At 72.9% G+C, this 57,671-nt stretch carries 42 protein-coding genes (1 of these 42 running past the window's edge); 23 read left to right on the forward strand and 19 right to left on the reverse strand.

The features are described 5' to 3' along the window. The first annotated feature begins 327 nt into the window (after positions 1-327). The 5 genes from AC0B61_RS08215 to AC0B61_RS08235 all read left to right on the forward strand — a co-directional run bounded on the left by AC0B61_RS08215 (position 328) and on the right by AC0B61_RS08235 (position 3,702). Positions 328-813 (forward strand): cysteine/serine endopeptidase inhibitor, encoded by a 486-nt coding sequence (locus AC0B61_RS08215; RefSeq protein WP_189921308.1) that lies wholly within the window; start codon positions 328-330, stop codon positions 811-813. A gap of 157 nt (positions 814-970) precedes the next feature. Further along, the gene (locus AC0B61_RS08220) at positions 971-1,462 is read left to right on the forward strand and encodes a flavoprotein (protein WP_471739805.1); all 492 of its coding nucleotides are present in this window, start codon (positions 971-973) and stop codon (positions 1,460-1,462) included. Between the two features lie 138 nt (positions 1,463-1,600). After that, positions 1,601-2,566 (forward strand): DUF6528 family protein, encoded by a 966-nt coding sequence (locus tag AC0B61_RS08225; protein ID WP_471739806.1) that lies wholly within the window; start codon positions 1,601-1,603, stop codon positions 2,564-2,566. 264 nt (positions 2,567-2,830) lie between these two features. Then, positions 2,831-3,142 (forward strand): hypothetical protein, encoded by a 312-nt coding sequence (locus tag AC0B61_RS08230; protein WP_471739807.1) that lies wholly within the window; start codon positions 2,831-2,833, stop codon positions 3,140-3,142. After that, the gene (locus AC0B61_RS08235; RefSeq protein WP_471739808.1) at positions 3,139-3,702 is read left to right on the forward strand and encodes an acyl-CoA thioesterase; all 564 of its coding nucleotides are present in this window, start codon (positions 3,139-3,141) and stop codon (positions 3,700-3,702) included. Before AC0B61_RS08230 ends, AC0B61_RS08235 begins: the two co-directional genes overlap by 4 nt. A gap of 418 nt (positions 3,703-4,120) precedes the next feature. On the opposite strand, the gene AC0B61_RS08240 is transcribed toward AC0B61_RS08235, so the two are convergent. From AC0B61_RS08240 to AC0B61_RS08265, 6 genes are all read right to left on the reverse strand, one after another. Continuing rightward, the gene (locus AC0B61_RS08240) at positions 4,121-5,053 is read right to left on the reverse strand and encodes an ROK family protein (RefSeq protein ID WP_471739809.1); all 933 of its coding nucleotides are present in this window, start codon (positions 5,051-5,053) and stop codon (positions 4,121-4,123) included. Between the two features lie 80 nt (positions 5,054-5,133). Then, positions 5,134-8,175, reverse strand: a complete 3,042-nt coding sequence (locus AC0B61_RS08245; RefSeq protein ID WP_471739810.1) for an alpha-mannosidase — start codon at positions 8,173-8,175, stop codon at positions 5,134-5,136. Positions 8,176-8,240: 65 nt separating this feature from the next. Continuing rightward, positions 8,241-9,506 carry a glycoside hydrolase 5 family protein gene (locus tag AC0B61_RS08250; RefSeq protein ID WP_471739811.1) on the reverse strand — a complete coding sequence of 422 codons (1,266 nt, stop codon included), beginning with the start codon at positions 9,504-9,506 and terminating at the stop codon, positions 8,241-8,243. Between the two features lie 44 nt (positions 9,507-9,550). Further along, positions 9,551-10,513, reverse strand: a complete 963-nt coding sequence (locus AC0B61_RS08255; protein WP_471739812.1) for a carbohydrate ABC transporter permease — start codon at positions 10,511-10,513, stop codon at positions 9,551-9,553. Positions 10,514-10,518: 5 nt separating this feature from the next. Continuing rightward, complete coding sequence (locus tag AC0B61_RS08260; RefSeq protein WP_471739813.1) at positions 10,519-11,391, reverse strand: carbohydrate ABC transporter permease; 873 nt, start codon at positions 11,389-11,391, stop codon at positions 10,519-10,521. Positions 11,392-11,486: 95 nt separating this feature from the next. After that, the gene (locus tag AC0B61_RS08265) at positions 11,487-12,776 is read right to left on the reverse strand and encodes an ABC transporter substrate-binding protein (RefSeq protein ID WP_471739814.1); all 1,290 of its coding nucleotides are present in this window, start codon (positions 12,774-12,776) and stop codon (positions 11,487-11,489) included. A 248-nt stretch (positions 12,777-13,024) separates the two neighbouring features. Here AC0B61_RS08265 and AC0B61_RS08270 point away from each other — a divergent pair, with 248 nt between their 5' ends. The 3 genes from AC0B61_RS08270 (at position 13,025) to AC0B61_RS08280 (ending at position 17,600) form a co-directional block, all read left to right on the forward strand. After that, positions 13,025-14,089 carry a LacI family DNA-binding transcriptional regulator gene (locus tag AC0B61_RS08270; RefSeq protein WP_471739815.1) on the forward strand — a complete coding sequence of 355 codons (1,065 nt, stop codon included), beginning with the start codon at positions 13,025-13,027 and terminating at the stop codon, positions 14,087-14,089. A gap of 310 nt (positions 14,090-14,399) precedes the next feature. Beyond that, entirely contained in the window at positions 14,400-16,871 is a 2,472-nt protein-coding gene (locus tag AC0B61_RS08275; protein WP_471739816.1) for an endo-beta-N-acetylglucosaminidase, read from the forward strand. A gap of 69 nt (positions 16,872-16,940) precedes the next feature. Continuing rightward, positions 16,941-17,600 (forward strand): HAD family hydrolase, encoded by a 660-nt coding sequence (locus AC0B61_RS08280; RefSeq protein ID WP_471739817.1) that lies wholly within the window; start codon positions 16,941-16,943, stop codon positions 17,598-17,600. Here AC0B61_RS08280 and AC0B61_RS08285 read toward each other — a convergent pair. Next, the gene (locus tag AC0B61_RS08285; RefSeq protein ID WP_471739818.1) at positions 17,581-18,849 is read right to left on the reverse strand and encodes a transcriptional regulator; all 1,269 of its coding nucleotides are present in this window, start codon (positions 18,847-18,849) and stop codon (positions 17,581-17,583) included. The genes AC0B61_RS08280 and AC0B61_RS08285 overlap by 20 nt on opposite strands. Positions 18,850-19,050: 201 nt before the next feature. Between AC0B61_RS08285 and AC0B61_RS08290 the strand changes: the two genes are divergently transcribed. Beyond that, complete coding sequence (locus AC0B61_RS08290) at positions 19,051-19,557, forward strand: ATP-binding protein (RefSeq protein WP_471739819.1); 507 nt, start codon at positions 19,051-19,053, stop codon at positions 19,555-19,557. 8 nt (positions 19,558-19,565) lie between these two features. On the opposite strand, the gene AC0B61_RS08295 is transcribed toward AC0B61_RS08290, so the two are convergent. From AC0B61_RS08295 to AC0B61_RS08310, 4 genes are all read right to left on the reverse strand, one after another. Then, positions 19,566-19,970: a hypothetical protein gene (locus tag AC0B61_RS08295; RefSeq protein WP_471739820.1), complete on the reverse strand. Its 405-nt coding sequence runs from the start codon at positions 19,968-19,970 to the stop codon at positions 19,566-19,568. Positions 19,971-20,175: 205 nt separating this feature from the next. Continuing rightward, entirely contained in the window at positions 20,176-21,030 is an 855-nt protein-coding gene (locus AC0B61_RS08300) for a DUF4253 domain-containing protein (protein ID WP_471739821.1), read from the reverse strand. A gap of 32 nt (positions 21,031-21,062) precedes the next feature. Further along, the gene (locus tag AC0B61_RS08305) at positions 21,063-22,490 is read right to left on the reverse strand and encodes an MFS transporter (RefSeq protein WP_471739822.1); all 1,428 of its coding nucleotides are present in this window, start codon (positions 22,488-22,490) and stop codon (positions 21,063-21,065) included. Next, positions 22,487-23,290, reverse strand: a complete 804-nt coding sequence (locus AC0B61_RS08310; protein ID WP_471739823.1) for a glycerophosphodiester phosphodiesterase — start codon at positions 23,288-23,290, stop codon at positions 22,487-22,489. Before AC0B61_RS08310 ends, AC0B61_RS08305 begins: the two co-directional genes overlap by 4 nt. A 209-nt stretch (positions 23,291-23,499) precedes the next feature. Between AC0B61_RS08310 and AC0B61_RS08315 the strand changes: the two genes are divergently transcribed. The 5 genes from AC0B61_RS08315 to AC0B61_RS08335 all read left to right on the forward strand — a co-directional run bounded on the left by AC0B61_RS08315 (position 23,500) and on the right by AC0B61_RS08335 (position 29,811). After that, positions 23,500-24,225 (forward strand): SPASM domain-containing protein, encoded by a 726-nt coding sequence (locus AC0B61_RS08315; RefSeq protein WP_471739824.1) that lies wholly within the window; start codon positions 23,500-23,502, stop codon positions 24,223-24,225. A 275-nt stretch (positions 24,226-24,500) separates the two neighbouring features. Further along, on the forward strand, positions 24,501-26,612 hold the full coding sequence (locus AC0B61_RS08320) for a PEP/pyruvate-binding domain-containing protein (RefSeq protein WP_471739825.1): 2,112 nt from the start codon (positions 24,501-24,503) through the stop codon (positions 26,610-26,612). Positions 26,613-26,758: 146 nt separating this feature from the next. Next, positions 26,759-28,114 carry an ATP-grasp domain-containing protein gene (locus AC0B61_RS08325; protein ID WP_471739826.1) on the forward strand — a complete coding sequence of 452 codons (1,356 nt, stop codon included), beginning with the start codon at positions 26,759-26,761 and terminating at the stop codon, positions 28,112-28,114. Between the two features lie 29 nt (positions 28,115-28,143). Continuing rightward, positions 28,144-29,283: a nucleotide disphospho-sugar-binding domain-containing protein gene (locus AC0B61_RS08330; RefSeq protein WP_471739827.1), complete on the forward strand. Its 1,140-nt coding sequence runs from the start codon at positions 28,144-28,146 to the stop codon at positions 29,281-29,283. Positions 29,284-29,400: 117 nt separating this feature from the next. Beyond that, positions 29,401-29,811 (forward strand): hypothetical protein, encoded by a 411-nt coding sequence (locus AC0B61_RS08335; protein ID WP_471739828.1) that lies wholly within the window; start codon positions 29,401-29,403, stop codon positions 29,809-29,811. 52 nt (positions 29,812-29,863) lie between these two features. Here AC0B61_RS08335 and AC0B61_RS08340 read toward each other — a convergent pair whose 3' ends face one another. Continuing rightward, positions 29,864-30,415: an MFS transporter gene (locus AC0B61_RS08340; RefSeq protein WP_471740113.1), complete on the reverse strand. Its 552-nt coding sequence runs from the start codon at positions 30,413-30,415 to the stop codon at positions 29,864-29,866. A gap of 67 nt (positions 30,416-30,482) precedes the next feature. On the opposite strand from AC0B61_RS08340, the gene AC0B61_RS08345 reads away from it, so the two are divergent. Then, complete coding sequence (locus AC0B61_RS08345) at positions 30,483-30,917, forward strand: hypothetical protein (protein WP_471740114.1); 435 nt, start codon at positions 30,483-30,485, stop codon at positions 30,915-30,917. 75 nt (positions 30,918-30,992) lie between these two features. Here AC0B61_RS08345 and AC0B61_RS08350 read toward each other — a convergent pair whose 3' ends face one another. Further along, the gene (locus AC0B61_RS08350) at positions 30,993-31,676 is read right to left on the reverse strand and encodes a TetR/AcrR family transcriptional regulator (protein ID WP_471739829.1); all 684 of its coding nucleotides are present in this window, start codon (positions 31,674-31,676) and stop codon (positions 30,993-30,995) included. 200 nt (positions 31,677-31,876) lie between these two features. Between AC0B61_RS08350 and AC0B61_RS08355 the strand changes: the two genes are divergently transcribed. After that, complete coding sequence (locus tag AC0B61_RS08355; RefSeq protein ID WP_471740099.1) at positions 31,877-32,317, forward strand: nitroreductase family deazaflavin-dependent oxidoreductase; 441 nt, start codon at positions 31,877-31,879, stop codon at positions 32,315-32,317. A gap of 73 nt (positions 32,318-32,390) precedes the next feature. On the opposite strand, the gene AC0B61_RS08360 is transcribed toward AC0B61_RS08355, so the two are convergent. The 3 genes from AC0B61_RS08360 to AC0B61_RS08370 all read right to left on the reverse strand — a co-directional run bounded on the left by AC0B61_RS08360 (position 32,391) and on the right by AC0B61_RS08370 (position 36,877). Continuing rightward, complete coding sequence (locus AC0B61_RS08360) at positions 32,391-32,897, reverse strand: carboxymuconolactone decarboxylase family protein (protein WP_471739830.1); 507 nt, start codon at positions 32,895-32,897, stop codon at positions 32,391-32,393. Positions 32,898-33,063: 166 nt separating this feature from the next. Further along, positions 33,064-33,525, reverse strand: coding sequence for a cytochrome P450 (locus AC0B61_RS08365; RefSeq protein ID WP_471739831.1), 462 nt, complete (start codon positions 33,523-33,525; stop codon positions 33,064-33,066). Positions 33,526-33,667: 142 nt separating this feature from the next. Continuing rightward, positions 33,668-36,877 (reverse strand): M28 family peptidase, encoded by a 3,210-nt coding sequence (locus AC0B61_RS08370; protein ID WP_471739832.1) that lies wholly within the window; start codon positions 36,875-36,877, stop codon positions 33,668-33,670. A 411-nt stretch (positions 36,878-37,288) separates the two neighbouring features. Between AC0B61_RS08370 and AC0B61_RS08375 the strand changes: the two genes are divergently transcribed. The 6 genes from AC0B61_RS08375 to AC0B61_RS08400 all read left to right on the forward strand — a co-directional run bounded on the left by AC0B61_RS08375 (position 37,289) and on the right by AC0B61_RS08400 (position 53,555). Further along, the gene (locus tag AC0B61_RS08375) at positions 37,289-38,713 is read left to right on the forward strand and encodes a helix-turn-helix domain-containing protein (protein WP_471739833.1); all 1,425 of its coding nucleotides are present in this window, start codon (positions 37,289-37,291) and stop codon (positions 38,711-38,713) included. A 244-nt stretch (positions 38,714-38,957) separates the two neighbouring features. After that, on the forward strand, positions 38,958-39,815 hold the full coding sequence (locus AC0B61_RS08380; RefSeq protein WP_471739834.1) for a sterol desaturase family protein: 858 nt from the start codon (positions 38,958-38,960) through the stop codon (positions 39,813-39,815). A gap of 73 nt (positions 39,816-39,888) precedes the next feature. Beyond that, a complete protein-coding gene (locus AC0B61_RS08385) occupies positions 39,889-49,131 on the forward strand; it encodes a non-ribosomal peptide synthetase/type I polyketide synthase (RefSeq protein WP_471739835.1) in 9,243 nt (3,080 codons plus the stop codon). After that, a complete protein-coding gene (locus tag AC0B61_RS08390; protein WP_471739836.1) occupies positions 49,118-50,797 on the forward strand; it encodes a phytoene desaturase family protein in 1,680 nt (559 codons plus the stop codon). Before AC0B61_RS08385 ends, AC0B61_RS08390 begins: the two co-directional genes overlap by 14 nt. A 41-nt stretch (positions 50,798-50,838) precedes the next feature. After that, positions 50,839-52,503, forward strand: a complete 1,665-nt coding sequence (locus AC0B61_RS08395; protein ID WP_471740100.1) for a phytoene desaturase family protein — start codon at positions 50,839-50,841, stop codon at positions 52,501-52,503. Continuing rightward, on the forward strand, positions 52,500-53,555 hold the full coding sequence (locus tag AC0B61_RS08400) for a zinc-binding dehydrogenase (protein WP_471739837.1): 1,056 nt from the start codon (positions 52,500-52,502) through the stop codon (positions 53,553-53,555). The genes AC0B61_RS08395 and AC0B61_RS08400 overlap by 4 nt, the downstream gene beginning before the upstream one ends. Positions 53,556-53,665: 110 nt before the next feature. Here AC0B61_RS08400 and AC0B61_RS08405 read toward each other — a convergent pair whose 3' ends face one another. Both AC0B61_RS08405 and AC0B61_RS08410 read right to left on the reverse strand, forming a co-directional pair. Continuing rightward, the gene (locus tag AC0B61_RS08405) at positions 53,666-55,009 is read right to left on the reverse strand and encodes a hypothetical protein (protein ID WP_471740101.1); all 1,344 of its coding nucleotides are present in this window, start codon (positions 55,007-55,009) and stop codon (positions 53,666-53,668) included. Between the two features lie 220 nt (positions 55,010-55,229). Further along, positions 55,230-55,736 (reverse strand): winged helix-turn-helix transcriptional regulator, encoded by a 507-nt coding sequence (locus AC0B61_RS08410; RefSeq protein WP_471739838.1) that lies wholly within the window; start codon positions 55,734-55,736, stop codon positions 55,230-55,232. A 96-nt stretch (positions 55,737-55,832) separates the two neighbouring features. On the opposite strand from AC0B61_RS08410, the gene AC0B61_RS08415 reads away from it, so the two are divergent. Continuing rightward, positions 55,833-56,594 carry a class I SAM-dependent methyltransferase gene (locus AC0B61_RS08415; RefSeq protein WP_471739839.1) on the forward strand — a complete coding sequence of 254 codons (762 nt, stop codon included), beginning with the start codon at positions 55,833-55,835 and terminating at the stop codon, positions 56,592-56,594. 88 nt (positions 56,595-56,682) lie between these two features. Here the strand turns inward: AC0B61_RS08415 and AC0B61_RS08420 are convergent, their stop codons facing one another. Then, positions 56,683-57,671, reverse strand: partial view of a threonine synthase gene (locus AC0B61_RS08420; protein ID WP_471739840.1) — the 3' portion only. 241 nt of this gene lie beyond the right edge of the window; 989 of the gene's 1,230 nt are visible here — the last part of the coding sequence; its start codon lies beyond the right edge, outside the window; the stop codon is at positions 56,683-56,685.

Genomic DNA, 57,671 nt, shown 5'->3' on the forward strand with positions numbered 1-57,671 from the left:
CCGCAACCCGGCATCCCGTCACGACGTCGGCAAGACCATCAAACGCGAACCCACGCTCCAGGCCCACCTCGCCGCGCGAGGTTAAACGTCAAGCTGTGTCGGCGCGGTCACGTATCTTCGCCCCTTCGGCCGCATTCGTAAAGATCCTTGCCTTGTGTTCATGCCAACATCATGGAGGTCTGGACCATAGCGAGGACGGGCGCATACGTTCCCTTCACAAGGGCGGGCACCGAGTCGCCGAACTTCCCTGCAAGCGAGGCGACTTCTCCTTGCCATGCCCGTGACCAGGACGTTTGTGATCAGTACCGCAACCGGAGGGAACACACCATGCGCGCCATCGGCAAGAACCTCAGGATCCTCGCGGGCGCCCCGCTCGCCGCAGCCGCTCTCATCGCCTTCACCGCCGGCACCGCCAGCGCCGCGATACCGATCAACAAGCCCATGACCGGCAAGGCGACCTACTACACCGACTCGGGCTACGGCGCCTGCGGCACCCAGATCAACGCCTCCTCGCAGATGCTGGTCGCCGTCTCGCACACCTGGTGGACCACCGCCAACCCGAACAACGACCCGGTCTGCAAGGGCATTTCGGTCAAGGTCACCTACCAGGGCAAGACCATCACCGTCCCGGTGAAGGACCAGTGTCCCTCCTGTGACTCCACCCACATCGACCTCAGCCAGCCGGCCTTCGCCAAGCTCGCCCCCCTCGACAAGGGCGTCATCAGCGGCCTGACCTGGCAGTTCGTCAAGGCCGGCCTCAAGGGCGAGACCGTCGAGCTCTCCGCCCCGATCACCGGCTCCACCATCGGCTGACACTCCGGCGAACCCGGTGCCCGCCCCACGGCCGTCCCGGGGCGGGCACCGGCGCGTCCCGCCAGCGCAGCACGGCGCGGCGCGGTGGCGCCTTTTGGGAAGGTGGTGCATGCCGATCTCGTGAGGGGGCGGCGGTGTTGAGAGGGGAGTGCTGGGGATGGCTGGGAAGCCGGTGCTGTACGTCGTGGTGTGCGCGGCGGGGGTCGCGGGTGGGGTGGGGGAGCTGGTCTCCGCTGCCCAGGCGCAGGGCTGGGAGGTGGGGGTGGTCGCAACTCCCCAGGCGCTGGGGTTCATTGACGTCGACGCGATCACCGCGCAGACCGGCTATCCGATCCGTTCCGCTTGGCGGAAGCCGGGGGATCCTCGGCCGTTGCCGGACCCGGATGCGATCGTCGTCTCTCCGGCGACCTTCAACACGGTCAACAAGTGGGCCTTGGGAATCTCGGACACGCTGGCGCTCGGCATCCTCTGCGAGTCGTACGGCTGGGGGATCCCGGTGGCCGTGCAGCCGTGTCTGAGTGCTGCGCAGGCGGCGCATCCGGCCTATGGCGAGAGCCTGGCGAAGCTGCGGCGGATGGGGGTGCGGATCGCGGAGTTCGTGCCCGGCTCGTACCACTGGACCCGGGCGCTGGAACTGTTGCGGGACTGACCGGGCGGCTGGTCGGGCGCTGCGGGAGGTTTCCGGTGGCGGCGGTCGACTGGTGGCCGCCGCGCCGGGCCCGGACGGCCCCCGGCCGTTCGGACGCGCCGTCGAGCGGATTCGGTCCGCAGCACGGACGGTGAAGGCGTGCTGAGGAGAATGCTGTCGGCCCTCGGGGCCGCCCTGGTGCTCTGCGCGCCCGTGACCGGTGCGCAGGCGCGGTCGCCGGGTTGGCAGGTCGCCGTCGTGGACCAGGCCTCCCGCCGGGTGCTGGTGCTGCAGAGCGCCGAGGAGTTGATGGCCTACCGCGGCCCGGACGCGCTGCCCGTGGTCTGGAGCTGGAGCGCGGACCGGGCGCCCGAGCTGGCCGATCTGGCGCCCGCCCGCAGTTGGACCGACCCGGACGAGGTGAAGAGCCGGGTCCGGCAGGGCCGCCGCTACCTGCTCACGACCGCTGGCGGTGGGCTGGCCGCCGTCGTGGAGACCGCCACCGGCCGGACGAGCTGGGCGGCGGACCTGGGGTCGGCCGTCAACCCGCACAGCATCGAGCTGCTGCCGGACGGCGATGTCGCCGTGGCGGCGAGCGCCGGCGGCTGGGTCCGGCTGTACGCGGCGTCGCAGGGCCCGCGGGCCGCCGGGTACGCGGAGTTCGCGCTGCCGGGTGCGCACGGCGTGCACTGGGACGGGCGGACCGGGCTGCTCTGGGCGCTCGGTGACTCGGCGCTCACCGGGCTGCGGGTCGGCGGCACTCCGGCCGCGCCGACCCTGACCGCCGTCCGGAGCGCCCCGCTGCCCGGCCGCGGCGGCCACGACCTGGCGCCCGTGCTGGCGGCCCCCGGCCGGTTCTGGGTGAGCACGCTGGCCGGCCTCTGGCAGTACGACCCGTCGGCCGACCGCTTCACGCCCGTCCACCTGGCGGATCCGGCCGCCGAGCGGGACGTGAAGAGCGTCGGCGACGAGCCCGGCCGCACCGGCCGGCTGCTCACCGCGGCCCCCGAGCACACCGGTCCGTGCGACTGGTGCACCTCGGTGATCGCCCTGCACCGGCCGGAGGGAACGCGGTCGTTGCGCGGGACGCACCTCTACAAGGCGAGGTGGTGGAGTGCCTATTAGCAGATCTGCGACGCCGAGTAGTCGATCTTGGGGGTCGAGTCGGCGGTACCACTCGAACTGCGGACGGCATTCGGCTGATGGGGCATATTGTGTACCCCGTCAAACTACTCCAATAGTAGTCAGTTTCCTGTCGTGGTCCGAAAACCATCCGTCGACCCCCGTCGACTGGGATAGCGTCGAAGGCGTCGGGGGGCCGACACCGATCCGGTGTATTCGAACACCAGCTACCGGGCCGTAATGGCCGAATGAGTCATGGAGAAAAACATGCGGAATTCCCCTTCGGAAAACCTGCCGGACACACTCGACGGTCTGCAGCTCGCGGTCGACTCGCTCTCCGCATTCCCGGCCCGCAACGCACCGGGCGGATCGGATGTGACCGAGCGGCTCGCGGCCGTCGCCGAACTGTGCCGCTCGGTCGACGCGGTGCTCGACAGCCTGGTCGTCCAGGCGGCCGCCGAGGCCGCCGAGGAGGGGTGGACCGCGGCCCGGATGGCGGCCGAACACTCCGGCTACTACGCCAGGTTGCAGCGCGCACTGCTCCCCGCCGGGGCCGGCGCCGGGCTGACCCAGCCGTGAGCGCGGTGCACCTGGGCGCGCACGTGCTGTCCTGCCCCACCCGGTGGAGCGACGTCGACGAGAACGGGCACATCAACAACGCCCGGCTGGTCGGCTACATCCAGGAGGGGATTTACGACCTGTTCTGCCACCACGCGACCGCCGTGCGGGAATCGCTGTTCCCATCCGGATTCATTATCGCGCGGCACGAGATCGATTACCTGGAGCAGCTGCACCACCGGCCCGAGCCATTGTCGGTGCGGCTCACCGTGGAACGGCTCGGACGGAGTTCCGCGCACGTCGAGGTGAATGTCTGCCGGGATCCGCTCACCTTTATGCGGGCGCGGACCGTGGTGGTCGCGCGGGACCGCGAATCCGGCCGCTCGCGCGCGCTCAGCCCGAACGAACGGCACTTTCTCTCGGCGTTCATGCCGGACACGGCGCGCGCCGAGGCCGCCCTGGCCACCGCGACGGTGACGGCGACCGCGACGGCGCCGACGCAGCGCATGGCGGCCGCAGCCACCGGCAGCCTGCCCTCCGCGCGCCGGCCGCGCAGGCGGTGTCACGCCTCGGCGGGCTGAGCACGGCCCCCGACGGCGGCCCGACCCCCGGGGCCGACGCCCCGGGCCGGCGGCGCGATCGACAACGGCGTCGATCCGCCGGTCCGGCTTCCCGGCGGCCAGGAGGCCGTCCCCGGCAGCGAGCCGGTTCCGATAGCGCCGAGCGGCGCGCGCGACCGGTGCTCCCCCTCCCCGCCCCGGCCAGGGCCGCCTGGGTACTGGTCGGCGACGCGGACGTAGCCGGCGCAGGGCTCGGCGTACGGGCCTCCGGTGGCCGCAAGCCGCTTCAACGCGTCGGCAACGGAGGCGAGTTCGCGGCCGGACGGCCGGACGGCCGGGCGGACGCCAGTGCGCCGCGCAGCAGCTCCGGCAGCACCTGGGACGGCGGCCGGGCGGAGGGCGGCATGCGGGTGGCGGCATGCGTGTGCTCCGGGGAGGTTCAGCGGCAGAGCGCGGCGGCGCCGATCAGTCCGGCGTCAGTGCCGAGTTCGGCGCGGCGCACGTCGAGGCCGCGGATGTAGGAGAGCGCGGCGTAGCGGTCCAGGTGGCGGGCGAGCGGGGCGAACAGGACGTCCCCGGCGGTGGCCACGCCGCCGCCGACGACGACCCGGTCGAGGTCCACCAGTGCGGCCGTGGCGGCGATCCCGGCGGCGAGGGCCTGGGCGGCGCGGTCGAAGGAGGCGAGCGCGAGCGGGTCGCCCGCCGTGGCGGCGGTGGCGACGGCGCGGGCCGTCCGGTCGTCCCCGTCCGGCCGCCAGCCGTCGGCGATGGCGCGGCGGGCGATGGCGGTGCCACTGGCGACGCCCTCCAGGCAGCCCCGCGAGCCGCACGGGCAGTCCTCGCCGTCCAGTTCGACGGTGATGTGGCCGAGGTGGCCGGCGTTGCCGCTGGGGCCGGGGCGCACTGCGCCGTCGAGCACCAGCCCGGCGCCGACGCCGGTCGACACCACCAGGCAGAGCGCGTTGGCGGCGCCCCGGGCCGCGCCCTGCCAGTGTTCGGCGGCGGCCATCGCGACGCCGTCCCCGGCGAGGCGGACGGGCAGTGTGCGCGCCGCCACCGCCGGGTGCGCGGCGACCTCGGCGACCAGTGGGAAGCCGCGCCAGCCGGGGATGTTGACCGGGCTGACAGTGCCGCCGGCGAGGTCGACGGGGCCGGCGCTGCCGATCCCGACGGCCGTCACGGCGGCCCAGTCGGGGGTGGCGGCGAGCCGGTCCAGCACCCGGTGGACGACGGCGAGGACGGCCGCGCCGGGCTCCGTCGACGGGGTGGGCAGCTGGAGCCGGTGCCGCAGCCGTCCGTCGCCGTCGACCAGGGCCCCGGCGATCTTGGTGCCGCCGATGTCGACGGCGGCGAACAGCGGGGAGAGCGGCACGGTGGGCTCCAGGAGGGTCGGCGGGGGCGGCGCCCCGGCCGGTGAGAGCCGGGGCGCCGCACAGCGTAGAGCAGGGTGCGTCAGCGGGCGGCGCTGAGCCGCAGGGTGACCAGCTCGAACGGCCGCAGCGCGAGGTGCACCGCGCCGTCCTCCACCGTCACCTCGCCGCGGGTGCCGTCCCAGGGCCGCTCCAGCAGGTCGCAGGGGACGGCGCCGGCCAGCGGGAAGGAGGTGGCGAGCCGGCCCCGGGCGCGGCCGCCGCGCGCCTCGTAGACGCGGACGACCAGGTCCCCGCTGCGGTCGTCGGCGAGCTTGACCGCGCTCACCACGAGCGCGTCGTTGTCCAGCTCCACCAGCGGAGCGACCCGCTCGGCGCTGCCGGTGACCCGCCGCTCGGGCAGCCCGATCCGGTAGCCCTCGCGGACGGCGTCGCCGATCGCCGCGCCCGGCACGAGGGCGTGCCGGAAGCGGTGCAGGCCCTGGTCGGTCTTCGGGTCGGGGAAGCGCGGGGCGCGCAGCAGCGAGAAGCGGACCGTGGTGGTGGTGCCGCCGTCGGTGTCGCGGACGGTGCGGGTGACGTCGTGGCCGTAGGTCGAGGCGGTGACCAGGGCGACGCCCCAACCGGGCTCGTCGAGGTGGACGAAGCGGTGGTTGCAGGCCTCGAACTTGGCGGCGTCCCAACTGGTGTTGGTGTGGGTGGGCCGGTAGAGGTGGCCGAACTGGGTCTCGGCGGCGTAGCGCTCGGTGTGGATGTCCAGCGGGAACGCGGCCTTGAGGAACTTCTCGGTCTCGTGCCAGTCGACCTCGGTGTCGATGTCGACGCGCTGCTCGCCGGCCCGCAGGCTGAGCGTCTGCACCACGGTGGAGGAGCCGAAGGAGCGGGCGATCCGCACCGAGGCCCGGTCGGCGGTGCACTCCGCGGTGAGCGAGTCCACGCCGGTCAGGTCGGTGACGGTGTTGCGGTAGAACTGGTCGACGTCCCAGGCGTCCCACATGTTGGGGAAGTCGGGGTGCAGCTGCAGCAGGTTGGCGCGGCTGCCGGGGGCGACGGCCTCCCGGCCGCTCGCGACCTCGACCACCGAGCCGATCAGGCCATCGGCGTCGACGACGACCTCCAACAGGCCGTTGCGCAGCGTGAATCCGCCCTCGGGACGCTCGACCGCCGCGCACGGCGAACCGTGGACGACGGCCTCGGCGGCCCCGCCCGCCGGCACCTCCGCGCGGGCGTGCGGCGCCGCGTTGAACACCAGCTCGCGCCCGCCCGAGGCGTCCCCGGCGAGGGCCTGCTGCGCGCGCCCGATCAGCTCACCCAGTTCCGCCGCCAGCGCCGCGTACGTGGCCTCGGCCTCGCGGTGCACCCAGGCGATGGACGAGCCGGGCAGGATGTCGTGGAACTGGTGCAGCAGGACGGTCTTCCAGATCCGGTCCAGCTGCTCGTACGGGTACGGCTCGCCGGTGCGCAACGCGGCGGTGGCGCACCAGAGTTCGGCCTCGCGCAGCAGGTTCTCGCTGCGCCGGTTGCCCTGCTTGGTCTTCGCCTGGCTGGTCAGCGTGGCCCGGTGCAGCTCCAGGTAGAGCTCGCCGACCCACACCGGCGGGTTCCGGTACTCGGCCTCGGCCTTGGCGAAGAACTCGGCGGGCTTCTCCCAGCGGACGGTGGCCGAGCCCTCCAGGTCCCGCAGCCGGGCCGCCTTGGCGATCATCTCGCGGGTGGTGCCGCCGCCGCCGTCGCCCCAGCCGGTCGGGGCCAGCGAGTGCCGGGCGGCCCCCTTGTCCTTGAAGTTCCGTGCCGCGTGGGCGATCTCGCCGCCCTTCATGGAGCAGTTGTAGGTGTCCACGGGCGGGAAGTGGGTGAAGATCCGCGTCCCGTCGATGCCCTCCCACAGGAAGGTGTGGTGCGGGAACTTGTTGATCTGGCTCCACGAGATCTTCTGCGTCAGCAGCCACTTGGAGCCCGCGTTGCGGATGATCTGCGGCAGGCCGCCGGTGAAGCCGAAGGTGTCCGGCAGCCAGGCCTCCTGGTTCTCCATCCCGAACTCGTCCAGGAAGAACCGCTTGCCGTGCACGAACTGCCGGGCCATCGCCTCCGAGCTCGGCATGTTGGTGTCGGACTCGACCCACATGCCGCCGGCCGGGACGAACCGGCCGTCCGCGACGGCCTTGCGGACCTTCGCGTACACCTCGGGGCGGTGCTCCTTGATCCAGGCGAACTGCTGCGCCTGGGACATGGTGTAGAGGAAGTCCGGCTCGTCCTCCAGCAGCGCGGTCATGTTGGCGGTGGTGCGGGCCACCTTGCGGACGGTCTCGCGCAGCGGCCACAGCCACGCCGAGTCGATGTGCGCGTGGCCGATCGCGCTGATCCGGTGCGCCGACGGCACGGCGGGCGCGGACAGGACCCCCGCCAGCTCCGAACGGGCCGCCCCGGCCGTGGCGTTGACGTCCTGCAGGTCGACGGCGTCCAGCGCCCGCTCCACGGCGCGCAGCACCTCCCAGCGGCGGGCGCTCTCCACCGGCAGCTCGGCCATCAGCTCGCCGAGCACCTCCAGGTCCGCCACCAGCTGCCAGACCGTCTCGTCGAAGACGGCGAGGTCCATCCGGGCCAGCTTGTACTGCGGCTGGTCCCCGGCCGTGTCCTTGTCGCCCAACTCGGTGGGCACGAAGGGGTGGTAGTCCAGGACGACCGGGTTGGAGGCGGCCTCGACGTGCAGCAGCACCTGCTCTCCGCCGGCGGCCGGAGCGGCGATCCGCACCCACTGGTTCTGCGGGTTGAGGCCCTTCACGGGGCTGCCGTCCGGGCGGTACACCAGGCCCTCGCACTGGAAGCCGGGCATGTTGGCGTCGAAGCCGAGGTCGATCAGCGCCTCGACGGTGCGCCCGGCCCAGGCCTGCGGCACCGTACCGGTCACGGTGATCCAACTGGTGCCCCACGGCGCGCCCCAGGCGTCGCCGACCGTGATCGGGCTGCGCGGCGCGGCCAGGCCCTCGGCGACCGGGACGGGCTCGCCGGGGGCCGTCCAGATGCCGACCTCCAGCGGGACGGACTCGGGGTACACGGCCGGGCGGATGCGCTCGTCCAGGACGCGCTTGAGACGGGACTCGACCAGGGTGCGGTCATCATGCATGTCAGCGGGCTCCGTTGCGTAGCTGAGAGGTGCGTGGCTGAGAGGTGCGTGGCTGGGGGAACGGGCTAGAGGGAAGATACGTCGTCGGGCCGGACCACCTCGGTGATGCCGCGCGCGGCCAGGTGCGCCCGGTCCCCGGCGCGCTCGGCGAGGACGGTGGTCGGGCGGGCCCCCGCCTCGGCGAGGCGCATGAACGCCTCGTACACCGAGCCGCCGGGGCCGCAGACCGAGCGCTTCGGGGAGGTCACCTCGTCGCCGGTGGCGACCACCACGGCGGTGCTGCGCGGCTTGGGCGGCCGCCAGGAGCGGCGGGCCTCGGCGGCGGCCTCGGCGAGCCGGGCGCCGGCCGGTTTGACCGTCCGGTCGGTGGTCAACAGGCCGAGGCTGTACTCCAGTTCGGGGAAGTCGGCGAGCGAGCGGTCGACGTCGTGCGAGCACCACCAGGTGACGCCCCACAGGTCCGGGCAGTCCAGCGCGGCCTCGACGGTGGCGCCGGTGAAGCGCGCGGCGTCCTCGGGGGTGATGTGCGGGGCGGGTGCGCCGACCTCCTGCAGCCAGACCGGGCGGCCCGGGTCGTCCGCCCAGGCCTTGGACAGCTCGACCAGGTACGCGGCGTGCTGGGCGGTGGCGGTGGAGTGGGCGCCGTAGCGCTGGGCGGTGCCGTTGAACACCCAGGAGTGCACGGCGGTGGCGGCGCCGATCCGCGCCGAGTGCCAGGGGGTGAACGGGTGCTCGTCGAGGTACCAGGCGGCGTCGTACGAGGCGTGCAGGTGGAGCCGGCCGGGGGCGCCGGCCTCGCAGGCGTCGAGCATCCGGTGCAGCCAGGCCCCGGCCTCGGCGGGGGTGGCCCGGTCCGGGTCGGGGTGCGGGGCGCCGGAGAACTGGTTGATCTCGTTGCCGAGCGTCATCCCGAGGAAGTTGGGCCGCTCGCGCAGCGACTCGGCGAGGGTGCGCAGGTAGGCGGCCTGGCCGTCGATGACCTCGGGGTCGGTGAAGAGGTTGCGCCGGTGCCAGGTCCGGGTCCAGGACGGCAGGAAGTCGAAGCTCGACAGGTGGCCCTGCAGGCCGTCCACCGCGACGTCCAGCCCGCGTTCGCCGGCCGCGTCCACCAGGGCCGCCAGCTGCTCGACGGCCCGCGGGCGGATCAGGCTGCGGTTGGGCTGGAACAGCGGCCAGAGCGGGAACACCCGGACGTGGTCCAGCCCGAGGCCGGCGATGGAGTCGAAGTCGGCGCGCACGGCGTCGAGGTCGAAGTCGAGCCAGTGGTGGAACCAGCCGACGCTGGGGGTGTAGTTGACGCCGAAGCGCGGGGCCTGCGGGGTGCCGGTCATGGGCGGTGGCTTCCTCAACGGTGTCGGGGCGTACGGACGGTGGGCTATCCCTTGACGGCTCCCTCCTCGACGCCCCGGAAGAAGAAGCGCTGGCAGACGCCGAACACCACGACGATCGGCAGGAAGGCGATCATGGTGCCGGCCGCGATCAGCCGGGGGTTGGCGGAGAACGTGCCGTTGAGGTACTGCAGGCCGACGGTGAGGGTGTACTTCTGCGGGTCGTTGAGCACGATCAGCGGCCAGAGGAAGTCGTCCCAGGCGCCGATGAAGGTGAAGATCACGATCACGCTGACCATGCCGCGCACGTTCGGCAGGCCGATGTGCCACAGCCGCTGCCAGACGTTGGCGCCGTCCACCAGCGCGGCCTGGTCGAGCTCGACCGGTACGGCGGCGAAGGCCGTGCGCATCAGCAGGACGTTGAGCATCGCGATCGAGCCGGGCAGCGCGACGCCGGTCAGGGTGTCGGCCAGGCCGAGGCTGCGCACCAGCACGTACTGGGAGACGATGGTGACCTCGCCGGGCAGGACGAGCGTGGCGAGGAACAGGCCGAGGACGAGCCGGGCGCCGCGGAAGCGCAGCCGGGCGAGCGCGTAGCCGGCCAGGGTGCAGCCGACCACGTTGCCGGTGATGCAGACGGCGGCGACGATCACCGAGTTGAGCGCGTAGGTCCAGACCGGGATGGTGTCGGCGACCTTGCCGTAGTTGCCGAGGGTGGGCTGGTCGGGCAGGAAGCCGGGGGTGGTGGTGTAGACGTCCTCGGCGGGGCCCTTGAGGGAGGTGGACAGCTGCCACAGGAAGGGGCCGATGACCACGAGCAGGACGAGCAGCAGGAGCAGGTAGCGGGCGGCGGTCTGGGCGGGGGAGGGGGTGTTGAAGCCCCGGGAGCTGCGGGAGCTGCGGGAGTCCTGGGAGCCCTGGGCGCTGCGGGCGCCCTGGAAGCTCTGGGAGTCTTGGGCACGGTGGTCGGCCGGGGAGTCCTGCGTGCTCTTCGCACGGGGGGAGGTCACGGGGTTCAGGCCGCCTTCCGGTTCAGGCGCATCAGCAGCAGCATCGGGCCGACGGTGATGGCGAACAGCATCAGGCTGAGCGCGGACGCGTAGCCGAGGTGGCCGTTGAAGCCGCGGCTGTACATCTGGATCAGCATCACCACCGACATGTCCCGCCCGCCCGGGCCGCCCTGGCCGTGGGAGAGCACGTACAGCTCGGAGAACACGCGCAGCGCGCTGACCGAGATGAGCACGGAAACCAGCATCATGGTCGGCCGCACCCCGGGCAGGGTGACGTGCCGGAAGCGGCGCAGGGGGCCGGCGCCGTCGACGGCCGCCGCCTCGTGCAGTTCGCGCGGGACGTTGGCGAGGGCGGACAGGTAGATGACCATGTAGTAGCCGAAGCCCTTCCACACGGTCAGGGCGATCGCACTGAACAGGAGCAGCCAGCGGTCGGTGAGGAAGGAGACCGGGGAGTCGGTCAGCCCGGACTGCCGGAGCAGGCCGTTGACCAGGCCGCGGTCGTCCAGCACCCAGCCCCAGATCAGTGCCACCACGACGGCGGACGCGATGACCGGGGTGTAGAAGGCGGTGCGGAAGAAGGTGATGCCGGGGACCTTCCGCTGGACGAGCAGGGCGAGCAGCAGCGGCAGGAAGGTCAGCAGGGGCAGGCAGACCAGCATGAAGACGATGCTGTTGAGCAGGGCGTCGGCGAGCTGTTCGTCGTCGAGCAGGCGCCCGTAGTTCTCCAGGCCGGTGAACCGACCGCCGCCCAGGGGCTTGGCGTTGGTGAAGGACAGGATCACCGTGTTGACGGCCGGCCAGAGGTTGAAGACGGCCAGCCAGACGATCGCGGGCCCGGCGAGCAGCCAGGGGGTGAACCAACGCCGGTGGGTCATGCCGTTGCCTTCCTGGGGGCGGTGCGGGTCATTCCCGGGGCGGCGGGCGGGGGGGCCCGCCGCATCGCCGGTACGGTCGGTGGTGGCGGCGGCCGTCAGCCCTTGAGCAGCTTGTTGCACTGCTCGACGGCGGAGTCCAGTGCCTGCTTGGAGCTCGTGTCGCCGCTGATGGCCAGCGCGAACTGCTGCTTGATGATGGTGCCCATCGCGTCGTCGACCTCGACCGGCTGGATCAGCTTGGCCTTCGCGAGGGAGGTGAAGGCGATCACCTTGGCGTCGCCCGCGTTGGTGCCGTCACTCCGGCTGAAGAACGGGTCGCCGGACGAGGCCTTGGTGGACGGGAAGACGCTGGTCAGGTGCGCGAAGGCCGCCTGGTTCTCCGGGCTGGTGACCCAGCGGGCCAGGGCGACCGCGGCGGCCGGGTTCTTGGTGGTCTTCGGGATGGACAGGCCCTGGACGTAGAGCGGCGGGGTGGCCATCGCGGGGGAGGAGACGACCTTCGGGGCGAGGGTGGGGTTGTCGGTGGCGAGGCTGGTGATGTAGTTGCCGCCGCCGGTGGTCCAGGCCACCGTGCCGGAGCTGAAGAGCTTGGAGTTGCCGGCGTAGGTGTCGGTCAGCACCCCGTTCGGCATCAGACCCTCCTTGAAGGCGTCGCGGTACTTGTCGAGCAGCGCGGCGGCCTCGGGGGTGTTGAAGGTGAAGGACTTGCCGTCGTCGGCCATGAGCTTGACGCCGATGTTGTAGAGGTCGCCGAGGCCGGGCTTGCGGCTCATCAGGTAGCTCTGGCCACCGGACTTCTCCTTCATCACCCTGGCCTGGGCGATCAGCTCGTCCAGGGAGGCGGGAGGCTTGGCCGGGTCCAGTCCGTTCTTGCTGAGGAGTTCCGAACTCCAGTAGTTCACATCGGTGTTCAGGTACCACGGGTAGCCGAAGGTGCCCTGGTAGCCGTTGAAGCGGTAGGCGTCCACGCCGCCGGCCACGTACTCGTCGGAGAGCTTCGGGTCGGCCTTGGCGACGTCCAGCAGGACGTCCTTCTTCGCCAGCGGGAAGGCGAAGTCCGGCGGGAGGTTGACGACGTCGGGCAGCCCGCCGGCGGCGGCCTGGCTGAGCACCTTGTCGGAGTAGCCCTCGCCGGGCTGGTCGAGCCACTCGACCTCGACACCGGGATACTTCTTCTTGAAGCCGTCGATGACGCCCTGCATGTAGTCGGTGAACTTCGGCTTGAGCGCCCAAGTCTGCAGCGAGACCTTGCCCTTGACCTCGCCGGTGGCGGCCGCACTCGCCACGCTGTCGCTGTTCTTGGTGCCGTCGGAGCCGAGTCCGCAGCCGGTGAGCGCGGCCGCGGTGAAGGCCGTCGTCGTCAGTGCCGCCCAGATTCTTCGCATGAGGGTCTCCCGGTCCTGAGGGTGGGTGGGGGATCGTGCCGAGTTCGGGGTGTTCGCGGGGGTGGTTCCGAGGGTGGTGTCGGGGCCCGGCCGACAGCTGTACGGCCGCCGGGGTGTGCCGGATTCCGGGACCTGGGCCTACTGGGCTCACTGGTCTCACTGAGCGTACGGGACTACTAAACCGGTCTAGCTCTGGCAGGGACTATGCTCCCGCCTAAACTTGGATGTCAAGAGAGGAGTCGGGTCCTGTGGGCAGACCGACGATCGCCGACATCGCGCGCCAGGCCGGTGTCTCCAAGGGCGCGGTGTCCTTCGCGCTCAACGGCAGACCCGGGGTGAGCGAGGCGACCAGGGCCCGAATCCTGCGGGTCGCCGAGGAGATGAACTGGCGCCCGCACAGCGCCGCGCGCGCCCTCGGCGGCGCCCGGGCCGACGCCGTCGGGCTCGTGATCGCCCGCCCGGCCCGGACCATCGGCGTCGAGCCGTTCTTCAGCCAACTGCTCTCCGGCCTCCAGGCGGTGCTCTCGGCCCGGTCCGTCGCGCTGCACCTGATGGTGGTCGAGGACACCGCCGCCGAGATCGAGGTCTACCGCCGCTGGGGTTCCGAACACCGGGTCGACGGCTTCATCCTCGTCGACCTGCAGGTCAAGGACCCGCGACCGCCCGTGCTGGACGAACTCGGGCTGCCTGCCGTCGTCCTGGGCGGCCCCGGCAAGGGCGGCAACCAGCTGCGGATCTGGGCCGACGACCGGGAGGCGATGCTCTCGATCGTCGACTACCTGGCCGCGATCGGGCACCGCCGGATCGCCCACCTGGCCGGACTGCCGCACTTCCAGCACACCCAGCGGCGGATCCGCGCACTGCGCGACGCCTCCCGCCGGCTCGGCCTGGAAGAGGCCGTGTCGGTGCCCACCGACTTCAGCGACGCCGAGGGCGCGGCCGCCACCCGCACGCTGCTCTCCCGTGCCAGGCGGCCCACGGCGATCGTCTACGACAGCGACGTGATGGCCGTCGCCGGGCTCGGTGTGGCGGGGGAGATGGGCGTCGCGGTACCGGGCGAGCTGTCCATCGTCTCCTTCGACGACTCGGTGCTGGCCCGGATCGTCCACCCGCCGCTGACCGCGCTCAGCCGGGACACCTTCGCGCTCGGCGAGCAGGTCGCCCGCAGCCTGCTGGAGGCGCTGGACGAGGCCGGGCCGGGCCGGGACCTGCAGATGCCCACGCCGCGGCTGACCGTACGGGAGTCCACCTCGCCGCCCGGTTCCGCCGGCGGGTCCGTCGTCGGGCCCGTCGGCGAGTCCGCCGTCGAGTAGATCGGCGATTCGCTCTCCGGAGTGGTTGCTGCGCGAGTCGTTGACAGCGGTTCTGAACCGGTTTAGCCTCGCAGCGCCAACCGGCACCCGCTCGGCGCAGCCTCGCCGTGACCCGCCATAGTCCGCCTTGCTGCGTAGCCCGCTGTACTCCCCCGTACCCCGTCCGGCTCCCGCTGCGCCCGTACGTCGAGGCACCGCCGCAGCGGCGACGTCCCCCCTGCTCCAGCACCGGCACGTCCGCATGCACCAGGGCCCCCGTCCGCGACGGCGGCCCCACCCCCACCTCCTCCGCTCGATCGGAGTCACCGCAGTGCGACTGTCACGACGCCTCTCCCCGCTGCTCAGCGCCGCCCTCGCGACGGCCGCGCTGACCGCTACCCCGGCGGCCTGGGCCGACCCGATACCGGCCGCGGCGCCCGCCGCGACCGCCGCCACCGCCGCGACGGCTGCCGGTACGGGCACGCAGCCCTTCGCCTCGTACTGGTACCCCAGCACTATCCTCACCTGGGATCCGGCCACCGACCCTGACGCCCGCTTCAACCGCTCCCGCGTCCCGCTGCAGCCGCGCACCAGCGACCCGGCGCTCAAGGCGAACCCCAACGCCCGCACCGGCGAAGGCAAGATCACCTCACTGGTCTCCTTCGGCCCCACCTCCAACAACCCCTCGCAGGGCTCCGCCGACCCCAACTACTACGCCTTCGGCTACTGGCAGTACGTCGACAAGCTGGTGTTCTGGGGCGGATCGGCCGGCGAGGGCCTCATCCTCGCCCCCAACCCGACCGTCATCGACGCCGCCCACCGCAACGGCGTCAAGGTGTACGGCACCGTCTTCTTCCCGCCCGGCGCGTACGGCGGCCAGCTCCAGTGGGTGCGCGACTTCGTCCAGAAGTCCGGCAGCCGCTACCCCGTCGCCGACAAGCTCGCCCAGGCCGCCCAGTACTACGGCTTCGACGGCTGGTTCATCAACCAGGAGACCGGCGGCGGCGATTCGGCGCTCGCCACCGAGCTGCGCAACCTCATGCAGTACACCAAGGCGCAGAGCGGCACCGAGTTCATGTGGTACGACGCGATGACCACCTCCGGCGCGGTCAACTGGCAGAACGCCCTCACCTCGGCCAACTCGCCGTTCTTGCAAGATGGTTCGAAGCGCACCTCGGACTCGGTGTTCCTGAACTTCGACTGGTCGGCGAGCGGTCTCGACTCCTCGCGGACGCTCGCCCGGCAGCTCGGCCGCAGCGAGTACGACCTCTACTCCGGCATCGACACCGAGGCCAACGGCTACAACACCTCGGTGGACTGGAACACCCTGTTCCCCGCCGGCAAGCCGCACACCACCTCGCTCGGCCTCTACCGCCCCGAGTGGACCTGGAAGTCGGCCACCGACCGCGCCGACTTCTACGCCAAGGACTCCCGTTACTGGGTCGGCACCGGCAACGACCCGTCGCGGACCGACCCTTCGGCGAGCTGGCCCGGCCTGGCGAGCTACGTCGCCGAGTCCTCGCCGATCACCGCCAAGCCCTTCGCCACCACCTTCGACACCGGGCAGGGCGACTTCTACAACGCGGGCGGCGCCCGGGTCGCCACCGGCGGCTGGAACAACCTCTCGCTCCAGGACGTCCCGCCCACCTACCGCTGGGTGGTCGACTCCGGCGGCAGCAAGCTCACCCCGTCCGTCGACTTCGGCGACGCCTACCAGGGCGGCTCGTCCCTGCGACTGACCGGCACCCTGGACGCGGCCAACACCGTCCGGCTGTACGAGACCAAGCTGCCGGTCACGGCGGCCACCAAGCTGGACCTGGTGGTCAAGACCCCGGCCGCCGGGCCCACCAAGCTCAAAGCCGCCGTCGCCTTCACCGACGCGCCCGGCAGCTTCACCACGATCGACGTCGGCGCCGACTCCGGGACCGGGTGGGAGCGACACACCCTCGACCTGTCCGCCTACGCGGGCCGCACCATCGCCCAGCTCGCACTCCGGGTCGACGGCACCGACCCCTCCTACGACCTGCGGGTCGGCCAACTCGCCGTCTACGACGGGTCGGTGCAGACCCCGGCGGCACCCAGCGGCCTCACCGTACTCGGCGCAGCCGACGTGACACCCGGCACCAGCCAGTCTCTGCGCCTGTCCTGGACGGCGGCATCCGGCGGCAACGTGCACCACTACGAGGTGTACCGGCGCAACGCGGACGGCAGCCGGACCTTCCTCGGCGCCACACCCAACGACGCCTACTTCGTCGGGCGGCTCGACCGGGCCGGCGGCGAGGCAGCCACCACGCTCGACGTCGAAGCGGTGTCCACCACCTACGGGCGCTCGACCGCCGCGTCCACCACGGTGAGCTGGACCGGCACGCCGCCGACCTCCACCAACCTGGCCCTCAACCGCCCCGCCACCTCCCCCGGCCAGTGCAACGCCAACGAGGGCCCCGCCAAGGCCGTCAACGGCAGCGTCAGCGGCGGCAACAGCGACAAGTGGTGCAGCCTGAACACCGACAAGTCGCTGGAGGTGGACCTCGGTTCGGCGAAGCAGTTGTCGAAGTTCGTCGTCAAGCACGCCTCGGCGGGCGGCGAGAGCACCTCGTACAACACCCGCGACTTCACCGTCCAGGTCCGGTCGAACAGCACCGACCCGTGGACGACGGTCGCCACCGTCACGGGCAACACGGCCGGCACGACGACACACCCGGTGAACACCACCGCCCGCTACGTCCGCCTCGTGGTCACCAAGCCCACCCAGACGACCGACCCGGCCGCCCGCATCTACGAGTTCGAGGCCTGGGGCGCGTAAAGGGCATCGTGGGGGACAGCATCATCAGCGCAGATTTCGTGAGCCAGGCCCCTTCGCTAGGCTGCGGCCATGATTCGTGCGGTGGTGTTCGATGTCGGCGAGTGCTTGGTGGACGAGACCCGGGAGTACGGCACCTGGGCGGACTGGCTCGGCGTGCCGCGCCACACCTTCGTCGCCCAGTTCGGGGCCGTGATTGCCCAAGGCCGCGACTACCGCGATACCTTCCAGGTCTTCCGGCCCGGCTTCGACCTGTACGTGGAGCGCGAGAAGCGGGCGGCGGCAGGCCGGCCCGAGACGTACGGGGAGGAAGACCTCTACCCCGACGTCCGTCCCGCGCTCGCCCGCCTCCGCGCGGACGGCCTGTGGCTGGCCATCGCGGGTAACCAGACCGTGCGGTCCGGGGCGATCCTCCGCCGGTTGTTCACGGACGACGTCGACCTGATCGGCACTTCCGACGACTGGGGCGCGAGCAAGCCGGCGGCGGCGTTCTTCGAGCGCGTCGCCGCCGTCGCCCCGGCCGAGCCGGACGAGGTGCTCTACGTCGGCGATCGTCTCGACAACGACGTTCTCCCCGCCGCCCGCGCCGGGATGCGGACCGCGCTGATCCGCAGGGGGCCATGGGGCTGGATCCAGCAGCACGATCCCGCAGCGGACAGTGCGACCTTCCGGATCGATTCGCTCAGCGAGTTGCCGGAGCTGATCGCGAAGGCTAACGCTGGAGGGAACTGAGCGTCGCCGACCAGGAGTAGAGGCGGTCGTCGACGCGTCGGACGGCTTCCGAGTCCTGCCAGGGGGTGAGTGCTCGGCGGGCCTCGCGGACCCGCTCCATGCCGGTGGCGTACCAGGTCGCGCTCAGCTGATCGAGTGCCTGCTCCAGGAGGGCACACGCCGAGTCGGGCCGGCGTGCTGCGGCCTCAACGGCCGCAAGGTCGCCGAGGACGACGACCCGCTGCTTGCCGTCGGTCTCCGGAAGTCTGGCGAGCACGTCCTCAAGCGTCGTCCGGGCCTGGGGAATCAGGCCGGCTGCCAGTTCGGTGTTGCCCTTGAACGCGGCGAGCCGGGTGGTCGAGAACCACGTGAACCACTCCGGGCTGCGGTGCTCGGCGTCGGCGGTGAGGGTTTCTTCGGCCCGGCGTAGCAGCGAGAGTGCTTGGCGGTGGTCGCCGCAGCGGGTCAGGCATTCCGCTTCCACGGCATCGAGCCACGCCAGCAGCTCCACCGAGGCGGCCCCCCGGCGGGCGTACGTACGGGCGGCTCGGATCCGTTCGGCCGCGTCCTCGCGCTGCCCGGCCCAACCCGGGACGAAGGCGGAGTGCCCGAGGACCGCAGCGCCGAGGAGGGAGTCGTCGGCCGCACCGGCCGCCTGTAGAGCCCGCACGAAGGTGGCGTCGGCGACGTCCGGCCGGCGGAGGTCGAAGAACTGGATCCGGCCCGCCAGCAGGAGGCTCTCCGCGAGGGCGGACGCGATCACCCTCCTGGCGACGCCGTCGGTGTCGGCCAGGAGGGCCGCGCCCAGGTTGGCGTGCTCGGCCACGGCCTGGTGCAAGGTGGCGGGCGCGACGCTCCAGTAGAGGCGTCGATGGGCTTCGGTGACCATGGCGAAATCCGTGCCCACGGTGGCCGGTTGCGTCGCGGACGCTGCGATCGGCCTCGGCAGCGCGGGGGGAGCCGAAAGGCGGCGGCCGGGCGACGCGGCCTCCTCCGGAGCCATCCGGATGCTGTTGTCCCACGGCGCGCGGAATCCGAGGTCCTCGATCGGTAGGCGAAGGACATAGGTGAGCAGCTGCTGGTGGTCATCTCGTGGCCACGGCGGGTTGGGAGACTCCCACCGACCGATCTGCTTGCGGCTCACGATGATGTCGCCCAAGCCGAGTTGGCGTGCAGCGTCGTGCAGCGCGGCTGCGAGCGCTTGTTGGCTGGAGAGGCCGCGAGCCTGCCGGGCTGCTTTGAGCGCGGTGTTGCCGATGGACCGGGGCATGGTGTCCTCCGAACTGCTGATGCTGCATCAACCCTACGGCCGAAACAGACGTTTCTCAGTCCTTTGCTCGGCTTTGCGGTAGCAAGAGGCCCTCAAGAGTCTCACGGACGTCCCGTTCAAGGGGTTCAGAGTGTTCCGCCGGAGGCCGACGATCTCTACATCACCGCCTGGTGTCACATGGCTACTGATTGTGGGGGTCGCATGTCCGGCACGGCCGTCTCAGGGCTCATCGTCAGCCCTCTCAGGACCGCTCGGTTTCCGGTGCCCCTGGAGTGGGGTGTGCCACCGGACGGTGCGGCGGTTCCGGCGGCTCGGCGGTTGGTGGTGTCGATCCTCCGGGCCTGGGGTGTTCCCCTGTCCGGCGAGGCGCTGGGGGAGTTGGAGCTCTGTGCGGGCGAGGTGATCGCGAATGCGATGGAGCACGGGAAGACGCGGTGCACGGTGACCGTTCGCCGCGTGGGGGAGCGGGTGCGGGTCGAGGTCGCGGATCCCGGCCCGACGCTCGACCGCCGGGTCGCCGACCCGGAGGCGACCGGCGGTCGTGGGCTGCTGCTGGTCGAGGCGCTGGCTCACTCGTGGGGCTGGCATCCGGCGGGGGTGGGCAAGGTGGTGTGGTTCGAGTTCCTGGAATCCGGTGAGTCACCGTGCCCCACGTACGGGTGGGGCACGGCGCGTGACCTCTGTGCGTTGCAGCCGGTGGTGGTGTGAGGCTGCCGTCACCGCTGGGGCATGGGTGCCCCGGCGGCGCGGAGCTTGGCCTCGGTGAGGGCGGTGAGGCGGGCCGAGATCGGGGCCTGGTCCTCGCGGTGGTTGTTGATCATCTTGTACTGGGTGGAAGCCCTGCTCCACGCCCGCAGGCTGGTGGGGTTGCCCGGCAGGGCGGGGTTGGCGAGGTAGTGGTCGGCCATGGCGGCGGCGAGTTCCTCGATCCTCGGGTCGTCGGGTTCCCAGCTCTCGGCCTCCCACCCGCGCTTGGTGAGCTCGACGGATTCCGGGTCGGCGAGCCGGTGTTCGAGCTGGGTGAGGAAGCCGTCGAAGCCTTCCGGAACCAGGGCCCGGGTGAGCACCAGCGCTTCGCGTTGCGCGGCGACGTAGTCGGGGCTGAGACCGAGGCCGGGCATCCGGTCCAGGATCGCGCAGGCGCGCTCGGGCAGCAGGGCCCGGTCGCCTTCGGCGGTACGCGCCCTCGGGGACGTACTTCACCAGCGTCACGATGCGCTACATCGGCTGCTGACAGCCGGTGGGTCGTTCAGGCTGCGGACGCCCCGGTCGGCGTCGACGCCCCGTCAGTCTCCGTCAGCCGCCGTCACTCCCGGTCACCCGCCGTCAGTGCCACCAGAACGACCAGCACTTCTCGAGGAGGAGTTCCTGCGCGTAGTCGGTGAGGCTCTCAAGGCCCCGGAAGACGTTGTCGGGGCAGAACGCGACGTGCTCGGCCGCGATGGGCAGGGCCTCGTCCACGTCGTCCACGTCGTCCTGCCGCACCGTGGCGCTCAACCGCAGGCCGTCGGGGCCGACTTCGACGACCCGGGCGCCGAACCTCCGCTCCCAGCTCCGCAGGACGGCGGCGAGTTCGCCGGGGTCGCGGTGGCCGGCCGCCGTCCAGCCGCAGACGGCCAGGGCGTCGGCGCCGCTGTCGGCGCGGACGAGTCCGATCCGCAGCTCGGGGTCGTTGCGCAGCAGCCGGCGGGCCACGTCGTCGGCGGCGTCGTCCGGATCGCCGTCCGCCAGGCGCGGGGAGGGGGCCGGGCCCGGCCAGTCGGCGCCGAACGGCTCCAGCATCAGGTGCCGCTCCGCCGCCGTTTCGGGGTCGTCCGGGCGGGCCACGGCCGGGGAGTTCCACCAGCCGCGCAGCAGGGCGGAGGGGTCGTGGGAGTCGGGCGAGGTCGCTCGGGCGGGGGCGAGCTCGCCGGTGGCCCAGGGGCGGAACTGCGGGTCGCCGGTGTGGCGCGTCAGCAGTAGTGGCCACAGGCCTGAGCGCGGGTGCTCCCGCCGCAGGTCGTCCCAGAGTCCGGCGGGTGCCGGTCCGTCGCTCAGCCACATGACCGGGGTGTCGTCGCCGCCCCCGGCCGGGACGATGAGGCGGCCCGGCGGCAGGGGCGTGGACAGGGCGGACTGCGCGGCGGACCCGGCGGGGAACAGCGGGTGGAGGCCGGGCGGCAGCGGGGCACGGTCGATCATGCGTCCACGGTAGGGGGTGGGGCCGACAGTCGTCACAGCCGCTCGGGGACCGGGTTGCCGACGGCCTCGATGGCGCGGCGGACGGGCACCTTGAGGAGCACCGCGAAGCCGATCACGAAGAACACCAGCAGCGAGATGATCGCCGAGCGGTAGCTGCCGGTGACCTGGAACGCGAGGCCGAAGACCAGCGGGCCCATCCAACTGGTGCCGCGGTCGCTGACCTTGTAGACGCTGAAGTACTCGGCCTCCTTGCCGGCCGGGATGAGGTGGGAGAAGAGCGAGCGGGAGAGTGCCTGGCTGCCGCCGAGCACCAGGCCGATCATGCAGGCCAGCGCGTAGAACCAGAGCGGCTGGTGGGCGGGCATGAAGTACCCGAGGGCGAGGGTGACCACCCAGCCGAGCAGGGAGCCGAGGATGGTCCGCTTGGCGCCGTACCGCCGGGCGATCCGACCGAGCAGCAGGGCACCGCCGATCGCCACGACCTGGACCATGAGCACGGCGGTGACCAGGGAGGTCTGTTCCATGCCGAGTTCCTCGCTGCCGTAGAGCGAGGCCTGGGAGACGACGGTCTGGATGCCGTCGTTGTAGCAGAGGAAGGCGGCGAGGTAGAGCAGCGTGAGCGGGTGCTTGCGCATGCCCTTCAGGGTGCGGCCGAGTTCGCGCAGGCTTCCGGCGGCGGGCTCGCCGGCCTCGGCGGCGGCCCGGGCGGGTGCCACACCGGCCCGGGAGGGCAGCCGCAGCATCGGGACGATCGTGAACAGCGCCCACCACAGGCCCGCCGAGGCCAGGCAGATCCGCACGGCGGTGCCGGAGGACAGGCCGAGCGCGTCGTGGCCCTCGAACAGCGCCAGGTTGGCGATCAGCAGCACTCCGCCGCCGGCGTAGCCGTACGCCCAGCCCTTGGAGGAGACCGCGTCGCGTTCGTCGGGGGCGGCCAGGCCCGGCAGGTAGGCGTAGGACAGTGCGACCGACACGGCGTACGCGAGGTTGGCGACCACCAGCAGTGCGCCGCCGAGCAGGTAGCGGTCGCCGTCGAGGAAGAACATCCCCATCGTGGCGATCGCGCCGATGTAGGCGAACGCGCACATCAGCTCCTTGTGCCGCCCGGTGCGGTCCGCGACGGTGCCGGTGAGCAGCATCACCGCGACCGAGATCAGGACGGAGAAGGAGACCGTGTACGGGAAGAACGACCCGGCGCGGATCGACAGGCCGAGCGGGTGCACGTCGCCGGACGCGTCGGCGGCGTTCTTGGCGACGGTGGTCAGGTACGGCCCGAGGAACACCGTCAGGACGGTGGCGGAGAAGGCGGCGTTGGCCCAGTCGTTGACGTACCAGCCGAACTGCATCCGGCGCAGGGCACGCCCGTTGTCGTCGGCGGCCGCCTGGTCGGTGGCCTGGCCGGTCGCCGGGGCGGTCGGTGGATCGTCCGGCAGGTGCGTCGCCGAGTTCGTGGTGCTCATGGGGTTCCCATCACCGTGCTGGAGCCGGTGCTGCCGTCCGTCCAGCAGCCGCGCTCGCCGAGGACGTCCCGCAGGACGTCGATGCGATCGGCCATGATGCCATCCACACCGAGGTCGAGGAGAGCCCTGATCCGTGCGGGATCGTCCACAGTCCAGACGTGGACCTGCAGGCCGAGGCGGTGGGCGGCCCGGACGAAGGCCCGGTCGACGACCCGCACGCCCCGGTGCCGCTCCGGTACCTGCGCGCACACCCCGGCGAACGGCGCCCCGCGGCCCCGCAGCAGCGGCCCGGCCAGCGAGCGCAGCCGCAGCCGGGCCACGTCGCGCGGGCCCAGCGAGGTGGCCAGCCGGGGGCCGGCGGCGGCGCGGACGGCGGCGAGCCGGCTGTCGGAGAAGCCGCCGACGCAGACCCGGTCCCAGGCGCCGGTGCGGCGGACCGCCTCGACCAGCGGGGCGATGGCCGGCGCGGCCTTGACGTCGATGTTGAACCGGGCGTCGGGGAACGCGCCGAGCAGCTCCTCCAGCAGCGGTACGGGCTCGGTGCCGCCGATCCGGGCTTGCCGGACGGTCTCCCAGGGCAGCTCCGACACCGCTCCGGCGCGGTCGGTGACCCGGTCGAGCCGGGAGTCGTGGAATGCCACCAGCACGCCGTCGGCGGTGGCGTGCACGTCCGTCTCCAGGTAGCGGTACCCGAGGGCGACGGCGGCTTCGAAGGCCGCGAGCGAGTTCTCCGGGTGCCCGAGGTCGCCTCCCCGGTGGGCGAAGGCCAGCGGCCCCGGATGGTCGAGGAAGGGGTGCATGTCGTGCTCCGAGTTGCTGGGGGAGGGGCCCGCCGGGCCCAGGAGGCCGAGCGACGCGGGCCGCCCCGACGGCCGCCCCGGGCGTGCGCGTTACAGTATTACGTGCCCTGTCAAGCGGTAACGATCGGTACGCGGGCGGCCTGGTCAGGACGCGGCCGTCCCCCGCCGGTGCGGCCCCAACCGGCGTGGCCCCGTCGGCGCGGCCCCCGATGCGCCGCCACCCGGTGCGCCCCGCCGGCGTGCGCCTGACCCCCTGTCGGCTGCGGGCTCGCCCGCCCCGCACTCGTTACGTTCTCGACCCAGGTGTCGGCCTGCGCGCCCCATCGGAGGGGATCACCAACTACGGCCTGCTCGCGGCGAAACCCACCAACCGGCCGGACGCGGCGCCGGGCACGCCCACCGAGCACTACGTCACCCCCGCGCAGATGACCCGCTTCCTGACCGCCTACTTCGACCGGTGGCTCGCCCACGGCGATCCCGGCATCCACGTCCGGGAGTTCGACGGCCTGCTCAGCCGCCTCGCGGACCGGCCGTCCACCGTCTGCACGCTCGCCGGCGGCTGCCTCGGACGCTACTACCTGGTCGAGCCCACCGGTGAGGTCGCGCACTGCGACCTGTTCATCGGCGACCCCGCGTACACCGTGGGGAACGTGCTGACCGGGTCGTTCGCGTCCTTCCGGAACGGCCCGGCCCTCACGGGGCTGCGCACGGCCAACGACCGCGCGCTGAGCGGGATGCGGGGCTGCCCCGAGTACGGCACCTGCAACGGGTGGTGCCCGCACGAGCGTTACACCGCCTTCCGGCACGATCCGGCGTTCACCGGCGAGTGCTGCGGCCTGCGCGACCTCATCGCCCGCATGCGTCGGCGCCTCGCGCTCGATGCGCCGGCCGCACGTGCAGCCATGACGCCGACGATGCCCGTCCCGATGGCGTGATTCGGCGGGAGATCGTACAGGAATCAACTTTTCGACAATATTTGATCATTTTTGATCGTTTAGGACATCGATTGTTGTGACCTTTGCCACAATGTGACCTGGCCTCGAGGTTTCATTGCCGCGATTTATGTGGCTGAAACATTCCACGGTGGCCTGATGTCACGTAACTATTCGTCAGATGTTCAGATTTGATGGCAGTGTGGGTGAAGCCGTACCACCTTCTGACCTGCTGCACACTGATCGTGTGCATGATGACGAATGGCTGACCTGTGCGCATGACCCGTTCGGATCGCAACGAAGCGACCACGCGGCCCCGCCTCACCGGCGAAAAGCTCACCACCCAGGAGTTCTCCCGGCTCGCCGGCCACGTCGGCGGCTATCCCTATGTGAAGATCGTGTTCGACCGTGCCGAGTCGGTGCTCCACTTCATCGACAGTTCCGACGGCACTCTCCACGTCCGCTACATCGCGTGCGAGATCCTCGGCATGTCGCTCGACGAACTGGCCCGCGGGCTCGATTCGTTCAATGACGACGTCTACCGGAATCCCGACCGCCGCTTCTATCTCGGCACCCTCGCCCTGCACACCCGACGCAGCACGGCGGACCGTCCAGCAGGAGAAGAAGCCGAAGCCGCAGCAGCCGCGGGCGACGGCGAAAGGGACGAGGACTTCCTGTCCTTGGAGACCGTCGACGTCGACACCATGTCCCAGGACATGCTGCGCTTCTTCTACCACCGGGTGCGCGACCACATCGACCCGTCGCTGCCCCTGCTCCTCAAGCCGGCCAACCACCGCCAGGAGGAGTACGTCGCCGGGATTCCGGAGGGCGAGATACCGCGCGTCCTCTCCCACGAGCTCTACTCCACGGCCTCCTTCGTCCCGCTGAACCCCGGGCAGGCCCACGGGCGACTGCGGGTGTTCCGCTCGGAGGCCGAGTACCGGGCCGACCCGGAGCCGCTGGCGTGGCACGACATCGTGGTGATGCCCAGGGTGCCCGAGGACGTCCCCCGGGTGTCGGGCATCATCCACACCGAGCACACCACCCCGCTCTCCCACATCAACGTGATGGCCACCGGGTGGGGGATCCCCAACGCCGTCGGCACCGAAGCCCTCGACCGGATCGACCGGGCGGGACTGGCCGGACGGTGGGTCCGCTACCGGGTCGACGCCGACGGCTCCGACCTTCACCTCGAACAGCTCGAAGCCGCGCAGTCGCACCCCGACGCCGCCGGGCCCACACCGCCCGCCGAACTCGTCGTCGTGGACCGGCCCGACCGCACGCCCACCCCGATCACCGCCCTGTCCGGTCTGCGCGCGGGCGACCACGTCCGGTTCGGCACCAAGGCCGCCAACCTCGGCGAACTCACCTACCTGCTGCAGCACGGCTCACCGCGCTGGCTCGGCTTCTACCGCGTCCCCCGGCCGCCCCGGGACAACCTGCTGCGCTACCTGGCCCGGCAGCTGGGCCTCCCCGAGGACGCGGACGAGGTCGAACTGGCCGACGCCGCACAGCGCCTGGTGAAGGAGTACGCCCAGGTGCCGCGCGGGATCGTGCTGCCGTTCTCCCTCCAACAGCGCTTCCTCGACTCCTCGCCGGAGCTGCGCGGCGCCCTCGACCGACTCGACTCCGCTCTGTCGAGCGGAACTTCGGCGAGCGCAGCGGCTCCGGGCCCGGCGGAGACCTCGCTGATCGCGGAGCTCTGCCGCGAAGCCCAGCGGCTGATCCGCACCACCCCGGTGCCCGACCCGATCCGCACCGAGCTCGACCGGGCGCTCGACCGGCACCTGTACGGCGCGGCCGTCGTGGTCGTGCGCAGTTCGTCCAACGCCGAGGACCTGCCCGGTTTCTCCGCCGCCGGACTCTACGAGTCGGTGGCGCACGTCAGTGGCACCGACGCGGTCCTCGACGCGGTCCGGGAGGTCTGGGCCTCGCTGCTCTCGCCCCGCGCCGTCCTGCTGCGGCAGCAGGCGGGCATCCCCCTGGACCACTGCGGCATGGCCGTGATCGTCCAGGAGCAGGTCGGTGCCACCGTCGGCGGCGTCCTGGTCACCTGCAACCCGCTGAACCCGCAGGACTTCCGCAGCGTCTACCTCAACATCTCGCCCCGCTCGGTGACCGAGGTGGTCTCCGGCCAGGGCGCCCCGCTCCAGTACCTGTGCAACACCATGGAGGGCGGCAGCCGCACGCTCTCGCTGGGCACCGCCACCGCCGACCTGGACGCCGCCACCAAGGACCTCGTCGGCCGGCTGGCCCTGATCAGCCGACTGCTGCAGTCCCACTTCGCGCCCGACGGGAACGACGACGCCCCGGTCGACATCGAGTGGGCCATCGAGGACGACCGGGTCAGCCTGCTGCAGCTGCGCCCCTTCCGCACCGGCGCCCGCTGACCCGCCTCCGGCCCCGCCAGCCAGCCTCCGGCACCGCCGGACGACGCGGCCGAGCGTGACGCTCGCCGCGCACGCCTGCGACATCGGCCACCCCCGACGTCGCCGCGGTCGCCCGACCCAATGAACTTCCGTCAGGAGAAACAACGTTGAACAAGATCCTGTACGTCTACGTCAAGGGCGGCGCCCCGCTGGAGTACGCCTTCCCGCGGATCGCCGCATGCGGGGAGCTGCATGTGCTCGCGCTGGCGCCGCTGCCCACGACCGCGCAGGACGGGTGGCGGCCGAGCTGCACCAGCATCGAGCTGGTGGCCGAGGCGCCGCGCGGTGACGAACTGGTCGAGCTGATCGTGGAGTACGCGAAGGCCATCGGGGCCGACGCGGTGCTCACGCTCTCGGAGTTCGCGGTGCTGGCCGTCGCGCACGCCGCGAGCCGGCTCGGCCTGGCCGGGGCCGGGGAGGGCATCGTCCGCGCGAGGGACAAGCGGCTGATGCGCGAGGCGTGGGCCGCCGCCGGGGTGCCGGTGCCCGGTTTCCGCCGGGTCGACAGACTCGCGGACCTGGACGCCGCGCTGGCCGAGTTCACGCCCCCGCTGCTGCTCAAGCCGGCCTGGGGCGCCGGTTCGGTCGCCCAGATCGTGCTGGAGTCGGCCGCGGACGCCGCCCCGGCGTGGGCCGAGATCGAGCGCGGCCTCCAGGCGGGCAGCCGGGTCGGCATGAACGAGCTCTACGCCGCGGACACCGACCGGGACCGGCTGGTCGAGGAGATCGCCCAGGGTTCCACCGAGGGCTGGTACCAGGAGCCCGGCTACGGCGACTACGTGAGCGTCGAGGGCATCGTCGCGGACGGCGTCTACCGCCCGCTGGCCATCACCGCCAAACTGCCGACCGTACCGTCCTTCGTCGAGGTGGCCAGCACGTCGCCCTCCGTCATGGCCGTGCCGTTGCAGCGCCGGATCGAGGAGGTGTCGCGGCAGGCCGTCGACGCGCTCGGCCTGGAGAACTGCGGCACCCACACCGAGCTCAAGCTGATGGAGGACGGCGAGCTGGTGGTGATCGAGACCGCGGCCCGGTTCGGCGGCCTGCTGACGACCCGGCAGGTCCACGAGGTGTTCGGCGTCGACCCGATCGGCATGTTGGTCCGGCAGTTGCTGGGCGAGCGGGTCGACTACCCGGAGGCCATGCTCACCCACGGGGCGCGGGCCGCCGCATCGGTGGCCGTCGTCCCCGCCGACGCCTCCGGACGGCCCTGGCGGACCAGGCCGGTCTGGAACCCGCAGGCCGTGGACTGGCAGAGCCTGCTCTCCCCGGGCAGCACCATCGAGGCCGTACCCGCCTTCGCCATGCCCGCCGGACAGCCGGTGCCCGCCTTCGACCCCAACGCGGGATCGCGCAACTGGCTCGGGGTCTACCTGCTGAGCGCCGTCGACGCCGCCACCCTGCAGCGCGACTGCAACGCGGTGCTGAACGGCCTGGAAGCCGCCCTGCACCGCGCCGCCGGCTGATCCCCTCTTTCGACTACCGAGGTACTTCGATGCGTGTACTGTTCGCCGGCGCACCCGGCGTCGGCCACCTCTTCCCGCTGGTCCCGCTGGCCAGAGCGATGCGTGAACTCGGCCACGAGGTCACGGTGGCCTCGATGGACGGCGGCGAAGCGGTCGCCGCGTCCGGGCTGCCGTACGTGCCGCTCGCCCCGGGAGTGGACTGGCGCCGGGAGATCCGGGAGGCCGGCCGCACCAAGCGGCCCGACCTGATGCAACGGGTGGTCGAGACCAACGCCGCCGACCGCGAGGCCTTCGTCCCACTGGCCGCCCACGTCAACGCCACGGTCGCCGACGCGGCCGTCGACCTCGCCGCCCGGTGGCGGCCGGACCTGGTGGTGTACGAGTACCTGTTCCCGGTGGCCCTGCTCGCGGCGGCCAGCCTCGGCGTGCCCGCCGTCCAGCACGACCTCGGTTTCGTCCGTACGCCGAAACTGCGCGAACTGATGCTCACGGAGATGGCGGAGACCTTCGCCCGGCACGGGATCGACCGGCTGCCCGAACCGGCCGACACCATCGACCTCGCACCGCCGAGCATGGCCGGGGGAACGCTGTACGGTTCCCCGATGCGGCCCGTCGCCTACAACGGCGAAGGCGAACTCCCCGAGCCCCTGACCGCACCCGCCCACCGACCCCGCGTGGCCGTGACCCTGGGCACCGTACCGCCCAAGACCGACGGCCTGACCAGGATCGAACGGGTCATCACGGCCGCCGCCGGCCTCGACGCCGACTTCGTCCTGGCAACCGGCGAACTCGACCTCGCCACCCTCGGCACCCTGCCCGGCAACGTCCACCCGTACGGCTGGGTGCCGTGGCGCGCCCTGCTCGACACCTGCGCGGCCGCCATCCACCACGGCGGCAGCGGCACCGCCCTGGCCGCCCTGGACGCGGGCATCCCGCAACTCGCCCTCCCCGACGGCTCCGACCGCTTCATCAACGCCCACGCGGTGCGCGACCGAGGAGCCGGCCTCAGCGCGGGCGCCGAGGACATCGGCCCCGCCCTGCTGGACCGCCTGCTCACCGACACCGACCTCGCCGGGACCGCCCGCGAGGTCGGCACCGAGATCGCGGCGATGCCGGGCCCGGCCGCGCTGGCGACCCGGCTCACCGGGCTTGCCGGTACTCCGGGCTGAGCTAGCGCGGCGGGCCCGGCGGCACCTCCCCGGCACCTCCCGGGCCCGGCACGAGAACCGGGCCGGGGGCGTGCCCCGGTGGTGCCCGGTCAGCGCCCTGCCGGTGACGTGCAGGTGGTGTCAGCGGGCTGTCCGCGTCCTGAAGGTGTCCGGCCCGAGCCTGGTGCACGGCAGCGCAACCGCGTCGCCCTGCTCGGCGACGCCGGGTACTGCTGCTCGCCGTTCACCGGCCAGGGCACCAGCGTCGCCCTGACCGCCGCCTACGTCCTGGCCGGCGAACTGCACGCCGCCGACGGCGACCACCGGACCGCCTTCCCCGCCTACGAGCGGCGGCTGCGCGACCACGTGGCGACCAACCAGGCCATCCTCGAACTGACCGCAGGCCTCCACGGCGGCGACACCGCACCCGCGCCCCAGGCGGACGGCGAACAGCTCGGCGCCGAGGGCGTCCCGGGATTCGACCGGCCGGGGCCGGAGATGGCGGAGGCCTTCCGCGCCGCCACCGTCTTCGACCTGCCCGACTACTGACGGCCGGTCGGCAGCCCACCGCGCACCTCGGACGTCGCCTCAGGCGCGCACCTCAGGCGCGCACCTCGGCCGGCTCGGGCACCACCTCGAGCGCCCCGGTCGGCGCCGTCGGCGGGCGCAGGGCCAGGGTCAGCACCGCCAGCCCCGCGAAGATGCCCGCCGCGACGAACCCGGTGGTGTGCAGTCCGGCGGTGAAGGCCTCCCGCGCGGTGTGCAGCAGGGCGGCGCCCTGCTCGGTCGGCAGGTGGGGCGCGGTGGCGAGGGCGGCGGGCAGGGAGTCCGAGGTGCCGTGGGTGTGGGCGCAGTAGACGGTGGCGGCGAGGGTGCCGAGGAGGGCGAACCCGAGGGAGCCGCCGAGGTAGTTGCCGGTTTCGGACATCGAGGCGGCCGAGCCGGCGCGCTCGGGTGGGACGGAGCCCACGACCAGGCCGGTGCCGAGGGCGAGGACGGTGATGCCGGTGATCACCAGCGGGAGCGCGTCGGGGCCGTCCGTGAAGGCGGTGAGCAGGGCGCCCGCCCCGGACAGTGCGAGGCCGCCGGCGATCACGGTGGTCTGCGGCAGCCGGCGGGCCAGGGCCGGGGCGACGGCTCGGACCACGCCCACCGGGGACCTGGTCCCGCTGGACGAGCAGGACCGGACGGCCTGGGACCGCGCCCTGATCGAGGAGGGCGTGGCGCTCGTCAAGGCGGCGCTGGCCGGCCCGGAGCTCGGCCCGTACCAGCTGCAGGCCGCCATCGCCGCCACCCACGCCGACGCGGCCGCCGCCGAGGACACCGACTGGCGGCAGGTGCACGCCCTCTACCTGATCCTGGAACGGATCGCACCCAATCCGATGGTCACCCTCAACCGGGCCGTCGCCCTGGCCGAGACGGAGGGCCCGCAGGCCGGGCTGGCCTTGCTCGCCACCCTGGACGCCGACGCCCGGATGGCCGGACACCACCGCCTGCTGTCCGTCCGGGCGCGCCTGCTGGAGAAGGCCGGCGACCCGGCCGGGGCGTACGACCACTACCGGCGCGCCGCCAGGGCCACGGCCGGCCTCGCCGAGCAGCGCTACCTGGAGGCCCGGGCGGCGAGGGTGCGACCGGCCGGCGGACCGACGGCATGAGGCCTCGCGCCGCCGGACTGCCCGCCACCGGACTTCCCACCGCCGGACTTCCCACCGCCGGGAGGCGCGTCGGGGTCAGAGCCCGAGCGCGTCGGCCGTCTGCTCCGCCGTCCAGGCGAAGTAGTCGCCCGTCGGGTCGAGCGAGCCGACCAGGTGGCCGTGGAGCTCGAAGCCGATGAGGCCGACGAGCTGGATCCAGGCCGACACGGCGCGGGCGAGGACGTGGGGCGGGAGTTCGGGCGCCAGGGCGGCGGCGAGCCGGGTCAGCTGCTCGGGCAGGGCGCCCTGCGGCCGGGGGCCGGGCGGGGTGGGCCGCAGGGGGGCGTCGCGGACCACGCCGAGCAGGGCGAGGGGCAGCCGGGCGGCCGGTTCGACGGTGGTCTGGGGCGCCGCGTAGCCGGGCACGGGGGTGCCGAAGACGAGCGAGTACTCGTGCGGGTTGGCGCGGGCCCAGTCGCGGGTGGCCGTCCACAGGGCGCACCAGCGGTCGCGCGGGGTGCCCTTCGCCGCTCCGGCGAGGGCCCGGTCGGCGGCGTCGCCGAGCTCGTTGTAGGCGTCGATGATCAGCGCGGTCAGCAGCTCGTCGCGACCGGCGAAGTAGCGGTAGAGCGCGGAGGAGGCCATGCCCAGCTCGCGGGCGACGGCCCGCAGGGACAGCTGCTGGGCGCCGACGGAGGCGAGCTGGCGGCGTGCTTCGTGCTTGATCTCGCGGGTGAGTTCCTCGCGGGCCCGTTCGCGGGCGGTCCGGATCGCTGGCATGGGGCCAGCCTGCCACATTCCGGAGCGGTGCACACAAGTGAGAGCACTGCTCTTGCTTCGCTCGCCCGCCGGTGCCATGCTGGACGTGTCGAAGCGAGAGCAGTGCTCTCGAATGGAAGCGCCAGTCACGGAATCGAGGCAGTCCGATGTCCAGCACCGAGAACCCGCACCCCCACGCGAACCCCGCCACCCGCCTGGTGATGCCCACCACCCGTCTCGGCCTCGCCACCGGCAGGCTGCTCAACGGCATGGTCGCCGGCCTCACCAAGGCCGGCATCAGCCTCTGGGGCTCCCGGATCCTCGCCGTCCGGGGCCGCAAGAGCGGCGAGTGGCGCACCAACCCCGTCAACCTGCTCACCCACGACGGCGAGCGCTACCTGGTCGCCCCGCGCGGCCACACCCAGTGGGTGCGCAACCTCCGGGCGGCCGGCAGCGGCGAACTGCGCGTCGGCCGCCGCACCGAGGCCTTCCACGCCGTCGAACTCCCGGACGCCGACAAGCCCGAGGTGCTGCGCGAGTACCTGCGCCGTTGGAAGTGGGAGGTCGGCTACTTCTTCGACGGAATCGGCCCGGACGCCCCGGCCGAGGACCTGCTCCGCGTCGCCCCGGGGTACCCGGTCTTCCGCATCACCCGCAGCTGAGCCCCCAGCCACCCCGAGCGCCCCCCCGGCGCGCAGCGTCCGCCGCGCACCCGGCAGGGGGCGGCCCGGGGTGTCAGGCCCAGGGGTCCGTGAAGGAGCGGCCCGGGACGGGCTTGGCGATCAGGGCGATGGCGGTGAAGAAGTTGACCTGGCCGATGGCGATCATCAGGGTGGCGAGCTCCTTCTCGCCGTAGTGCTCGGCGGCTTCGGCGTACAGCGCGTCGGGGACGCGCTCGCCGTGCGGGTTCGGCTGGAGGGCGGCGTCGGTCAGGGCGAGCGCGGCGCGCTCGGGGGCGGTGAAGTACGGCGAGTCCGGCCAGGAGGACACCGAGGTGATCCGCTCCTCGCTCTCGCCGGCCTTGCGGAGGAAGCCGGTGTGCAGGACGGTCAGGTAGGTGCTGCCGGCGAGCTGGCCGGCGCGCAGCTGGACGAGGCTGATGGTGGTGCGGGGCAACGAGCCGTTGCCGACGGCCCTGAACAGGGCGGCCGAGACCTCGGCGAGTTCGGGGACGAGCGCCACCGGGTCCTGGGTCAGGCGGGGGCGCAGCGGGACCTCGGTGGTGATCGATCGGGTGTTCAACGTCGTGTTCCTCTCCGGATCTGCGGGATCGGGTGATCAGAGTGATCAGGGTGATCAGCGGTGCTGTCACTTCCCCGACGGATCGCGGAGCGGAGGTGTGACACCCCGGTCCGCCCGGGTTTCGAGCGGGCCACGGGCGCAGACGGCCGGCCCGGCGTGGGGCGGCTCAGCGCAGGGTCGCGGGCGTCGGCCCGTCCGGCCGTACGGTGATGCTGTAGGCGGCGCCCGTCGGCTTGGAGCGGAAGGCCAACGTACCGATCGGCAGCAGCAGTTCCAGCAGGGCGGTGGTCTCCCGGACGGCGAACCGGGCGCCCAGGCAGGCGCGGGCGCCGAGGCCGAAGGGGAGGTAGGCGCCGAGGTGGCCGGGGCGCTCCGAGCCCGGGGCGAACCGGGTGGGGTCGAAGCGCTCCGGGTCCGGCCACAGGGCCGGGTCGCGGTGGGTGAGGTACGGGCAGACCAGCACGTCGGTGCCTGCGGCGATGCGGTGGCCGGCGATGACGTCGTCCTCGACGGCGTGCCGGGGGAGCAGCCAGGCCGAGGGGTGGAGCCGCAGGGTCTCGCTGACCAGTGCCTGCGGGTCGGCGGTGCGGGCTTCGGGGTGGCGGTCGAGGAGGTGGGCGACGGGCAACGGGCTGATCCTGCCCTTCGACGCCACCGTCCGGGGCGCCTTCCACCCGGGCTGGGCACCCCCCCGCTCACGGCTGCGCCGCAGTCCGTCCCCCTCGACGGACCGCGGCGTGGCGGCTTCAGCGGGTGTCAGAGCGCCCGGGTCACACCGGCTGCCACAGGGCCGGGACGATCGGCGGCTCCCAGCCGACCTGGGCGGTGTGGCCCTGGAGGCAGCGGTAGCCGACCCCGTTGTAGGTCACGGTGTCGCCCGCCTGGTAGGTGGTGCCGGGCGTCCAGGTGCCGCCGGGGTTGGGCGTCCCGCCGCCCACGACCAGGGAGAAGCTGGTGCTGTGGGTGGCCGTGCCGGTCCCGGTGAGGGTGATGCTGTAGGTGCCGGCCGCGGTGGAGGAGGCGGTCGCGAGGGTGACCGTCGCGGAGCCGCCGGACTGCACCGAGGAGGGGTTGAAGGAGACGGTGACGCCGGCCGGGGCGCCCGTGGCGGTCAGGTTGACCGTCTGGGCCGAGCCGGAGGTGGTGGCGGTGGCGACCGTCGCGGTGGCGGAGTCGCCGGGCTTGACGGTGGCGGTGGCCGGGTTCACGGAGAGGGAGAAGTCGTTGGCGGGCGTGCTGCCGCCGACGGAGGTCTTCCAGATGGTGTAGGCCACGCCGTCGGCGCTGCGGTTGAGCACCGTCGCGTCGACGTTGCCGGTGGTGTCGCAGGACTGGTGGTAGCACGAGTCGTACGAACGGCCCGCGGTGCCGCCCCACTTGGCGGCCTGCGCCGAGGTCTTGGTGTCGCTGGCTCCGGCCGCGTAGCCCGAAGTCGGGATGCCGGCCTGCTGGAAGGAGTAGTCGTCCGAGCGGCCCTCGCCCTCGACGTTCTCCTCCGGCTGGAGGTTGAGCGAGTCCCAGTAGGCCTTCATCGGCGCGGCGGCCGAGGAGGAGATGTTGTTGATGAAGTAGCCGGCGTTGGGAGAGCCGACCATGTCGAAGTTGTAGTACGACTTGATCGCGGAGCGCTGGCTGGAGCCCAGCTGGCCGACGTAGAACTGCGAGCCCTGGAGGCCCTGTTCCTCGCCGGTCCACCAGGCGAACCGGACGTGCCGGGTCAGTGAGGGGTTCTGCTGGGCGAGTACGAGCGCGTTCTCCAGCAGGGTGGCCGAGCCGGAGCCGTTGTCGTTGATGCCGGGGCCGGCGCCGACGCTGTCCAGGTGGGCGCCGAACATGGTGACCTGGTCGGACGGGCCGCCGGGCCAGTCGGCGATCAGGTTGTCGGACTGGTAGGTGCAGGAGGTGCAGGTCTGTTCGCTGACGGTGTAGCCGGCCGCCTGGAGCTTGCCCTTGATGTACGCCACCGACTGGCTGTGACCGGCGCTGCCCGCCCGGCGGTTGCCGCCGTTCTGGTTGGCGACGCCGTTCAGCTGCGACAGGTGCGCCTGGACCTTGGCGACGTCGATGTCGGGCGCGGGCCCGCCGGGGGTGCCTCCGCCGCCGACGGTCAGGGTGTACTGGGCGGTGTGGGTGGCCGGGCCGGCGGTGCCGGTGACGGTGATCACGTACGTCCCGGCAGGCGCTCCCGAGGTGGCGGAGAGCGTCAGCGTGGCGGACGAACCGGTCTGCACCGAGGAGGGGTTGACCGTCGCGGTGACGCCGGCCGGGGCGCCCGAGACGGTCAGGTTGACGGTCTGCGCGGTGCCCGAGGCGAGCGCGGTGCCGACTGTGGCCGTGGTCGAGGAACCGGGCTGGACCGAGCCGGACGCCGGGCCGAGCGACAGCGAGAAGTCGTTGCTGCCGGACGGCGTGCAGGACGGGTCACCGCTCTGCGTGGGCACGCTGACCGCGTCCCAGGCGGCCTTGGCCCGGTTGAAGAAGGTGCAGGACGGGTCCAGGTTCTTCGCCGCCGTCAGGGTGGCGGTGCGGTAGCGCTTGTACGTCATGCCGCTGGTCTTGAGCAGCATGCCGCCGTAGAAGACCCGGCCGGCGTCCTTGATGCCGATGCCGGTGACCGGGGAGTTGTTGCAGGTCGGGCTGGTGGGCTTGCCACCGCCCGGGTTGGAGCCCTCGGCCAGCAGGTAGAACCAGTGGTTCAGCGGGCCGGCCGCCGCGTGCTCCTCGGTCTGCGGGATGGACGAGGAGTAGCAGTTCGGGTCGTTGTTGACCTGCGAGGGGTCGGACATGTTCCGGATCGGCCCGCTGCCGACCAGGTTGATCATCTCGCCGACGGTGTAGTCCGGACTGTCGTACGGCGCGGGCTCGTTGGCGTACGCCTCGGTGAGCGCGCCCATGATGTCGCCGGTGGCCTCGCCCAGGCCGGACTCGTTGTTGGCGCCGCCCGGGGTGTACTGGTCGATGCCGTGGCCGAACTCGTGGCCGACCACGTCGATCGAGGCGATCCACTCGTTGGCCTGGCTGTGGCCGATGGATATCGTGCTGCCGTCCCAGTAGGCGTTGACGTCGTTCAGGCCGACCTTCACCGGCCAGCTGCCGCCGTTGCCGTTGTGCCCGTTGCGGCCGAGCCAGTCGCGGAGCATGTCCCATTCCTTCTGGGCCGCGAACATGGCGTCGCCGCAGCCGGTCTCCTTGCTGGACGGGCTGCCGGTGCCCCAGGAGTCGCCGGACTTGGAGAACACCTGGCCGGTGCTGTAGTCGGAGCAGGACAGGCCCGGCCGGTTCGGGTCGCGCAGCGAGAAGGAGCCGCCCGAGCCGGTGGTGCTGATGGTGACCGGGGCGGGGCCGTTCCACTTGCTGTTGACGGTGCCGGCGCGGACGTCGTCGTAGCTGTCGATCACCTCGCCGGTCGCCGCGTCGACGAAGACGTGCAGCCGGCTCGGCGCGCTGCCCTTGCTGCCGTCGAGCACGGTCTCCCAGGCGAGCCGGCCGCCCGCGCCGTCCTTGACCCGGACGACCAGCCGGCTCGGCTCCACCTTGTCCACGACGGGCAGTTCGGTGCGGGCGGTCCGCTCCGCGCGCTCCGCGCCGACCTGCGGGGTGATCGAGCCGCCGACCGGCCCGGGGGCGGCGGACTGCAGGCCGCGGACCTTGCCCTGCCCGTCGGCGAGGACCACCGCGTCGCCGCCGACCACCGGCAGGCCGCGGTAGCTGCGCTCGTACGCGACGGAGTAGAGGCCGCCGACCCAGGGGGTGACGGCGCGGCGCTCGTAGGTCTCGCCGGGGCCCTTGGCCAGTGCGTCCAGGCCGGCCGCGGCCGCGGCGTCGGCGGCGTTGACGGCGGCGGCCAGGGCGCTCGGCGGCGCGGGGGAGGGGGTGGGCGCGGCGCCGGCCGGCCCCGCTGCGGCGGCGATCAGGCCGGCCAGTACGGTCAGGGTGGCCGCCGTGGTGAGCGACCGGCCGGTGGAAACTCTGCGTTGCATCGAGACTCCTCGCATGTGGGGGTCCTCGACCGCGGACGGCGTGGCTGGTGGCGCACCACCCGGCTGTGCCTGGGGGGCGGCAGTGCGGGCCGTCCGTGCTCGGGTGCCCGAACCCTCACATGGCGTCATGTCCGGGTCAAATGCTTGGTGGGGGCGATGCATAGGGTTGGCAAATTCCGTCAAGCCCGCGCTTCCGCTCCGCGTCAAGCTGCGGTTATCAGCAAGTGGTTGAGACCACCTCATGTACGGGGCCGGTGGCCGTCGAGTACGGTCCTCACCGAAGGAGTCATCGGAGCCGTCGGAGTCGTCGGCGTCACCAGACCCGTCGGAGCCGTCGGAGTCGTCGGAACCACTGGAATCGTCGGCGGACCCCGCGACCGGCCGGGGGCCGACGCACCCGGGGAGGCAGCCGTGGAGCGGAACCGTGTGATCCCTGCGGCGGCTCCGGCCCCGCCGACCGGCCGGGGCCCGGACGCCTGGCGGGAGTTCGGCGCCCGGCTGCGGCACTGGCGGCGACGGGCCGGCCTCACCCAGGCGCAGCTCGGCGCCGCGATCGGCTACGACCACACCGCCGTCAGCAAGATCGAGCACGGCGCCCGGCGGGTCACTCCCCGGATCGCCGACCGGATCGACGAACTCCTCGGTGCAGGCGGCGACTTGAGCGCCGCCTGCCTGCGTGCCGAGGCTGCCGAACTGTGCGCGCTCGACGCCTTCTCGCCCGCGCTGCTCCGGCCCCCGCTGCCAGGCACGGCCCCGGGCGGTCCGACCCCCGCCCTCCCCGCCCCGGCTCGGCTGCCCGACTACGGCCTGCTCTGCCCGCTGCACGGCGCCGAGGGCTGCGACGTCCCGGGCGCCGCCGAACTCGCCGACCTGTACGCCGCGTTCTGCGCCCCCGGGGCGCTCACCGGCCCGGCCGCCGCTCCGCCGCTGGACGCCGCCACCGCGCACGCCCTCACCGGACTGCTCGCCGCCCGCCTGCGCGCCGGCGAGACCGGCGACCGGCCGGCCCTGGCCGCCGCCGTCGAGCGCACCCTGCACGCCGTGCTCGCCCGGCTCGCCACCGCCCCCGCCGCCCGACGAGCCCCGCTCGCCCGGCTGGCGGCCGAGCACGCCCACGCCGCCGGCGCACTGCGCATGCAGGACGGCCGCAACGCCACCGCGATGGCCTGCTACGACCGGGCGCTCACCTGGGCCGGACTGGCCGGGGACCAGGCCACCCAGGTCGGCACGCTCAGCGACATGAGCATCCTGGCCCGGCTGGACGCGGACCCGGAATCCGCGCTCGGCTACGCCCGCGAGATCGACCGGGTCGCCCCCGGCCGGGCCTGGGCCGGCGCCATGGGCGGGATCGGCCGGGCCCGCGCCCACGCGCTGACCGGCGACGTCCGGGCGACCGTCCGGGAGATCGGCGCGGCCCGGGCGCACCTGGACCACATCGGCGTGCAGGACGAGGTCGACGTGCCCTGGCTGTCCATCGCCTCGATGCGGATGCGGGTCGAGTCCGCCGCGGCCGCCGCGCTGCGCGACCTCGCCGCCGCCGGGGACGACCCCCGGCTGGCCCGCCGGGCGCTGAGCGCCACCGAGACCGCGCTGGGCCTGCTCGGCCCGACCCAACTCCCGGCCAGCCGCCTGCTGTTCATCGTCCGGGCGGCCGACTGCCACGCCTGCGCGCACGATCCGTGGACGGCGCTCGAACTCCTCGGCCCCGCCCTGGAGGCGACGCCCGGATCCGCGCTCCCCGCCCTGGTCGCGTACGAGCTGCGCGGCCTGCGCGGCCGGCTCGCGACGCGCGAACCGCGCGCCGCGCACCGACTGGCGGAACTGGCCCGGTCCTGACGGGCGGCGCGGGAGGGGCGCGAGACCGGGCCGGGGGTGGGAGTGGCCGGGCCGTGCTCCGCCAACTCCCACCTCTGACACAAAATGCGCTGCCTTCACGCCGTTCGAACGTCAACTTCGTGCGCGTATCGTCCGCCGATCGGGTCATTCATGGCGTTAACACGTCGAATGACTGCCCCGGCCGGTGCCTCCCGCTAGAGTCTCTGACGTTTCCATTTGTTAGTCCGCGAAGAACGGGGGGCGCGTGCTGTCAGTCATTGCGCGCCGGATCGCCCATCCGCTCCTGCTGCTGGGTGTGCTGTGCATCTCCGTCGCGACCCTGCACTTCCACTGGGCTCCCGACCGGGTCTCGCCAATCGTCCTGATTGCGGTCATCGGGTACCTGGCGGTGCTGGAAAGGGTGATCCCGTACCGGACCGACTGGCATCCGAGTCGCCGTGAACTGGGCTGGTACAGCGCCTACTTCGTCCTCAGCATGATCGGCGGCGCGCTGGCCCAGGGGCTGGTGACGGCGCTGGTGGAGCTGCTCGGCCCGGCTCGCCCGGCGCTGCCCTTCGCGGTGGAGATTCCACTCGCGCTGCTGGTCGGCTCGCTCGGCGACTACCTCGTGCACCGCTGGTCGCACCGCAACCGTTGGCTCTGGCGGCTGCACGGCGTGCACCACGTTCCGGAGAAGGTGAACGTCGCGAACAACGGCGTGAATCATTTCCTGGACGTCTTCGTAGCGCAGTCCGTGGTCCAACTGTCGCTGGCGCTGATGGGATTCTCGGCGGATTCCGTGTTCGTGGTCGGAATATTCGTTCTGGCTCAGGGGTATTTCGTTCACGCGAACATCGATGTCCACCTCGGGCCGCTCGGCCACATCCTCGCCGGCCCGGAACTCCACCGCCTCCACCACAGCACCGACCTCGGCGAAGCCGGCCACTACTCCTCCGACCTCTCGCTGTGGGACCACGTGTTCGGGAGCTTCACCTGGCGGCCCGGCCGAGTGCCCACGGCCGTCGGTCTCACCGACCCGGCCGCGTTCCCCGCCACCGGTGAGCTCGGTGCCACCCTGCTGCACCCCTGGCGCCGGGCGAAGCCCACCGAGCAGTCCGTCTGACGGCCCCCGGCCCGCGCAGCCGCCCGCTCTTGCCCGTGTCCCCGGCGCAACGCCATCACCCTCGGATTGGACCATGACTTCCTCGCCCTTCGCCGTGCCCCGCGAGCCCATCGCGATCACCGGTATCGGCTGCCGCCTGCCGGGACACGCCAACGACCACAGGACCTACTGGCGCAATCTGATCGAGGGCCGGGACTGTCTCACCGACACGCCCGCCGACCGGTACGACACCGGCACCCTGGGCAGCCGGGACCGGGCCAAGCCGGGGCGGCTGATCGGCGGCCGGGGCGGCTACATCGACGGATTCGACACCTTCGACCCGGACTTCTTCGGGATCAGCCCGCGCGAGGCCGAGCACATGGACCCGCAGCAGCGCAAGCTCCTGGAGGTCAGCTGGGAGGCCCTGGAGGACGGCGGCCTGCGCCCCGGCCAACTGGCCGGCCGCGAGGTCGGCGTCTACATGGGCGCCTTCACCCTCGACTGGAAGATCCTGCAGTTCGCCGACCTCGACTTCGGCACCATCGCCGCGCACACCGCCACCGGCACCATGATGACGATGGTGTCCAACCGGATCTCGCACTGCTTCGACTTCCGCGGCCCCAGCATCTCGATCGACACCGCGTGCAGCTCCTCGCTGGTCGCGGTCCACCTCGCCTGCCAGAGCCTGCTCCGCGGCGAGACCGAACTCGCCCTCGCCGGCGGCACGTTGCTGCACATGGCGCCGCAGTACACGATCGCCGAGACCAAGGGCGGCTTCCTCTCCGCGGACGGCCGCTCGCGCGCCTTCGACGCCTCCGCCGACGGCTACGTCCGCGCCGAGGGCGTCGGTGTGGTCGTGCTCAAGCGGCTCTGCGACGCGCGGCGCGACGGTGACCCGGTGCACGCCGTGATCCTCGGCAGCGGCGTCAACCAGGACGGCCGCACCAACGGCATCACCGTCCCCAACGCGGACGCCCAGGTCACCCTGATCGAACGGGTCTGCGCGGAGGCCGGGGTGCTGCCCGGCAGCCTGCAGTACGTCGAGGCGCACGGCACCTCCACCCCGGTCGGCGACCCGATCGAGGCGGCCGCGCTCGGCCGGGTGCTCGGCATCGGCCGCCGCTCCGGGGACCGCTGCTACGTCGGCTCGGTCAAGACGAACATCGGGCACACCGAGGCCGCCGCCGGAGTCGCCGGGCTGATCAAGACCGCGCTCGCCCTCAAACACCGCCGCATCCCGCCGCACCTCAACCTGGAGCACCCCAACCCCGGCATCGACCTGGCCGCGCTGCCCTTCGAGATCCCGACCGAGCCGGTCGACTGGCCCGAGCACAGCGGCCCGGCGCGCGCGGGCGTCAACTCCTTCGGCTTCGGCGGCACCAACGCGCACGTCCTGCTGGAGGAGCCGCCGCGCCCCGAGCCCGCCGAACCGGTGGCGGAGGCGGCCTGCACCGTCCTGCCGCTGAGCGCCAAGGACGCCGCCGGACTGCCCGAACTCGCCGCCGCCGTACGACAGGAGCTCGCCGCCGGCGCCTCACTGACCGACGTCGGCCACACCCTGGCCCACCGCCGCCAGCACCTGCCCGAACGGCTCGCGGTGGCGTACTCCTCCCGGCAGGACCTGGACGAGGCGCTGGCGGCGTACGAACGCGGCGAGGAGCACCCGAGGGTGGTCCAGGGCCGCGCCCGGGAGCGCCGGCAGCGGCGCCTGGCCTGGGTGTTCACCGGCATGGGCCCGCAGTGGTGGGGGATGGGCCGGGGCCTGTACGGGAGCGAGCCGGTCTACCGGGAGGCCGTCCAGGCCGTCGACCGGGAGATCCGCGAGCAGGCCGACTGGTCGCTGCTGGCGGAGTTGGACCGGGACGAGGCCGACTCCAGGATGGCCGAGACCTGGCTGGCCCAGCCCGCCAACTTCGCGGTGCAGGTGGGTCTTTCGGCGCTCTGGCGGAGCCACGGACTGCGCCCCGACGCCGTGGTGGGCCACAGCACCGGTGAGGTCGCGGCCTTCCTCGAGGCCGGGGTGTACGACCTGGCCGACGCCGTCCGGGTGGTGCTGGCCCGCAGCCGGCTCCAGCAGCGGCTGGCCGGCACCGGCACGATGCTCGCGGTCGGCCTGCCCGAGGCGGAGGCGGAGCGGCGGATCCGCCCGTACCGCAGCCAGGTCTCGCTCGGGGCGGTCAACAGCCCGTCCGCGGTGACCCTGGCCGGGGACGCCGAGGCGCTGCGCGAGCTGGCCGGGAAGCTGAAGGTACAGGGTGTGTTCGCCCGCCTCCTGGACGTCGAAGTCCCGTACCACAGCGTGCGGATGGACCCGATCCGGGACGAGCTGGTCGCCACCCTCGCCGCCCTCAAGCCGCAGGAGGCGCGGCTGCCGCTCTACCTGACCGCGCGGGAAGCAGTCGCCAAGGGGCCCGAGCTGGACGGCGGGTACTGGTGGCAGAACGTCCGCAACCCGGTGCGCTTCCGGGCCGCCGTCGAACGGATGGCCGAGGACGGGCACGGCCTGTTCCTGGAGGTCGGCCCGCACCCGGTGCTCGGCCACGCGATCCGCGAGTGCGCGGAGCAGGCGCACACCGTGGCGTCGATCCGCCGCCGCCAGGACGAGACCGAGACCTTCACCTGCAGCCTCGCCGAACTCCACACCCTGGGCGTCGAGTTGAGCTGGGACGCGCTGCACCCGGCCGGCCGCCCGGTGCCGCTGCCGGCGTACCCGTGGCGGCGCGACCGGTACTGGGTGGAGCCCAAGCCGGTCGAGCAGGTCCGGCTCGGGCAGGTCGACCACCCGCTGCTCGGCCGCCGCACGGCCGGCGCCCAGCCCGGCTGGACCACCGCGCTCGACCCCGAGCGGCTGCCCTACCTGACCGACCACCGGATCGAGGGCCAGGTGGTCTTCCCGGCCGCCGGATACCTGGAGATGGCCGCGCAGGCTGTCCGCGCCCTCACCGGCGGCACCGAGGTGGTGCTCGCCGAGGTCGAGCTGAACCGCGCGCTGTTCCTCTCCGAGACCGAGCCCGTCCCCGTCCAGCTCGGCTACGCGCCGGAGGACGCCCGCTTCACCATCGCCTCCACCCCGGCCGGCACCGAGCCGGCCGTCCACGCCTGCGGCCGGGTGCGCACCGGCCAGCGGCGCTCGTACGGCCCCGCGCTGGATGCCGAGCCGGTGCGCGCCCGCGGCCGGCACCTCGACGGGCCGGACTGCTACCGCCGACTGGCCGAGCGCGGCTACGACTACGGGCCCGCCTTCCAGGCCATCGAGGAGGTGTGGACGGGCCCCGGCGAGTCGCTGGCCCGGATCCGGCCGACCGGCCTGCTCGGCCCCGACGCCGCCGACCACCACCTGCACCCGGTCCTGCTGGACGCCTGCTTCCAGACACTGCTCGCCACCACGCTGCACGCGCCCGAGGGCGGCAGCGTCCGGCTGCCGGTCTCCATCGAGGAGGTCCGGCTCGACGCGATCGGCGACCGGCCGCTCTGGGCGCACGCCACCGTCACCCGGGACAGCGGCGAGGAACTCGTCGGCGACATCGCCCTGCACGCCGAGGACGGCACCCCGCTCGGCCGGATCACCGGCTTCCGGGTCGCCGACGTGGCCCAGGCCCCGGCCTCCGTCGGGCTGGCCACCATCGACGGCTGGCTCACCGAACTCGCCTGGGTGGAAGCACCCGAGCCGGCCGCCGACCAGACGCCCGGCGACCTGCTGCTCTTCGCCGACGAGAGCGGCCTCGCCGAGCGGCTGGCCGCACTGGCCGCCGAGCACGGCACCCGCTGCCACCTCGTCCGGCCCGGCGCCGAGTACCGGCACGGTGACGGCCACTCGACCGTCCGGCCCGACTCCGCCGAGGACGTGCGGCGCCTGCTCGCCGACCTCGACCCCGGCTACGGCACCGTCGTCCACCTCTGGAACGTCGACCTGCCCGCGCTGGACGCCACCACCCCCGACCGGCTCGGCGGCCTCGCCACCCTCGGCGCCTACTCCCTGATCGCCCTCGCCCAGGCCCTGCCCGCCGCCCGCCCGGACGGCCGGCTGCACATCGTCACCCGGGGCACCCAGCCCGCCGCCCCCGGCGACCGGGTCGAACCGCTCGGCGGCCCCGCCTGGGGCATCGGACGCGTGCTGTGGCAGCAGGAACTCGTCGCCCAGCGCGGCAGCCTGATCGACCTCGACCCGGCCGTCGCCGCCCGCGAGCAGGCCGAGGCGCTGCTCGCCGAGCTCGCCGCCCGGGACGAGCAGGAGATCGCGCTGCGGGCCGGCGGCCGCCTCACCAGCCGGCTGCGGCAGGCCGAAGGCCTCACCCGGCCGCTGCCGCCCGTCCTGCGCCCCGACGGCAGCTACCTGGTCACCGGGGCCTTCGGTGCCCTCGGCCGGCTGCTCTGCCGCACCCTGGTCCGGCGCGGCGCCCGGCGGCTGATCCTGGTCGGCCGCACCGTCCTGCCCGAGCGCTCCCAGTGGGCGTCCACCGACCCGCAGACCCCCGCCGGGGAGCGGATCGCCTTCCTGCGCGAACTCCAGGCGCTCGGCGCCGAGCCGCTGCTCGCCCCGGTCGACGTCACCGACGAGGCCGCCCTCGCGGCCTGGCTCGCCGGCTACCGCGAGCGCCACCGCCCGCCGATCCGGGGCGTGTTCCACCTCGCCGGGCAGGTCAAGGACACCCTGCTGGCGCAGATGGACCGCGCGGCCTTCGACGCCGGGTACGCCCCCAAGGTGGTCGGCGGCCACCTGCTGCACCGGCTGCTGCGCGACGAACCGATCGACCACTTCGTGCTGTTCGCCTCCGTCGCCTCGCTCCTCACCACCGCCGGGCAGACCAACTACGCGGCGGGCAACGCCTTCCTGGACGCCCTCGCCCACCACCGCCGGGCCGACGGCCTGCCCGCGCTCAGCCTGGACTGGGGCCCCTGGGCCACCGGCATGATCGAGGAACTGGGCCTGGTCGCCCACTACCGCGACGCCCGCGGCATGAGCTCGCTGCCGCCGGACGCCGGCACGGCCGTCCTGGAACGCGTCCTCGGCCAGGACCGCGCCCAGCTGCTCGTCGCCACCGTGGTCGACTGGCCGACCTTCCTCGCCTGGTACCCGGTGCCGCCGCCGCTGGTCGCCGACCTGGCGGCCGGCGCCGCCGAGCAGGCCCCGGCCGAGACCGGCGGCTTCCTGGACGCCTACCGGGCGGCCGACCCGCCGACCAGGCGGGAGCTGGTCACCGAGCGGTTCACCGCCGCCGCGGCCGCCGTCCTGCGGATCGGCGTCGAGCGGATCGACACCGACACCAGACTCGGGGCACACGGCCTCGACTCGCTGCTCGCGATGGAGCTGCGCGCCCGGGTGCACGGCGAACTGGGCGTCGCCCTGCCGGTGGTGGCCCTGCTCAGCAACGGCACCGTCGGTGACCTGGTCGACCTGCTCACCGACGGCCTGACCGAGCGGCTCGCCGCCGACGGCGGCCCGGCGCGGGCCGAGGTCGAACTGCACACCGACGAGTCCCGCTACCCGCTCACCCACAACCAGCAGGCGCTCTGGTTCCTGCGCCAGCTGCACCCGGACGGCTTCGCGTACAACATCGGCGGCGCCGTCGAGGTGCGGGCCGAGCTCGAACCGGAGCTGGTGTTCGCGGCGTTCCGCTTCCTGGTCGCCCGCCACCCCGGGCTGCGCGCCGCGTTCACGGCGGAGGAGGGCCGGCCGGTCCAGCGCATCCGCGCGGAGGTGGTGGCCGACACCGGGCTGTTCGACGTCGAGGGCCGGCCGTGGGAGGAGATCCACGAGCTGATCGTCCGCGAGTACCGGCGGCCGTACGACCTCGCCGAGGACCCGCTCGTCCGGCTGCGCCTGTTCCGGCGCGGACCGGACCGCTGGGTGCTGATGAAGGCCGTCCACCACATCGTCTCGGACGCGATCTCCACCTTCACCTTCATCGAGGAGCTGTTCGAGGTCTACGAGGCGCTACGGCAGGGCCGCACCCCCGAGCTTCCCCCGGTGGCCGCCCGCTACCTCGACTTCCTCAACCACCAGAGCCGCTTCCTGGCCGGGCCCGAGGCGCAGCGGATGCTCGACTACTGGCGCGGCCACCTGCCGGCCGAGATGCCGGTGCTCGCGCTGCCCACCGACAAGCCGCGGCCGGCCGTGCAGACCCACAACGGCGCCTCCGAGTTCTTCCGGCTGGACGACGACCTCACCGCCCGCGTGCACGAACTGGCCCGGGCGAACAACGCCACCCCGTTCATGGTGCTGCTCAGCGCCTACTACCTGCTGCTGCACCGCTGGTCGGGGCAGCCGGACATCGTGGTCGGCAGCCCGGTCACCGGCCGCACCCAGGAGGAGTTCGCCTCCGTCTACGGCTACTTCGTCAACCCGCTGCCGCTGCACGTGAGCCTGGCCGGGGAGCCGACCGTGGCCGACCTGCTGGCCCGGGTGCGGGAGAGCGTGCTCGGCGGGCTGGACAACCAGGAGTACCCGTTCCCGCTGCTGGTCGAGCAGTTGGGGCTGCAGCACGACCCGAGCCGCTCCGCGGTGTTCCAGGCGATGTTCATCCTGCTCACCCACAAGGTCGCCGTGGAGCGCTTCGGATACCGCCTGGAGTACATCGAACTCCCTGAGGAGGAAGGGCAGTTCGACCTGACGCTGTCCGCCTACGAGGACCGTTCGGACGGCTGCTTCCACTGCGTCTTCAAGTACAACTCCGACCTCTTCGAGCCCGCCACCGTGCAGCGGCTGGCCGCGCACTACCGCAACCTGCTGGAGGCCATGACCGGCGCCGCCGAGGACGTGCCGGTCGGGCGGCTGCGGATGCTGGACGCGGCCGAACGGCGCCGGATCCTCACCGGGTTCAGCGGCGTCGAACGCCGGATCGACCACGACACGCCGGTGCCCGAGCTGATCGCCAAGGCCGCCGCCGAACACCCCGAGGCCGTCGCGGTGGTCGCGCCCGGCCGCGACGAGGTCCGGCGCCTGACCTACGGCGAGCTGGACCGACGCTCCCAGCGCACGGCCGCGCGACTGCGCGAACTCGGCGTCGGCGAGGGCTCGGTGGTCGCCGTCTGCCTGGACAAGTCGCCCGAGCTGATCACCACCCTGCTGGGGATCTGGCGGGCCGGCGCCGCCTACCTGCCGCTCGACCCCGGGCACCCGGCCGACCGGCTGACGTTCCAGGTGGCCGACGCGGGAGCCTCGCTGGTCGTGGTCGACGAGCGGAGCCCGATCCCCGCCGAACTCCCCGCCCGGCCGGTCACCCTGGAGGAGCTGGACCTGCCGGCCGGCGCGACCGGGCCGCTGCCCGCCGCGGACCCGCACCGCCCCGCCTACGTGATCCACACCTCGGGCTCCACCGGCCGTCCGAAGGGCGTCCGGGTCGACCACCGCAACCTGGCCGCCGTCACCGCCGGCTGGCGCGCGGAGTACCGGCTGGACACCGAAGCCCGGGTGCACCTGCAGATGGCCGGGACCGCCTTCGACGTGTTCTCCGGCGACCTCGCCCGGGCGCTCGGCACCGGCGGCACCCTCGTCCTCGTCGACCGCGAACTGCTCTTCGACACCGCCCGGCTGTACCGGGTGATGCGCGAGGAATCGGTGGACAGCGGCGAGTTCGTGCCCGCGGTGGCCCGCGCGCTCCTGACCCACTGCGAACGCGACGGCCTGCGGCTGGACTTCCTCCGGCTGCTGATCGTCGGCTCAGACTCCTGGAAGGCCGCCGAGCACCGGCGGCTGCGCGCCCTGTGCGGCGAGCGGACCCGGCTGGTCAACTCCTACGGCCTGACCGAGGCCACCGTCGACAGCACCTACTACGAGGGCGCGGCGGACGGCCTGGAGCCCGGCCGGATGGTGCCGATCGGCCGGCCCTTCCCGAACAGCGCGCTGTACATCCTCGACCCGTACGGCGAGCCCGTGCCGGCCGGGGTGCCCGGCGAACTGTGGATCGGCGGCGCGGGCGTCGCGGCCGGCTACCTGGGCGGCCCGGAGCAGACCGCCCGGCGCTTCACCACCCTGGAACTCGACGGCACGCCCCTGCGGCTCTACCGCACCGGCGACCTCGGGGCCTGGGACACCGAGGGCACCGCGCACCTGCTCGGCCGGATCGACGACCAGGTCAAGGTCCGCGGCCACCGGATCGAGCCCGGCGAGATCGAGGCCCACCTCACCGCCCGGCCCGAACTCGCCCAGGCCTGCGTGACCGTCCGCCAGGACTCCTCGGGCGAGGCGGTGCTGGCCGCGTACGTGGTCCCCGCCGAGGGCGCCGAGCTGGACCGCCGGGAACTGCGCCGCCACCTGGCCGAGCACCTGCCCACCGTGATGATCCCCTCCTACCTCACCGAACTGCCCGTCCTGCCGCTCACCCCGAACGGCAAGGTCGACCTCGCCGCCCTGCCCGAGCCGAAGGCCGACACCGGCGGCGCCCAGCACGAACCGCCCGTCACCCTCTACGAGACCCGGGTCGCCGAGCACTGGCGGAACCTGCTCGGCCTGGACGAAGTCGGTCTCCAGCACGACTTCTTCGAACTCGGCGGCAGCTCCATCCGGCTCATCGAGCTGATCCACCACCTGCAGACCGAGTTCAACATCAGCATCCCCGTCGGCCTGCTGTTCAAGGTCACCACCCTGCACGGCATGGCCCGCACCGTCGAGCAGATCATCACCGGCGAGGTGGCCGGCGGCCAGCCCCACCTCTGGTTCAACCCGGACGTGGCCGAAGACCGCACCGTCTTCTGCTTCCCGCCGGCCGGCGGTCACGGGCTGGTCTACCGGCAGCTCGCCGCGCACCTGCCGGAGCACCGGATCGCCGCCTTCAACTACCTGACCGGCGACGACAAGACCGCCCGCTACGCGGACCTGGTCGAGGAACTGCACCCGGCCGGGCCGTACGTCCTGCTCGGCTACTCGCTCGGCGGCAACCTCGCCTTCGAGGTGGCCAAGGAACTGGAACGGCGCGGCCGAACGGTGGACTCGGTGCTGCTCGTGGACGCCTACCGGGCCGTGGACGCCTTCGACCTCGGCGACGAGCACCTGGCCGTCTTCGAGCGCGAGCTCCACGAACACCTGCACCGCCACACCGGCTCCCGGATCGTCGCCCAGGAAACCCTCGAACAGGCCCGGGACTACCTGGAGTTCTGCAGTCGGACGCCCAACACGGGCACCGTGAACGCCCACCTCGACGTGGTCTGCGAGCGGGAGCGGCTCGACGTGCACGTGGGCGGCGAGGAAGGCTCCTGGCACGGCGCCTCCACCGCCGGCACCGCCGTCTACGCCGGCCACGGCAGCCACGCCGAGATGCTCGACGGCGAGTACGCCGCCCGCAACGCAGAACTGGCGGGCGCCATCCTGGCCGGAGGCACCGTCGATGACCGCGGCTGACCGCGGACCGGACTGGTCCACCAGGGAGCGGGCCCCCGGGGGCCCGCCCCGGGTCATCGTGATCGGGGCCGGCCTGGCCGGCCTCGCCACCGGCTGCTACGCGCAGATGAGCGGCCTGGAGACCCGGATCTTCGAGAAGCACGTGCTGCCCGGCGGCTGCTGCACCGCGTGGTCCCGGCACGGCTACCTGTTCGACTACTGCATCGACTGGCTGATCGGCACGGCCGAGGGCACCGGGGCACACCAGGTGTGGCGTGAACTCGGCGCCCTCGACGGCAAGTCGGTGACCCGCTTCGACACCTTCAACCGGGTCGTCGACGAACACGGCCGCGCCGTCACCTTCTTCGGCGACCCGGACCGGCTGGAACACCACCTGCTGGGCCTCGCACCCGGCGACGCCAAGCCGATCCGGGCCTTCTGCCGGGACCTGCGCCGCTTCGCCGCCATCGACCTGCCCTGGGACCTCACGCCGCCGCCGCTGCGCACCCCGGCGGAGCGGCTGCGCACCCTGCGCACCGTCCTGCCCGCCTTCCGGCTGTTCTGGCGCACCGCGACCACCCCGATGAGCGGCTTCGCCGAGCGCTTCCAGGACCCGCTGCTGCGCCGGGCCTTCCCCAACATGTTCCTGCAGGAGCCGGCGGGCTTCCCGCTGCTGCCCTACCTGTACACGCTGGCCGCCGCGCACAACGGCAACGCCGGCTTCCCGCAGGGCGGTTCGCTGGGCCTGGCCCGATCGGTGGAGGAGCGGTACACCTCGCTCGGCGGGCAGATCGGCTACCGCTGCCGGGTGGAGCGGATCCTGATCGAGGACGGGCGCGCCGTCGGCGTGGAACTGCGCGACGGCACCCGGCACTTCGCCGACCACGTGGTCGCCGCCTGCGACGGCCCGACGGTGCTCGACCGGCTGCTGGAAGGCCGCTACTCCAGCCCCGCCACCGACCGGCTCTACGGCGAACTCCTCGACAAGCCGGGCAACCTGTACCCGGCCGTGGTCTCCGCGTTCGTCGGCATCGACGGCCCGCTGCCGGAGGACGAACCGCACAGCACCACCTACCTGCTGCCGCCCGAGGAGGGCGCCCGGCTGCCCGGCTCGCTGCAGCACAGCCTGGTGGTGCAGATGCGTTCGGCCTACGCGGAGGGCTTCGCGCCGCCCGGCAAGTCGGTGCTGCACTGCACCTACTTCAGCGACTACCGCTCGTGGAAGGAGCTGCGGGTCCGGGACCGCCGGGCGTACCGGGCGCGCAAGCAGGAAGTCGCCGCGTTCGTCCGGGAGTTCCTGGGGCGGACCTACCCGGGGATCGGCCCGCAGATCGAACTGGTCGACGTGGCCTCGCCGGTGACCACCGAACGGTTCACCGGCAACACGTACGGCAGCATCCTCGCCTGGCAGGCCTTCTCGGAGGCCGAGGACGCCGCCAACCGGCTGGTCAACCGGGACCGGATGCGGCTGCCCGGGCTGCGCGGCTTCTCCATGGCCGGGCAGTGGACCTCCCTCGGCGGGCTGATCCGGGCCGCCACCAGCGGGCGCTACGCCGCGCAGTACCTCTGCCGGGAGCTCGGCCGGCCGTTCCGGGCCTGGCCCAGCGACAACCAGGAACCCTGGCACGCGGGCAAGTGGGGCCCCCTGCCGCAACTCGACCGGGCCACCGTGGGAGTACCGGAATGACCACCAGCGAGACCACCGGGGCGGGCGCCGGCCGGCAGACCATGGTCATCATCGGCGGCGGCCTCGGCGGCCTGTCCACCGGCTGCTACGCGCAGATGAACGGCTACCGCACCCGGATCCTGGAGATGCACGAGATCCCCGGCGGCTGCTGCACCGGCTGGGACCGCGGCGAGTTCACCTTCGACTGCTGCATCAGCTGGCTGCTGGGCAGCGGACCGGGCAACGAGATGCACCGGATCTGGCTCGAACTCGGCGCGCTACAGGGCAAGCGGATGCGCAACTTCGACGTCTTCAACGTGGTGCGCACCCGGGACGGCCGGGCGGTCTACTTCTACTCCGACCCCGACCGACTCGAGCAACACCTGCTCGAACTGGCGCCGGAAGACGCCCGGCAGATCCGGCAGTTCTGCGCCGGGCTGCGCAAGTTCCGCCTGGCGCTGGCCCGTTACCCCTTCCTCAAGCCGGTCGGGCTGATGGGCCGGTGGGAGCGGTGGCGGATGCTCGCCTCCTTCCTGCCCTACTTCGACGTCATCCGGCGCTCGATCACGGTGCTGATGAGCGATTACTCGGCGCGCTTCAGGAGCCCGCTGCTGCGCGAGGCGTTCAACTTCATCCTGTACGAGAAGCACCCCAACTTCCCGGTGCTGCCGACGTACTTCCAACTGGCCTCGCACGCGGGGCAGTCGGCCGGCGTCCCGGAGGGCGGATCGCTCGGCCTGGCGAACTCGATCGAGCAGCGCTACCGGCGGCTCGGCGGGGAGATCACCTACAACACCAAGGTGGCCGAGATCCTGGTCGAGCAGGACCGGGCGGTCGGGGTGCGGCTCAGCGACGGCCGGGAGGTGCGGGCCGACATCGTGGTCTCGGCCTGCGACGGCCGGACCACCATGCTGGACCTGCTCAAGGGCCGCTACCTGAGCGACACCTACCGCCGCCTCTACACCAGGACCATCGCCGAGCCCGGCATGGTCTTCCCCGGCTACGTCACCGTCTTCCTCGGTCTGCGCCGCCCCTTCCCGGCCGGCGACCCGTGCACCACCTACCTGCTGGACGACGACGTCGCCGCCAGGCTCACCGGCATCCGGCACCCGAGCATCAACGTCCAGTTCCGCAGCCGGCACTACCCGGAACTGTCCCCCGCCGGGACCACCGTGGTGTACGCCAGCTACTTCTGCGACATCGCCCCCTGGCGCGCGCTGAGCTCCGGCCCCGAGCAGGCGCCCCGGCAGCGGCGCGGCGAGGAGCTGCACACCCTGCCGGTCGGCCGCGGCCGGGAGTACCAGCGGGAGAAGCGCCGGGTACGGGACACCCTGATCGAGTACCTGGACGGACACCACCCCGGCCTCAAGGAGGCGGTGGCGGTCAAGGACGTCTCCACACCGCTGACCCAGGTCCGCTACACCGGCAACTACAACGGCACGGTGCTGGGTTGGCAGCCCTTCGTGGAGAGCGGCGAGACCCTGGAGGAGGAGGTCAAGCGGAACGGCCCGGGGCTGCCCGGCCTCGAGAACTTCTACCTCTCCGGCGTCTGGGCGACCACCGGGGGACTGATCCGCGCGGCGGCGGCCGGTCGGCACGTCGTCCAGTTCATCTGCCGGGACGACCACAGGCCGTTCACCGCCGAGGTGGACGACAGCGCGCCGGCGCCAACCCTGCTCATCGACCCGGTCGGACCCGCCGACCGGCAGTTTGGAGTCACCTCGTGAGAATCGAGAAGTGGATCGTCCAGGAGCACGTGGACGGCGTGCCCGACGTCGGCCGGATGTACCGGAAGGTCGTGGAGGAGGTCGACGTCCGGCTCGCCGCGGACGAGATGCTGCTGCGCACCAGGTACGTCTCGGTCGACCCGTACCTCCAGGGCATCGCGCTGGACACCCCGATCGGCGACCACATGGGCGCCGACTCGATCATGGAGGTGCTGGAGGCCGGCCCGGCCGCGCCGTTCGCGGTCGGCGACCTGGTGCAGGGCTTCGGCGGCTGGCGCAGCCACGTGGTCAGCAACGGCGCGCCCAGGCTCTGGCAGACCGGCACCTTCCCGATGGTCTTCCCGGCGTTCCGCCGGCTGGACCCCGGCCACTACGACGACGACCTGCCGCTGTCCACCGCGCTCGGTGTCCTGGGTGGTCCGGGGATGACGGCCTGGGGCACGGTCGAGAAGTTCCTGGACGTGCGCCCCGACTCGACCGTGCTGGTGAGCGGGGCCTCCGGGGCCGTCGGCTCGCTGGTCGGGCAGCTGGCGAAGCACCGCGGCGCCCGGGTGATCGGCACCACCGCGACGCCGGAGAAGGCCGAGCGGCTGTGGGGGCTGGGCTTCGACGCGGTGGTGCTGTACCGCGACGGCGACGCCCCGGAGCGGCTGCGGAAGGAGCTCGCCGAGCTCGCCCCGGACGGCATCGACCGCTACTTCGACAGCCTCGGCGGGACGCTGACCGATGTGGTCTTCGGCATGCTGGCGGTGGACAGCCGGGTGGCGGTCTGCTGGCAGTGGGGGAGCCAGGTCGGCGGCGACTGGGCGGGCCCCCGGCTGCTGCCGATGATCATGTACCCGCGCACCACGATCCGCGGCATCTTCTCACTGGAGTGGTTCACCGAGGAGAACTGGGCCGCGCTGAGGCGGGACTTCGGCACGCTGGTCCGCAGCGAGGAACTGCGCTACCAGCAGACCGTCCACCAGGGCTTCGACAGCATCCCCGCGGCCTACCGCAGCCTCTACGTCGACCGTTCGGCGAACCAGGGGAAGGTGCTGGTCGAGCTCTGAGCGGACCGGGCGCTGTTTCGGGGGAGTGGTCTCCCCGGTCGGCATGAGCGGCGCGGGCAGGTCGACGCCGGAGGGCCCCTCGGCGCGGGTGCCGAGGGGCCCGGGCGGTGTCAGTTCAGCGTGAACCAGGTGCTGCGGGACTTCTTCCACTCGGGGTGGGTGAGGTCCTTGGCGTCGGTGCCGTCGTGGTACAGGTCGGCGGAGCCGTCGTCGGTGATCAGCTGGGCGCGGGCGCCCGGGGCGTCCAGGTCCGGGACGTCGGGGACGGCCTCCCAGGCGCCGTAGTCGCCGGTCGGCAGGTCGAGCAGCTTGACCGGCTGGGAACCGGGCAGGCCGTTCCAGCGGTACAGGGCGTACGGGGCGGAGTTGTCCTCGGCGGCCCAGGAGCCGGCCACGATCAGGTACTGGCCGAGCGCGTTGCGGCGCAGGTCACGGATCGAGAGCCCGCCGAGGTCCAGCTCGATCGGGTCGCCGAAGGTCGCGTGGGCGGCCGAACCGTCCAGCAGCGACGGGAAGTTGGTGACCGGCACCAGCAGGGCGCGGCCGCCGGTGACGGCCGGGGTGAGCGGCGCGCGGAAGCCGATGTAGGCGGTGGAGGAGCTGCCGGGGGCGAACTCCAGGCCCTCGACGTTGAATCCGTCGATCTGCTTGGGCACCTGGCCGTCGGCGGCGCCGGCCGCGAAGCCGTAGCGGTCGCCGTGGGCGGAGTCCCAGTCGACCAGGTCGTCGCGCAGGCCGTGGTACTGGCCGGCGAGGGTGAGCTGGGTGGCCGCGCCGGAGCCGGTGATCGTGGTGGCGAAGACGGTGTGCCGGTCGGGCTTGACCACGCCGTCCTTGTTGTTGCCGAGCGAACCGGTCCAGTAGATGGTGTTGCCGACCCGGGTCGCGGCCTCGATGTCGATCTCCTTGGAGACACCGAGGGCGGTGCTGAAGTCCCAGGTGCGCACCGGCGCACCGGAGTCGGTGCGGTCGTACAGGCGCAGGGTGTTGGACTCGTCGTCGCCGACCACGAGGTAGCCGCCGCCCGCGTCCACCGCGGCCGAGGCGTCGCTGGAGCCGGTCAGGTAGCGGCTGGTGGCCGAGTTCCGGACGGTGGCGGAGGCGGCGTAGTGCAGGGTGCGGGTGGCGCTCTTGCCGCCCAGGCCGGTGACCTTGACGGTCAGGTCGGTGTAGCCGACGCCCTGGGCGGCGACCGCCAGGCTACGGGTGCCGCCGGTGCCGGTCACCGTGACGTCGCCGGTGCGGGCCACGGCGCTGCGGGTGCTGGCCGAGGCGGCGACGGTCAGCGCCGAGGCCGAGGCGCCGCTCTGCGCCACCGTGACGGCGACGGTCGGATCGCCGGTGGCGCCGACCGCGCCGGAGAGGTAGCCGGCCGAGAAGGTGATCGTCGGCGTGCCGTACGAAGCCGCCGAAGCAGCCGAGGCCGGTGCGGCGGGCAGGGCGAGCACGGGCACCGCCGCGACGGCGACGGCCAGTGGCAGCAGACGGCGGGGGGAGTGCGACACGGTGGCAACCCTTCGACGGGTGGGAGTCGGCGGAGGTTGCCAGCTTGGGGGCGTCCGGCGAACGCCGACCCTACGGCGGCCCTCCGTCGGCGAACGGGCGGGCGAACAGCGGGCCTTGGGTGGTTGCCGGTGGTGTGCGCCGGTCGGTTCGCGGGTGTGGTGCGGTTCGTCAGGGTTCGGTGCGGGCGAGGAGGAGCGGGCCGAGCAGTTGGGTGCCGGGGCCGATCCGGCCGCCGGGGCCGGGCAGTTCGGTGGTGTTGGCGGCGGTGATCGGCCTGCCGCAGTGGCCGCAGGCCGTCACGGGTGTGGTGTCCTGCCCGCAGTCGAGGTGGTGGATCCGGGCCGGCGGGCCGGCCTCGCCCGCGTACCAGCGGTCGCCCCAGGCCATCAGGGCCATCAGGACGGAGTGCAGTTCGGTGCCCTTCTCGGTGGCCCGGTACTGCTCGCGCGGCGGGTGCTCCTGGTAGCGCTCGCGGACCAGCACGCCGTCCTCGACCAGCCGGGCCAGCCGGGCGGCCAGGACCTTGCGGGAGATGCCCAGGTCCTGGGCGAGGTCGTCGAAGCGGTGGATGCCGGTCAGCACGTCCCGCATGATCAGCGCCGTCCAGGCGTCGCCGAACAGGTCGGTGGCGCGGGCGATGGAGCAGGCGACGTCGGCGAGCGAGGTGCGGGTCATGGCGACCAGCCTAGTCGGGTTCCCTGAGGAAACTCGTCCCTGATAAGTTCCCTCAGGGAACCTGAAGCATCGAGAGCGTCCCCAGGGAGTTCAGCCATGCGCACCAGCCCACACATCGAGCTCGACGCACCGTCCCCGGAGGCGATCGACGGGCGGCAGATCCGGGCCCTGTCGTTCCAGGCCGTCCGGATGGAGTACCTGGCCGAGGTCGCCCCGCGTGGCGAGGGCCGCCCGGCCCTGGTGGTCGGCGGCGGGCGTGGCCTGGTCGCCGCCGGGCTGGCCGCGGCCGGCTACCGGGTGACCGCCGTGGACGCGTCCCCGGTGGCCACCGCGTACGCCCGGGACGCGCATGAGCGGGACGGCCTGGCGATCACCGACCTGGTCGCACCCGCCGAGGAACTGCCCTTCGGAGAGGGCGAGTTCGAGCTCGTCTACGTCGCCGACACCTTGGAGGTGACCGACGACCTGGACGGCGTCCTCGGCGGGGTGGCCCGGGTGCTCGCCCCCGGAGGGACCATCGTCTACGACACCGTCAGCCGTACCGCGCTCTCCCGGCTGGTCTACCTCGGTGCCTTCCAGGCCGTCCCGATGACCAGGATCATGCCGCCCGGCCGCTACAGCGCCGACCGGCTGCGCACCCCGGCCGAAGTCGCCGCCGCGCTCGCCCGGCACGGCCTGCGCAGCCGGGACGTCCGCGAGTTCAAGCCGCGCAGTGCGATCGCCCTGGTCCGGGCGGTGCTGGGCCGCCGGAGCGGCCGGATCACCGACGCGCAGATCCCGCCGCTGGTCGACTTCGTGCTGTCGCCGGCCGCCCGACCGCAGGTCACCTACCTGGGGTGCGCGGTGAAGCCGCGGTGAAGTCGCCCGGTAGTCGCCGGGTAGCCGCGGACGCTGCCCGGCCGGTGAGCCCGGCCAGGCGGCGATCCCGGTTAGCCCGTGAGCCCGGCTAGCCCGTGATGCCGGCGGCCCGCAGGCGGCGCAGGACGGCGTCCCATTCCGGGGCCACCGGCTCGGTGCGGCGGGTGCCGACGCCCTTGTCCTTGAAGCCGCTGGAAGTCGAGACACAGACCACCGGGCCGTCGGACAGGTCGGGCTCGCCGAGGCTGCGCAGCCCGGCCAGACCGGCCGCCGCCGACAGCTCCGTCCAGAGCCCGGCCCGGGCCAGTTCGCCCTGGGCGTCGGCGAGTCGGCCGTCGTCCAGGGTCAGGGCCCGGCCGCCGCTCGTGCGGACCGCGACCACGCCCCGGTAGCCGTTGACCGGGGAGGCGATCGAGTAGGCGTCGCTCGGGCCGACCGGCACCCGCACGGCCGGCCGGTCCTCCGCGATCGCGCGGGCGAGCGCGCCGGAAGCGGCGGCCTCGCAGGAGTGGATCCGCGGCACCCGGTCCGTCAGGCCCAGGCGGCGCAGCTCGGCGAAGCCCTTCCAGACGCCGTAGAGCAGCTCGCCGTACCCGGTGGGGACGAACACCGCGCTCGGCACGCCGATGTCCTGGAAGATCTCGTACGCGACTGTCTTGTAGCCCTCCGGGCCGTACCCGTGCCCGGTGTGGGTGGTGGTCAGGTTGCTGACCGGGTGCAGGCCGAGGCGGTCGACCACCTGCCGCAGCAGCGGCCAGCGGGCGGCCCACGGGACCGGGACCACCACGGCTCCGTAGGCGGTGAGGAAGGCGTCGACGTTCGGCGGCAGGTCGGGGCCGGTGAACACGACGCAGCGCAGCCCGGCGCGGGCGGCGTAGGCGGCGGCCGAGGCGCCGTGGTTGCCGGAGGAGGCGACCGCGATGCCGGGTGCGCCGACGCCCACGGCGGCGCTGACGGTGCAGCGGTTCAGCCGGTCCTTGTGGCTCCAGGTGGGGTTGCGCGACTCGTCCTTGACGTACACCCCGGGCTCGATCTCGACCAGCGGCGTGGCGCCCTCGCCCAGGCCCGGCGCGAGCA

The organism is Kitasatospora sp. NPDC023385 (genome assembly GCF_055664045.1).

Coding starts and splice junctions, on each gene's coding strand:
- AC0B61_RS08215 (WP_189921308.1), top strand. CDS start 328: ATGCGCGCCATCGGCAAGAACCTCAGGATCCTCGCGGGCGCCCCGCTC.
- AC0B61_RS08220 (WP_471739805.1), top strand. CDS start 971: ATGGCTGGGAAGCCGGTGCTGTACGTCGTGGTGTGCGCGGCGGGGGTC.
- AC0B61_RS08230 (WP_471739807.1), top strand. CDS start 2,831: ATGCGGAATTCCCCTTCGGAAAACCTGCCGGACACACTCGACGGTCTG.
- AC0B61_RS08245 (WP_471739810.1), bottom strand. CDS start 8,175: ATGCATGATGACCGCACCCTGGTCGAGTCCCGTCTCAAGCGCGTCCTG.
- AC0B61_RS08250 (WP_471739811.1), bottom strand. CDS start 9,506: ATGACCGGCACCCCGCAGGCCCCGCGCTTCGGCGTCAACTACACCCCC.
- AC0B61_RS08260 (WP_471739813.1), bottom strand. CDS start 11,391: ATGACCCACCGGCGTTGGTTCACCCCCTGGCTGCTCGCCGGGCCCGCG.
- AC0B61_RS08265 (WP_471739814.1), bottom strand. CDS start 12,776: ATGCGAAGAATCTGGGCGGCACTGACGACGACGGCCTTCACCGCGGCC.
- AC0B61_RS08280 (WP_471739817.1), top strand. CDS start 16,941: ATGATTCGTGCGGTGGTGTTCGATGTCGGCGAGTGCTTGGTGGACGAG.
- AC0B61_RS08285 (WP_471739818.1), bottom strand. CDS start 18,849: ATGCCCCGGTCCATCGGCAACACCGCGCTCAAAGCAGCCCGGCAGGCT.
- AC0B61_RS08290 (WP_471739819.1), top strand. CDS start 19,051: ATGTCCGGCACGGCCGTCTCAGGGCTCATCGTCAGCCCTCTCAGGACC.
- AC0B61_RS08295 (WP_471739820.1), bottom strand. CDS start 19,970: ATGCCCGGCCTCGGTCTCAGCCCCGACTACGTCGCCGCGCAACGCGAA.
- AC0B61_RS08300 (WP_471739821.1), bottom strand. CDS start 21,030: ATGATCGACCGTGCCCCGCTGCCGCCCGGCCTCCACCCGCTGTTCCCC.
- AC0B61_RS08305 (WP_471739822.1), bottom strand. CDS start 22,490: ATGAGCACCACGAACTCGGCGACGCACCTGCCGGACGATCCACCGACC.
- AC0B61_RS08310 (WP_471739823.1), bottom strand. CDS start 23,290: ATGCACCCCTTCCTCGACCATCCGGGGCCGCTGGCCTTCGCCCACCGG.
- AC0B61_RS08315 (WP_471739824.1), top strand. CDS start 23,500: ATGCGCCGCCACCCGGTGCGCCCCGCCGGCGTGCGCCTGACCCCCTGT.
- AC0B61_RS08320 (WP_471739825.1), top strand. CDS start 24,501: ATGACCCGTTCGGATCGCAACGAAGCGACCACGCGGCCCCGCCTCACC.
- AC0B61_RS08330 (WP_471739827.1), top strand. CDS start 28,144: ATGCGTGTACTGTTCGCCGGCGCACCCGGCGTCGGCCACCTCTTCCCG.
- AC0B61_RS08350 (WP_471739829.1), bottom strand. CDS start 31,676: ATGCCAGCGATCCGGACCGCCCGCGAACGGGCCCGCGAGGAACTCACC.
- AC0B61_RS08355 (WP_471740099.1), top strand. CDS start 31,877: ATGCCCACCACCCGTCTCGGCCTCGCCACCGGCAGGCTGCTCAACGGC.
- AC0B61_RS08370 (WP_471739832.1), bottom strand. CDS start 36,877: ATGCAACGCAGAGTTTCCACCGGCCGGTCGCTCACCACGGCGGCCACC.
- AC0B61_RS08385 (WP_471739835.1), top strand. CDS start 39,889: ATGACTTCCTCGCCCTTCGCCGTGCCCCGCGAGCCCATCGCGATCACC.
- AC0B61_RS08390 (WP_471739836.1), top strand. CDS start 49,118: ATGACCGCGGCTGACCGCGGACCGGACTGGTCCACCAGGGAGCGGGCC.
- AC0B61_RS08395 (WP_471740100.1), top strand. CDS start 50,839: ATGGTCATCATCGGCGGCGGCCTCGGCGGCCTGTCCACCGGCTGCTAC.
- AC0B61_RS08410 (WP_471739838.1), bottom strand. CDS start 55,736: ATGACCCGCACCTCGCTCGCCGACGTCGCCTGCTCCATCGCCCGCGCC.
- AC0B61_RS08415 (WP_471739839.1), top strand. CDS start 55,833: ATGCGCACCAGCCCACACATCGAGCTCGACGCACCGTCCCCGGAGGCG.